The sequence below is a fragment of the Pseudomonas sp. FH1 genome (assembly GCF_000510895.2).
Classification (GTDB): domain Bacteria; phylum Pseudomonadota; class Gammaproteobacteria; order Pseudomonadales; family Pseudomonadaceae; genus Aquipseudomonas; species Aquipseudomonas azotoformans_A.
In genome coordinates, this window is sequence record NZ_AOHM01000036.1 from 1 (window position 1) to 56,364 (window position 56,364).

At 59.7% G+C, this 56,364-nt stretch carries 56 protein-coding genes and 1 tRNA gene (1 of these 57 only partly in view); 21 read left to right on the plus strand and 36 right to left on the minus strand.

Annotated features, from left to right (window positions below; translation table 11 throughout):
• Window positions 1-169 precede the first annotated feature (169 nt).
• The 18 genes from H096_RS12325 to H096_RS12410 all read right to left on the minus strand — a co-directional run bounded on the left by H096_RS12325 (window position 170) and on the right by H096_RS12410 (window position 13,927).
• Window positions 170-245: transfer RNA gene (locus H096_RS12325), tRNA-Lys, on the minus strand.
• Between the two features lie 63 nt (window positions 246-308).
• Window positions 309-983, minus strand: a complete 675-nt coding sequence (queC, locus tag H096_RS12330) for a 7-cyano-7-deazaguanine synthase QueC (protein WP_028617741.1) — start codon at window positions 981-983, stop codon at window positions 309-311.
• 16 nt (window positions 984-999) lie between these two features.
• Window positions 1,000-1,647: a 7-carboxy-7-deazaguanine synthase QueE gene (gene queE / locus H096_RS12335; protein ID WP_010208116.1), complete on the minus strand. Its 648-nt coding sequence runs from the start codon at window positions 1,645-1,647 to the stop codon at window positions 1,000-1,002.
• A 163-nt stretch (window positions 1,648-1,810) separates the two neighbouring features.
• Window positions 1,811-2,644, minus strand: coding sequence for a tol-pal system protein YbgF (gene ybgF / locus H096_RS12340; RefSeq protein WP_016975447.1), 834 nt, complete (start codon window positions 2,642-2,644; stop codon window positions 1,811-1,813).
• 6 nt (window positions 2,645-2,650) lie between these two features.
• Window positions 2,651-3,151: a peptidoglycan-associated lipoprotein Pal gene (pal, locus tag H096_RS12345; RefSeq protein ID WP_003209827.1), complete on the minus strand. Its 501-nt coding sequence runs from the start codon at window positions 3,149-3,151 to the stop codon at window positions 2,651-2,653.
• Window positions 3,152-3,206: 55 nt separating this feature from the next.
• Window positions 3,207-4,487, minus strand: a complete 1,281-nt coding sequence (tolB, locus tag H096_RS12350; RefSeq protein WP_033898484.1) for a Tol-Pal system beta propeller repeat protein TolB — start codon at window positions 4,485-4,487, stop codon at window positions 3,207-3,209.
• A 17-nt stretch (window positions 4,488-4,504) separates the two neighbouring features.
• The gene (gene tolA, locus H096_RS12355; RefSeq protein WP_033898485.1) at window positions 4,505-5,578 is read right to left on the minus strand and encodes a cell envelope integrity protein TolA; all 1,074 of its coding nucleotides are present in this window, start codon (window positions 5,576-5,578) and stop codon (window positions 4,505-4,507) included.
• Complete coding sequence (gene tolR / locus H096_RS12360; protein ID WP_161630238.1) at window positions 5,578-6,030, minus strand: protein TolR; 453 nt, start codon at window positions 6,028-6,030, stop codon at window positions 5,578-5,580. The genes tolA and tolR overlap by 1 nt, the downstream gene beginning before the upstream one ends.
• A 23-nt stretch (window positions 6,031-6,053) precedes the next feature.
• A complete protein-coding gene (tolQ, locus tag H096_RS12365) occupies window positions 6,054-6,749 on the minus strand; it encodes a protein TolQ (RefSeq protein WP_015885609.1) in 696 nt (231 codons plus the stop codon).
• 1 nt (window position 6,750) lies between these two features.
• Window positions 6,751-7,206 carry a tol-pal system-associated acyl-CoA thioesterase gene (gene ybgC, locus H096_RS12370; RefSeq protein WP_015885610.1) on the minus strand — a complete coding sequence of 152 codons (456 nt, stop codon included), beginning with the start codon at window positions 7,204-7,206 and terminating at the stop codon, window positions 6,751-6,753.
• A 139-nt stretch (window positions 7,207-7,345) separates the two neighbouring features.
• Window positions 7,346-8,404 carry a Holliday junction branch migration DNA helicase RuvB gene (gene ruvB / locus H096_RS12375; RefSeq protein WP_015885611.1) on the minus strand — a complete coding sequence of 353 codons (1,059 nt, stop codon included), beginning with the start codon at window positions 8,402-8,404 and terminating at the stop codon, window positions 7,346-7,348.
• On the minus strand, window positions 8,405-9,016 hold the full coding sequence (gene ruvA, locus H096_RS12380) for a Holliday junction branch migration protein RuvA (RefSeq protein WP_003175802.1): 612 nt from the start codon (window positions 9,014-9,016) through the stop codon (window positions 8,405-8,407).
• Window positions 9,017-9,083: 67 nt separating this feature from the next.
• On the minus strand, window positions 9,084-9,608 hold the full coding sequence (gene ruvC, locus H096_RS12385; RefSeq protein ID WP_016975450.1) for a crossover junction endodeoxyribonuclease RuvC: 525 nt from the start codon (window positions 9,606-9,608) through the stop codon (window positions 9,084-9,086).
• 177 nt (window positions 9,609-9,785) lie between these two features.
• Window positions 9,786-10,532, minus strand: coding sequence for a YebC/PmpR family DNA-binding transcriptional regulator (locus H096_RS12390; RefSeq protein ID WP_033898490.1), 747 nt, complete (start codon window positions 10,530-10,532; stop codon window positions 9,786-9,788).
• Between the two features lie 135 nt (window positions 10,533-10,667).
• On the minus strand, window positions 10,668-12,443 hold the full coding sequence (gene aspS / locus H096_RS12395; RefSeq protein ID WP_033898492.1) for an aspartate--tRNA ligase: 1,776 nt from the start codon (window positions 12,441-12,443) through the stop codon (window positions 10,668-10,670).
• Window positions 12,444-12,550: 107 nt separating this feature from the next.
• Entirely contained in the window at window positions 12,551-12,772 is a 222-nt protein-coding gene (locus tag H096_RS12400; RefSeq protein ID WP_010208103.1) for a zinc ribbon domain-containing protein, read from the minus strand.
• 168 nt (window positions 12,773-12,940) lie between these two features.
• The gene (locus H096_RS12405) at window positions 12,941-13,273 is read right to left on the minus strand and encodes a ribbon-helix-helix domain-containing protein (protein ID WP_033898493.1); all 333 of its coding nucleotides are present in this window, start codon (window positions 13,271-13,273) and stop codon (window positions 12,941-12,943) included.
• Window positions 13,274-13,453: 180 nt separating this feature from the next.
• Complete coding sequence (locus H096_RS12410; RefSeq protein ID WP_033898494.1) at window positions 13,454-13,927, minus strand: Dps family protein; 474 nt, start codon at window positions 13,925-13,927, stop codon at window positions 13,454-13,456.
• A gap of 415 nt (window positions 13,928-14,342) precedes the next feature.
• Between H096_RS12410 and H096_RS34730 the strand changes: the two genes are divergently transcribed.
• Window positions 14,343-14,945: a cold-shock protein gene (locus tag H096_RS34730; RefSeq protein WP_033898496.1), complete on the plus strand. Its 603-nt coding sequence runs from the start codon at window positions 14,343-14,345 to the stop codon at window positions 14,943-14,945.
• A 69-nt stretch (window positions 14,946-15,014) separates the two neighbouring features.
• Here H096_RS34730 and H096_RS12420 read toward each other — a convergent pair whose 3' ends face one another.
• Together H096_RS12420 and H096_RS12425 are read right to left on the minus strand one after the other, a co-directional pair.
• A complete protein-coding gene (locus H096_RS12420) occupies window positions 15,015-15,221 on the minus strand; it encodes a SlyX family protein (protein ID WP_010208093.1) in 207 nt (68 codons plus the stop codon).
• 3 nt (window positions 15,222-15,224) lie between these two features.
• A complete protein-coding gene (locus H096_RS12425; RefSeq protein ID WP_033898497.1) occupies window positions 15,225-15,650 on the minus strand; it encodes an HIT domain-containing protein in 426 nt (141 codons plus the stop codon).
• A gap of 873 nt (window positions 15,651-16,523) precedes the next feature.
• On the opposite strand from H096_RS12425, the gene H096_RS12430 reads away from it, so the two are divergent.
• On the plus strand, window positions 16,524-17,822 hold the full coding sequence (locus H096_RS12430; RefSeq protein WP_033898499.1) for an OprD family porin: 1,299 nt from the start codon (window positions 16,524-16,526) through the stop codon (window positions 17,820-17,822).
• A 192-nt stretch (window positions 17,823-18,014) separates the two neighbouring features.
• Here H096_RS12430 and H096_RS12435 read toward each other — a convergent pair whose 3' ends face one another.
• Window positions 18,015-18,857, minus strand: coding sequence for a mechanosensitive ion channel family protein (locus tag H096_RS12435; RefSeq protein WP_016975459.1), 843 nt, complete (start codon window positions 18,855-18,857; stop codon window positions 18,015-18,017).
• Between the two features lie 123 nt (window positions 18,858-18,980).
• Window positions 18,981-19,466 carry a YajQ family cyclic di-GMP-binding protein gene (locus tag H096_RS12440; protein ID WP_033898500.1) on the minus strand — a complete coding sequence of 162 codons (486 nt, stop codon included), beginning with the start codon at window positions 19,464-19,466 and terminating at the stop codon, window positions 18,981-18,983.
• 123 nt (window positions 19,467-19,589) lie between these two features.
• Here H096_RS12440 and H096_RS12445 point away from each other — a divergent pair, with 123 nt between their 5' ends.
• The 3 genes from H096_RS12445 to H096_RS12455 are packed head-to-tail and all read left to right on the plus strand — an operon-like array spanning window position 19,590 to window position 23,171.
• Entirely contained in the window at window positions 19,590-20,507 is a 918-nt protein-coding gene (locus H096_RS12445; RefSeq protein ID WP_033898646.1) for a putative 2-dehydropantoate 2-reductase, read from the plus strand.
• A gap of 46 nt (window positions 20,508-20,553) precedes the next feature.
• Window positions 20,554-22,590, plus strand: coding sequence for an ATP-binding protein (locus H096_RS12450; RefSeq protein WP_033898501.1), 2,037 nt, complete (start codon window positions 20,554-20,556; stop codon window positions 22,588-22,590).
• A gap of 2 nt (window positions 22,591-22,592) precedes the next feature.
• Window positions 22,593-23,171, plus strand: coding sequence for a cob(I)yrinic acid a,c-diamide adenosyltransferase (locus H096_RS12455; protein WP_033898503.1), 579 nt, complete (start codon window positions 22,593-22,595; stop codon window positions 23,169-23,171).
• Window positions 23,172-23,231: 60 nt separating this feature from the next.
• On the opposite strand, the gene H096_RS12460 is transcribed toward H096_RS12455, so the two are convergent.
• From H096_RS12460 to secA, 3 genes are all read right to left on the minus strand, one after another.
• Window positions 23,232-24,176, minus strand: a complete 945-nt coding sequence (locus H096_RS12460) for a Nudix family hydrolase (RefSeq protein ID WP_033898504.1) — start codon at window positions 24,174-24,176, stop codon at window positions 23,232-23,234.
• A gap of 13 nt (window positions 24,177-24,189) precedes the next feature.
• Window positions 24,190-25,407: a bifunctional glutamate N-acetyltransferase/amino-acid acetyltransferase ArgJ gene (gene argJ / locus H096_RS12465; protein ID WP_028617753.1), complete on the minus strand. Its 1,218-nt coding sequence runs from the start codon at window positions 25,405-25,407 to the stop codon at window positions 24,190-24,192.
• A 124-nt stretch (window positions 25,408-25,531) separates the two neighbouring features.
• Window positions 25,532-28,267 carry a preprotein translocase subunit SecA gene (gene secA, locus H096_RS12470; RefSeq protein WP_033898506.1) on the minus strand — a complete coding sequence of 912 codons (2,736 nt, stop codon included), beginning with the start codon at window positions 28,265-28,267 and terminating at the stop codon, window positions 25,532-25,534.
• 305 nt (window positions 28,268-28,572) lie between these two features.
• Here secA and H096_RS12475 point away from each other — a divergent pair, with 305 nt between their 5' ends.
• Entirely contained in the window at window positions 28,573-29,028 is a 456-nt protein-coding gene (locus H096_RS12475) for a DUF721 domain-containing protein (protein WP_033898507.1), read from the plus strand.
• A gap of 4 nt (window positions 29,029-29,032) precedes the next feature.
• Here the strand turns inward: H096_RS12475 and H096_RS12480 are convergent, their stop codons facing one another.
• Complete coding sequence (locus tag H096_RS12480; protein ID WP_033898647.1) at window positions 29,033-30,511, minus strand: helicase HerA-like domain-containing protein; 1,479 nt, start codon at window positions 30,509-30,511, stop codon at window positions 29,033-29,035.
• Between the two features lie 203 nt (window positions 30,512-30,714).
• Between H096_RS12480 and H096_RS12485 the strand changes: the two genes are divergently transcribed.
• Window positions 30,715-32,604 carry a methyl-accepting chemotaxis protein gene (locus H096_RS12485; RefSeq protein ID WP_033898509.1) on the plus strand — a complete coding sequence of 630 codons (1,890 nt, stop codon included), beginning with the start codon at window positions 30,715-30,717 and terminating at the stop codon, window positions 32,602-32,604.
• Here H096_RS12485 and H096_RS34230 read toward each other — a convergent pair whose 3' ends face one another.
• Together H096_RS34230 and purU are read right to left on the minus strand one after the other, a co-directional pair.
• The gene (locus tag H096_RS34230) at window positions 32,605-32,775 is read right to left on the minus strand and encodes a hypothetical protein (protein WP_191983003.1); all 171 of its coding nucleotides are present in this window, start codon (window positions 32,773-32,775) and stop codon (window positions 32,605-32,607) included.
• 86 nt (window positions 32,776-32,861) lie between these two features.
• Entirely contained in the window at window positions 32,862-33,710 is an 849-nt protein-coding gene (gene purU, locus H096_RS12490; protein ID WP_010208067.1) for a formyltetrahydrofolate deformylase, read from the minus strand.
• Window positions 33,711-34,060: 350 nt separating this feature from the next.
• Between purU and mvaT the strand changes: the two genes are divergently transcribed.
• Entirely contained in the window at window positions 34,061-34,435 is a 375-nt protein-coding gene (mvaT, locus tag H096_RS12495; RefSeq protein WP_016970296.1) for a histone-like nucleoid-structuring protein MvaT, read from the plus strand.
• Window positions 34,436-34,524: 89 nt separating this feature from the next.
• Here mvaT and sbcB read toward each other — a convergent pair whose 3' ends face one another.
• The gene (gene sbcB, locus H096_RS12500; protein ID WP_033898512.1) at window positions 34,525-35,952 is read right to left on the minus strand and encodes an exodeoxyribonuclease I; all 1,428 of its coding nucleotides are present in this window, start codon (window positions 35,950-35,952) and stop codon (window positions 34,525-34,527) included.
• 167 nt (window positions 35,953-36,119) lie between these two features.
• On the opposite strand from sbcB, the gene H096_RS12505 reads away from it, so the two are divergent.
• Genes H096_RS12505 through H096_RS12530 form a run of 6 tightly spaced genes read left to right on the plus strand, consistent with a single transcriptional unit; the run spans window position 36,120 to window position 42,802 of the window.
• Window positions 36,120-36,812, plus strand: a complete 693-nt coding sequence (locus H096_RS12505) for an RDD family protein (RefSeq protein WP_033898513.1) — start codon at window positions 36,120-36,122, stop codon at window positions 36,810-36,812.
• Window positions 36,809-37,789 carry a stage II sporulation protein M gene (locus tag H096_RS12510; RefSeq protein ID WP_033898515.1) on the plus strand — a complete coding sequence of 327 codons (981 nt, stop codon included), beginning with the start codon at window positions 36,809-36,811 and terminating at the stop codon, window positions 37,787-37,789. The genes H096_RS12505 and H096_RS12510 overlap by 4 nt, the downstream gene beginning before the upstream one ends.
• Window positions 37,776-39,305 (plus strand): DUF4129 domain-containing protein, encoded by a 1,530-nt coding sequence (locus tag H096_RS12515; protein ID WP_033898517.1) that lies wholly within the window; start codon window positions 37,776-37,778, stop codon window positions 39,303-39,305. Before H096_RS12510 ends, H096_RS12515 begins: the two co-directional genes overlap by 14 nt.
• Window positions 39,302-40,471 carry a DUF4350 domain-containing protein gene (locus tag H096_RS12520; protein WP_033898519.1) on the plus strand — a complete coding sequence of 390 codons (1,170 nt, stop codon included), beginning with the start codon at window positions 39,302-39,304 and terminating at the stop codon, window positions 40,469-40,471. The genes H096_RS12515 and H096_RS12520 overlap by 4 nt, the downstream gene beginning before the upstream one ends.
• Window positions 40,468-41,463: a MoxR family ATPase gene (locus H096_RS12525; protein ID WP_033898520.1), complete on the plus strand. Its 996-nt coding sequence runs from the start codon at window positions 40,468-40,470 to the stop codon at window positions 41,461-41,463. The genes H096_RS12520 and H096_RS12525 overlap by 4 nt, the downstream gene beginning before the upstream one ends.
• Before the next feature lie 7 nt (window positions 41,464-41,470).
• Window positions 41,471-42,802, plus strand: coding sequence for a DUF58 domain-containing protein (locus tag H096_RS12530; RefSeq protein ID WP_033898521.1), 1,332 nt, complete (start codon window positions 41,471-41,473; stop codon window positions 42,800-42,802).
• Between the two features lie 24 nt (window positions 42,803-42,826).
• On the opposite strand, the gene H096_RS12535 is transcribed toward H096_RS12530, so the two are convergent.
• Both H096_RS12535 and H096_RS12540 read right to left on the minus strand, forming a co-directional pair.
• Window positions 42,827-43,186, minus strand: coding sequence for a PilZ domain-containing protein (locus tag H096_RS12535; protein ID WP_033898648.1), 360 nt, complete (start codon window positions 43,184-43,186; stop codon window positions 42,827-42,829).
• Window positions 43,187-43,411: 225 nt separating this feature from the next.
• Window positions 43,412-43,786 (minus strand): hypothetical protein, encoded by a 375-nt coding sequence (locus tag H096_RS12540; protein ID WP_025854787.1) that lies wholly within the window; start codon window positions 43,784-43,786, stop codon window positions 43,412-43,414.
• A gap of 173 nt (window positions 43,787-43,959) precedes the next feature.
• Here H096_RS12540 and pyk point away from each other — a divergent pair, with 173 nt between their 5' ends.
• Window positions 43,960-45,411, plus strand: coding sequence for a pyruvate kinase (gene pyk, locus H096_RS12545; protein WP_010208055.1), 1,452 nt, complete (start codon window positions 43,960-43,962; stop codon window positions 45,409-45,411).
• A gap of 56 nt (window positions 45,412-45,467) precedes the next feature.
• Here the strand turns inward: pyk and H096_RS12550 are convergent, their stop codons facing one another.
• Entirely contained in the window at window positions 45,468-46,217 is a 750-nt protein-coding gene (locus tag H096_RS12550; protein ID WP_033898524.1) for an enoyl-CoA hydratase-related protein, read from the minus strand.
• 30 nt (window positions 46,218-46,247) lie between these two features.
• Window positions 46,248-47,180, minus strand: coding sequence for an iron-sulfur-binding ferredoxin reductase (locus tag H096_RS12555; protein WP_033898526.1), 933 nt, complete (start codon window positions 47,178-47,180; stop codon window positions 46,248-46,250).
• 216 nt (window positions 47,181-47,396) lie between these two features.
• Between H096_RS12555 and H096_RS12560 the strand changes: the two genes are divergently transcribed.
• The 5 genes from H096_RS12560 (at window position 47,397) to H096_RS12580 (ending at window position 54,354) form a co-directional block, all read left to right on the plus strand.
• Entirely contained in the window at window positions 47,397-48,920 is a 1,524-nt protein-coding gene (locus H096_RS12560) for a fumarate hydratase (protein WP_016971118.1), read from the plus strand.
• A gap of 103 nt (window positions 48,921-49,023) precedes the next feature.
• Window positions 49,024-50,790, plus strand: a complete 1,767-nt coding sequence (locus H096_RS12565; RefSeq protein ID WP_033898529.1) for an ATP-binding protein — start codon at window positions 49,024-49,026, stop codon at window positions 50,788-50,790.
• Window positions 50,784-52,118 carry a sigma-54 dependent transcriptional regulator gene (locus tag H096_RS12570; RefSeq protein WP_033898530.1) on the plus strand — a complete coding sequence of 445 codons (1,335 nt, stop codon included), beginning with the start codon at window positions 50,784-50,786 and terminating at the stop codon, window positions 52,116-52,118. Before H096_RS12565 ends, H096_RS12570 begins: the two co-directional genes overlap by 7 nt.
• 166 nt (window positions 52,119-52,284) lie before the next feature.
• Window positions 52,285-53,604, plus strand: coding sequence for an MFS transporter (locus tag H096_RS12575; protein ID WP_033898531.1), 1,320 nt, complete (start codon window positions 52,285-52,287; stop codon window positions 53,602-53,604).
• A gap of 126 nt (window positions 53,605-53,730) precedes the next feature.
• Window positions 53,731-54,354, plus strand: a complete 624-nt coding sequence (locus H096_RS12580; RefSeq protein WP_033898532.1) for a flavin reductase family protein — start codon at window positions 53,731-53,733, stop codon at window positions 54,352-54,354.
• On the opposite strand, the gene H096_RS12585 is transcribed toward H096_RS12580, so the two are convergent.
• Window positions 54,351-54,593 carry a hypothetical protein gene (locus H096_RS12585; RefSeq protein ID WP_033898533.1) on the minus strand — a complete coding sequence of 81 codons (243 nt, stop codon included), beginning with the start codon at window positions 54,591-54,593 and terminating at the stop codon, window positions 54,351-54,353. The two genes, H096_RS12580 and H096_RS12585, sit on opposite strands and share 4 nt — an antisense overlap.
• 42 nt (window positions 54,594-54,635) lie before the next feature.
• Window positions 54,636-54,977, minus strand: coding sequence for an antibiotic biosynthesis monooxygenase family protein (locus H096_RS12590; RefSeq protein WP_028617774.1), 342 nt, complete (start codon window positions 54,975-54,977; stop codon window positions 54,636-54,638).
• A gap of 328 nt (window positions 54,978-55,305) precedes the next feature.
• Between H096_RS12590 and H096_RS12595 the strand changes: the two genes are divergently transcribed.
• Window positions 55,306-56,235: an AraC family transcriptional regulator gene (locus tag H096_RS12595; RefSeq protein ID WP_016975491.1), complete on the plus strand. Its 930-nt coding sequence runs from the start codon at window positions 55,306-55,308 to the stop codon at window positions 56,233-56,235.
• Here H096_RS12595 and H096_RS12600 read toward each other — a convergent pair.
• On the minus strand, window positions 56,232-56,364 hold the end of the coding sequence (locus tag H096_RS12600) for an ATP-binding protein (protein ID WP_161630237.1). Its footprint extends 1,295 nt past the window's final position; the window shows 133 of its 1,428 coding nt (coding positions 1,296-1,428); its start codon lies off the right edge, out of view; it ends in the stop codon at window positions 56,232-56,234. The two genes, H096_RS12595 and H096_RS12600, sit on opposite strands and share 4 nt — an antisense overlap.

The window sequence follows — 56,364 nt, forward strand, 5'->3', positions numbered from 1 at the left end:
CCTCCTGAAGATAGGTCAGAAGGCGTAAACCTTATTCAGGACGGGACAGAGAAATAAAAAAGGCCCCGGACTCTTTACGAGCCGGGGCCTTTAACGTTTCGAACAGGCAAAAAAAAACCCGGAAATCCTCACTTGCGTGGGCCTTCCGGATTTTCTAAACCGCCAAAAATGGTGGGTCGTGTGGGATTCGAACCTACGACCAATTGGTTAAAAGCCAACTGCTCTACCAACTGAGCTAACGACCCGCTGTGTGGTGGCGCGTATAATACTGATTTCTAAGGATTATTCAACACCTTATTTGAAATAAATCAGAAATAACGCGTTGGGTCAGTAATTCCGGCCGCTTGGAAGCCTTCTGCACGCAGTCGGCAGCTGTCGCATTTCCCACAAGCACGGCCGTCATCGTCTGCCTGATAGCAGGAAACAGTCAGCGAATAATCTACGCCGAGTCCTACACCAGCCTTGACGATATCGGCCTTGCTCAGGTTTTGCAGCGGCGCCAGGATACGGAAACCCTGCCCTTCTACACCGGCTTTAGTCGCCAGGTTGGCCATGCGCTCGAACGACTCGACGAACTCTGGGCGGCAGTCCGGGTAACCGGAGTAATCCACTGCGTTGACGCCGATGAAGATGTCGCGGGCGTTGAGCACTTCTGCCCAGCCGAGGGCCAGGGACAGGAACACGGTGTTGCGTGCCGGCACATAGGTCACCGGGATACCTTCGCTGGGCGCTTCCGGCACATCGATGCTGCTGTCGGTCAGCGCGGAGCCACCGATGCCGTTGAGGTTCAGTCCGATCACTTTGTGCTCGACCACGCCCATCTCACGGGCGACACGCGCGGCGGCGTTCAGCTCGGCGCGGTGACGCTGGCCGTAGTCGAAGCTCATGGTGTAGCAGCTGTAGCCTTGCGCCTGGGCCATGGCCACCACGGTGGCGGAGTCGAGGCCGCCGGATAGCAGGATTACCGCGCGTTTTTGATCCATTGTGTGTTCAGTCATATCAGCGTCCTGGCTCGTCGTTCCAAAGGTATTTATGCAGCTGCAATTGCAGGCGCACCGGTAGGTTGTCTGCAACCACCCAATCGGCGAGGTCGCGTGCATTCAGGTCATGGTGGCTTGGCGAAAACAGCACTTCGCCTGCGCGGCGGTCCAGCCCGTATTGAATCAGCTTGGAGTTCGCCCAGTCGTAGTCGTCGCGGGAACAAATGACGAACTTGACCTGGTCGTTGGCCGTCAGCAGCTCGATGTTCTCGTAGCGGTTACGGTGCGCTTCCTTGGAGTCGGGGGTCTTGAGGTCGACCACGCGGCTGACACGGGGGTCGACCGCGGAGATGTCCAGGGCGCCACTGGTCTCCAGGGAAACCTCGTAGCCGGCATCACACAGCTGCTTGAGCAACGGGATGGCATTGGGCTGAGCCAACGGCTCGCCGCCGGTCACACAGACGTAGCGCGGCTTGTAGCCGGCGACCTGCTCCAGAATGTCATCGAGGGTGCGCACCGTGCCGCCACTGAAGGCGTAGGCGCTGTCGCAGTATTGGCAACGCAGGGGGCAACCGGTCAGGCGCACAAATACTGTGGGCAGGCCAGCCGTTCGCGTTTCACCCTGCAACGAGTAAAAAACTTCGGTAATACGTAATGTGTCTTGCATAGTCGCCACGGGCGTAACAGCTAAACAGGCTGTCCGCCTCCGTCAGGCACTTAAAGGAACCCCGCCAACGCGCAGGCCCCAAAAAGCGTGTTTCATAAAAGGGCGTGGATTCTAACGAAAAAACCCGCGCCAGGCGCGGGTTTCTTCTAAACGGCTGCATCGCTTACAAGCGCTGCAGATCCCGCTGGGCCAATTGGGCAGCGGAAGTCCCCGGATACTGGGCCACAACCTGCTGCAGAATGCCTTTGACCTTGTCGGTATGACCCAGGCGGCGTTCTACGTCAGCGAGTTTGTACAGTGAATCCGGCACCTTGGCGTGCTTGGGGTACAGCTGGCTGACCTTGGCAAATGCCTGGCCCGCGCCCTGTAGATCACCCTTGGCCAGGTTGACTTCACCCAACCAGTATTGGGCATTGCCCGCGTACTGGCTGTTCGGGTATTTGCGCAGGAAAGCGGTAAATGCCTGGCTGGCCTTATCGAAATCCTTGGCTTTGATCAGGTCGAAGGCTGCATCGTAATACAGCTTTTCCTTCGCCGGATCACCCGGTTCGCTGCTCGCGGCAGGGGCTTGGCTGGCAGCCGCCCCTGCTGCTGCACCACCGGCAGCAGCGCTTGGCGCGCCACCGGCAGAAGAATTATCAGGAGTTGCGGCAGGTTGAACGCCGGCTCCAATGCGTCGATCAAGATCCTGGTAACGCTCCAGGCCTTCTTGCTTCAGCTGGTTCACTTGGTTTTGCAGTACTTCAATGGTGCCTTGTTGCTGCGCCAGTTGATCCTGCATGCGTTGCAGCTGGTTGAACAGTTCGCCCTGTGCCGAGGGAGCGGACGTAGCCGCTCCCCCCGCATAGGCGCCGTTCGTGCCATAACCCGCTGGCGGATAACTGCTCCCGCTATTGTTATAGCCAGAGTTGCTATCTTCCACAGGAACCGCAGCCCACACCGCAAGCGGTGCGAGGCTGAGAGCCAATACAGTTAGAGCACGACGGCACGTTCGCATGACGAATTACTTACGCAGTTCGACGCGACGGTTTTGAGCCCAGGACTGCTCGTCGTGGCCAGTAGCAACTGGACGCTCTTTACCGTAGGAAACCAGTTCCAGTTGGCCTGGAGCAACACCTTGCAGTACCAGGTAGCGCTGAACGGCTTTCGCACGACGCTCGCCCAGTGCCATGTTGTACTCACGAGTACCACGTTCGTCAGTGTTACCTTCCAGAACAACGCGAGCGCCGTTAGCTTTCAGGTCCTTCGCGTGAACGTCCAGAGCGCGCATGGCTTCTGGTTTCAGGTCCGAACTGTCGTATTCGAAGTAGAAAGTGGTGATAGCGCGCAGAGCAGCTTCTTCGCTCAGGGAGCCGTCAACCGCACCAGTGTTAGCGCCGTAACCAGCGTTTGGATCAACAGCTGCGCCTTCACCGGCATTGTCGCCGCCTTTAGACGAGCAACCAACGGCTACGGACAGAGCCAGAGCCAGAGCAGCAAACTTACCAAACTTCAGCATTTCCATCGTGAAACTCCTAATGAACCCCAGTGTGTTAAGTACTTCTTTTTGTAGCGCCGCGTCAGTTCAGGTAAGGGGACCAGGATGGTTCTCTGACTTCGCCTTGTGCGGTAGGAAGTGGGAGCCTTACGCGTCCATTTATGGACACGAGCATCAAGACTCCCCGGCCCTGCTGGCGGGTGGCGTAGATTACCATGGTGCCGTTGGGCGCAACAGTGGCTGACTCATCAAGGTTGGTATCTGTGAGGATTTTTACGGTTCCGCGCTGCAAATCCTGGGCCGCAACCCGGAAATTAGTGAAACCATCCTGACGGTGAATCATCACCAACGTCTTTTCATCGGCCGAAAGTTTAGGGTTGGCGTTGTAGTTGCCAATAAAGGTAACGCGTTCTGCACCACCACCATTCACATTCGCCTTATAAACCTGTGGCTTGCCGCCGCGGTCAGAGGTGAAGTAGATGGTCGAACCATCCTTGCCCCAGAACGGTTCGGTGTTGATGCCCGGGCCGCTGGTTGCGCGAGTGATCTGGCGCGAAGCCATGTTCATCACGTAGATATCCGGGTTGCCATCTTTAGACAGTACAAACGCCAGGCGCGAACCATCCGGAGACCAGGCCGGTGCACCGTTGAGGCCTTCGAAGTTGGTGATCTGCTCACGACGGCCAGTATCGATGTGCTGGACGAAGATACGCGGACGCTTCTGTTCGAAGGACACGTAGGCAATACGCTTGCCGTCCGGCGCGAAGCGCGGCGACAGGATTGGCTCACGCGATTGCAGCAAAGTCACAGCCCGCGCACCGTCGTAGTCCGAACGCTGCAAAGTGTAACGAGTGTTGTCTACGGAGAAACGCTCAGCCGTTACGTACAGCAGACGCGTCGAGAAAGCCCCCTTGATACCGGTGAGTTTTTCAAACGACTGGTCCGAGATGTAGTGGGCCATGTCGCGGATCTGCTCGGCCGTGCCCGACACGCTGCCGGTCAGAACCTGCTGCTCGGTCGCCACGTTGAACAAGGTGTAGGTGATTTGCAGACGACCACCGGCCGGCGTGATATTGCCGACCATCAGGTACTGCGCGCCTACCGCTTTCCAGTCACGGAACACGACTTCGCTGGCCTGGTTTGGCTGGCTGATCATGTTGCCTTTTGGAATCGGTGCGTAGTAACCGGAGTTGCGCAGGTCGTCGCTGACGATCTGGGCCATGTCGTCCGGCAGCACGCTGCCGCCTTGCCAACCGAACGGTACTACTGCGATCGGGGTGGCCCGATCGCTACCGCTGGTGACCAGGATGTTCTTTTCATCCGCCGCCGCTATCCCTGCCATACAGCAAATAACGACAAGCATTCCTCGAAGAAGGTTTCTCACAAGGCTAGATCCTCAGGTGTGAATGTCATCTTGAATGAACGATAGGGAGCGAAGTCGCTTGGTTTCATTCCCTGCATCTCGGTCAACCGGCCAATATTCTTGACCGCGGCAACCGCCGAACTGTCGAACGAACCGTCACCACTGGACTTGGACACGCTGACCGAAGTCACCGTACCGTCCGGCAACATGCCGATCTGCAGCACTACTGTCATGCCTTTACGTGCCGAAGGTGGACGTGTCCAACCCTCTGCTGCCCGCGCCCGAATCAGGTCGTCGAAACTGCCCGCAACTTCATCGCCACGTTCATCGGCCAAGGCTTGCTGACGCTGCGGCGTGTCGGAGAGCAAGTCTGCCAAGGCCTGGGCCTTTTTCTCTTCGGCGGATTTGCGCGCTGCTTCCTGGGCCTTTTTCTTCTGGGCATCGGCGGCAGCTTTCTTCTTCGCGTCGTCGGCGACTTTTTTCTTCGCCTCGTCTGCTTCAGCTTTTTTCTTGGCGTCTTCGGCGGCTTTCTTCTTCGCGTCTTCGACTATTTTCTTCTTGGCGTCTTCAGCGGCCTTTTTCTTGGCCTCTTCTTCAGCAGCCTTCTTGGCTTCTTCTTCAGACTTCTTCTTGGCTATATCAGCCAATTGTTTCTCTTCGGCCTTTTTGGCTTCGGCAGCTTTCTCGGCTTTCTTGGCTTCATCAGCCTTTTTCGCCTCGTCCGCTTTCTTCGCTTCGTCAGCCTTTTTCGATTCCTCGGCCTTTTGAGCCGCCTCTTCTTTCTTTTGTTCCGCAGCAGCCTTCACCGCTTCCTGCTCGACCTTCTTCTGTTCCATCTGTTCGACTTCAGTCTGGCGCGCAGCCGACTTCTGGGCCTCACCCGCAATCTTCTGATTGGTCTGGGTGGTGGCCTGACTTTTCGATTTCAGCTGATACAGGGTCGCCTGCACGATCGGCTTGGCTGGCGGCAGGTCCGGGGTCATGGCAAAGCTGACGAACAGCATGCCAAACACCAGGACGTGCAGGGCAATTGCCCAGACGCTAGGCCAGAAGAAGCTTTCCGAGGCGGACGGCTCTCGCTGTTGCTGCATCAGGGCGCCTCGGTAATCAAGCCAACGTTACCCACGCCGGCCTTCTGCAGTCCGCCCATGGCGCCCATGACGGAGCCATAGTCGACCACTTTGTCGCCGCGAATGAAGACTTGGGTGTGCTTGCCGCCTTCATTGCCAGAGCGAATGATCTTGGTCACCGCGTCGGTCATCTGCGGCAAGGTCATGGCCTTGTCCTGCTGTTTTTGGGTATCGACTTCGCTGCCAAGGTTCCAGTAATAGGTCTTGTCAGCCTTGATCGAAATGGTCAGGACCTGGGTGTTGTTGTCTTGCGGCAAGGCTTCGCTGGAAACCTTGGGCAGATCAACCTTCACGCCCTGATTGAGCATCGGCGCGGTCACCATGAAGATAACCAGCAGCACCAGCATCACGTCGATGTAAGGCACTACGTTCATCTCGGCGACCGGCTTGCGCTTTTTGCGAGCTCGAGCGATTAAAGCCATTGGGAATTACCTGCTTATTCTTCGCTGGTGTGCACTTTACGGTGCAGGATCGCCTGGAATTCGTCGGCGAAGGTGTAGTAACGGCCGATCAACGTTTCGCTGGTGGCGGCAAAACGGTTGTAGGCAATTACTGCGGGGATAGCAGCGAACAAGCCGATCGCGGTGGCGATCAGGGCTTCGGCAATACCTGGAGCCACGGTGGCCAGGGTCGCTTGCTGGGCCTGGGCCAGGCCACGGAAGGAGTTCATGATGCCCCACACGGTACCGAACAAGCCGATGTACGGGCTCACGGAACCTACGGTGGCAAGAAACGGCAAGCTTTGCTCAAGCTTCTCTTCTTCGCGGGAAATGGCGACACGCATGGCGCGGGCCACGCCTTCCATGACCGCTTCCGGGTCAACACCTGGCTGCTGGCGCAGGCGGGAGAATTCCTTGAAGCCGGCGCGGAAGATTTGCTCGACGCCCGAATCCGGGTCTGGGTTGCTGCCAGCCTGGCGGTACAGCTTGGACAGGTCGATACCCGACCAGAAGCGCTCTTCAAAGCTCTCCAGGGCACGTCGACCGGCACGCAGCAGGTTGCTGCGCTGAAAAATCATGACCCAAGAGGTAACCGATGCGGCTACCAGGGTCAGCATGACCAGTTGAACCACAACACTGGCATTGCTGACCAGGCTCCACATGGAGGAATGGTCGACGACGGTAGGTTCCACGCTAAATCTCCTGCTTTGATTGTTTACCCGCGCCGCTTACGTCGGCAAAGGCCGCACGTAGAGCTTCGGGAATGGCCCGGGGTTTCAAACTATTGGTGCGCACACAGGCCACCAGGAACTGCCCCTCACAGAGCAGCGTTGCATCCGTTGCCCGCCTGACCTGCTGCTTGAAACGCAGGCTGACACGGTTCAATTCGATTACTTCAGCGCTGACCAACAACTCGTCGTCCAGCCGCGCCGGCGCGTGATACCGCGCCTCGCTGGAATGCACGACGAATAACAGGTCCTCCCCTGCCAGCTGGGACTGGGCAAAGCCCAGTTCCCGTAGCCGCTCGGTTCGAGCCCGCTCCATGAACTTGAGGTAGTTGACGTAATACACGATGCCGCCCGCATCGGTGTCCTCGTAATAAACGCGACAGCGATGTGCGAACGACTGATCCCCGTTTTGCGCGCGCATACTCTAGTGCTTACTCCTCAGGTTGCCAATCCGGCTGGGCAACTGTTTTTTCATCCATCGAAACATTTCCAGTGACTGAATGACGACACCAGCCACTAGGACAGCACAAACCTCGGATAAATCGTCTGGCGTGAAGCTTTTAATCGTCTACTGCATCGAGGAATTCGTCTACTACAGGCATCTCGCCCAATCGTGACGGAATGTTTAACCCGAAGTGCAGATAGGCGTGACGCGTGACGACTCGCCCCCTCGGGGTACGCATGATGTAACCCTGCTGGATCAAGTACGGCTCCAGCACATCCTCAATGGTATGACGCTCCTCACTGATGGCCGCGGCCAGGCTGTCGACCCCCACCGGGCCGCCGTCGAACTTCTCGATCATGGTCAAGAGTAGACGCCGATCCTGGTGATCGAAGCCATGCTCATCCACATCCAGCAGGTTCAACGCCAGGTCGGCCACGGCCTTGGTGATGTGCCCCTTGGCCCGCACCTCGGCAAAGTCGCGCACACGTCGCAGCAAACGGTTGGCAATTCGAGGCGTACCGCGGGCCCGACGGGCGATTTCAAACGCGCCTTCCGGGTCCAGCGGCAAGCCGAGAATGCCCGCCGAACGGCTGACAATGGTCGCAAGGTCGGCCGTGCTATAGAACTCTAGACGTTGAACAATGCCGAAACGGTCTCGCAACGGGTTGGTCAACATACCCGCACGGGTGGTGGCGCCCACCAGGGTGAACGGTGGCAGGTCGAGCTTGATCGAGCGCGCTGCCGGGCCTTCGCCAATCATGATGTCGAGCTGGAAGTCCTCCATCGCCGGGTACAGCACTTCCTCGACGATTGGCGAGAGCCGGTGGATCTCGTCGATGAACAGCACGTCGTGGGGTTCAAGGTTGGTCAACAGTGCCGCCAGGTCACCCGGACGCTCCAGCACCGGGCCGGAGGTGGACTTGATCGACACGCCCATTTCCTGGGCGATGATATTGGCCAGGGTGGTCTTGCCCAACCCAGGAGGGCCGAAAATCAGCGTGTGGTCCAGCGACTCGCTGCGCCCACGCGCAGCCTGGATGAACAGCTCCATCTGCTCGCGCACGGTGGGCTGGCCGATGTAGTCGGCCAGGCTCAGGGGGCGGATGGCGCGGTCCTGGACCTCTTCACGGTCGCGCGGGCCAGTGGCTGCAATCAGACGATCAGCTTCAATCACTTAAATCATTCCCTTCAGGGCGCGGCGGATCATGTCTTCACTGCTCAGGTTCTTGTCCTTGATGGCCGACACGGCCTTGCTGGCTTCCTGCGGCTTATAGCCCAGGGAAATCAGCGCGCTGACCGCATCGCTTTCGGCGCTGGCAACCTGGCCAGCCGGCATATCCGGCTGATTCGGCACCAGGGCGAACATGCTCGGCACCACTTCCCAGGCCTTGAAGCGGTCCTTGAGCTCCACCAGCAGGCGCTCGGCAGTCTTCTTGCCGACACCCGGCACCTTGGTCAGCGCCGACGTGTCCTGGGCCGAAACGGCGCGCACCAGCTCATCCACTTCCAGGCTCGACATCAACGCCAGGGCCAGTTTCGGGCCCACCCCGTTGAGGCGGATCAGCTCGCGGAAGAAGTCACGGTCGCGCTTGCCGATGAAACCATAGAGTAGTTGCGCGTCTTCGCGCACCACCAAATGGGTGTGCAGCGTAATCGGCTCACCGACCGACGGTAGGCGATACAGGGTGGTCATGGGCACTTCCAGCTCATACCCCAGCCCGTTTACATCCAGAATCAGGTGCGGCGGCTGTTTCTCAGCCAGGGTGCCGCGCAAGCGTCCAATCACGGTTCAGATCCTTAAAGCGTGGGGTCAGCGCATGGCCTGACCGGAAATTTCGATTGCGCTGATGCTATCAGAGACGCAGGCGACCGCCACGACTGCGTGCAGTGCCCAGGCCATGTGGCAACAGGCTGGAACGGGTGTGCGCATGGCAAATGGCAATGGCCAGGGCGTCGGAGGCGTCGATCTGCGGTTTTGAGGTGAGCTTGAGCATGTGCATGACCATCATCTGCACCTGCTCTTTATTCGCCGCCCCCGTACCGACCACGGCCTGCTTGACTTGGGTCGCGGTGTATTCGGCGATTTCCATGCCCTCCTCCGCTCCAGCCACGATGGCGGCGCCACGGGCCTGGCCCAGCTTCAACGCCGAATCGGCATTTTTTGCCATGAACACCTTTTCGATGCCCATGGTGACCGGTCCGTAGGTCTGGATCACTTCACGCACGCCGCGATAGACGATCTGCAGGCGCTCGGCCAACTCGCCCGCGCCGGTGCGGATGCAGCCCGAGGCGACATAGACACAGCCGCGCGGGGTCTGTTGCACCACGCCAAAACCGGTGATGCGCGAACCGGGGTCGATACCTAGAATTAAAGTCATAACGCCTGCGGTTTTGTGGAAACACATAGATCCAATGTGGGAGCTGCTTTTGTGGCGAGGGAGCTTGCTCCCGCTCGACTGCGTAGCAGGCGCAGGCTTTTGGGGGCGCTTCGCACCCCAACGGGAGCAAGCTCCCTCGCCACAAAAGCCCGCTTCCACACTGGACTTTCATCGTTCTTAGGTAAGCTGTGCAGCGACTTCTTCCGGGATATCCGCGTTGGAATACACATTCTGCACATCATCCAAATCTTCCAGCATATCCAGCATCTTCAGCACTTTCTGCGCACCGTCCAGGTCCAGCTCGGCGCTGGTGGTCGGCAGCATCACGATCTCCGCGTCAGTGCCTTTGAAGCCAGCGGCTTCCAGCGCATTGCGCACGGCGTAGAAGCTGGCGAACGAGGTGAACACGTCGATGGAGCCGTCTTCGTTGGTCACCACGTCGTCGGCATCCGCCTCCATCGCGGCCTCCATCAGCGCATCTTCATCCGTGCCGGGTGCAAAGGTGATCTGCCCCTTGCGCTCGAACAGGTAAGCCACCGAACCGTCGGTGCCGAGGTTGCCACCGCACTTGCTGAACGCATGACGTACGGCTGCCGCGGTGCGGTTGCGGTTGTCGGTCATGCACTCGACCATCACCGCCACGCCGCCCGGGCCGTAGCCTTCGTAGCTCAGCTCGACCATGTCGTCGGTGTCGGCAGCACCAGCGCCACGGGCCACGGCGCGGTCGATGATGTCGCGGCTCATGTTGGCGCCCAGCGCCTTGTCCAACGCCAAGCGCAGGCGCGGGTTGGAGCCGGGGTCACCACCGCCCTGGCGGGCGGCGACGGTCAGCTCGCGAATCCACTTGGTGAATATCTTGCCTTTCTTGGCATCCTGACGCTCTTTGCGGTGCTTGATGTTCGCCCACTTGGAATGGCCAGCCATAACACAACTCCGAAATTCTGTAGAAACCTTGATCACCCCCGCCCCAGGCGAGGAATAGTCCTTTAACGCAAAGGCGCATCCGAAGATGCGCCTTTTTAGACTGCGTAAACCTCAGTGCGCTTTCACGCAGCAGCCTTACTCAGCCTTAGGCGTCTCGCGCAGGCGGATGTGCAGTTCGCGCAATGCCTTGGCATCCACCACACCTGGCGCCTGGGTCATGACGTCCGCAGCGCTCTGGGTTTTCGGGAAGGCGATCACTTCACGGATCGACTGGGCGCCGGTCATCAGCATCACCAGACGGTCCAGGCCGAACGCCAGGCCACCGTGCGGCGGTGCGCCGTATTTCAGGGCGTCGAGCAGGAAGCCGAATTTCTCTTCCTGTTCCGCTTCGTTGATGCCCAACAGGCGGAACACCGCTTGTTGCATCTCTTTACGGTGGATACGGATCGAACCGCCACCCAGCTCAGTGCCGTTGAGCACCATGTCGTAGGCACGGGACAAAGCGCCTGCCGGGTTGGCTTCCAGCTCAGCCGGCGAGCACTTCGGCGCGGTGAACGGGTGGTGCAAGGCGCTGAAGCTGCCGTCGTCGTTCTCTTCGAACATCGGGAAGTCAACGACCCACATCGGGGCCCATTCACAGGTCAGCAGGTTCAGGTCGTGACCCAGCTTGATCCGCAGCGCGCCCAGGGCCTCGCTGACGATCTTGGCTTTGTCGGCGCCGAAGAACACGATGTCGCCGTCGACTGCACCGACGCGATCAAGGATCGCGTTCAGGTTGTCCAGCGGGATGTTTTTAACGATCGGCGATTGCAGTCCTTCAACACCGTTGGCGCGCTCGTTGACCTTGATGTACGCCAGGCCCTTGGCACCGTAGATGCCGACGAACTTGGTGTAGTCGTCGATCTGCTTGCGCGGCATGCTCGCGCCGCCAGGCACGCGCAGGGCGGCGATGCGGCACTTAGGGTCGTTGGCCGGGCCGCTGAACACCTTGAAGTCGACTTCCTTGAGTTGGTCGGCCACGTCCACCAGTTCCAGCGGGTTACGCAGGTCTGGCTTGTCGGAACCGTAGCGGCGCATGGCTTCTTCGAAGGTCATGTGCGGGAAGTCGCCGAATTCCAGGTCCAGCACTTCCTTGAACAGGTTGCGGATCATCTGCTCGGTCAGGCCCATGATCTCTTTTTCATCGAGGAAGCTGGTCTCGATGTCGATCTGGGTGAATTCCGGCTGGCGGTCGGCGCGCAGGTCTTCGTCACGGAAGCACTTGGCGATCTGGTAGTAACGGTCGAAGCCGGCCACCATCAGCAGTTGCTTGAACAGCTGCGGCGACTGCGGCAGGGCGAAGAACGAACCCGCGTGGGTACGGCTCGGCACCAGGTAGTCACGCGCGCCTTCCGGGGTGGCCCGGGTCAGGATCGGGGTTTCTACGTCCAGGAAGCCGTTTTCGTCGAGGAAGCGGCGGATGCTGGTGGTCATGCGCGAACGCAGGCGCAGCTTCTCTGCCATTTCCGGACGACGCAGGTCCAGGAAGCGATAGCGCAGGCGGGTTTCTTCGCCGACGTCGGAGTATTCGTTGAGTGGGAACGGCGGGGTTTCCGACTCGTTCAGCACTTCCAGCTCGTAGCCCAGCACTTCGATGCCGCCGGAGGCCATGTTCTTGTTCACGGCGCCTTCCGGACGCAGGCGAACCTTGCCGGTGATCTTCACGACGTATTCGCTGCGCACGCGGTCGGCAGCGGCGAAGCTTTCGGCGCGATCCGGGTCGAACACCACCTGGGCCAGACCATCACGATCACGGATGTCGAGGAAGATCACCCCGCCGTGGTCGCGGCGACGGTGAACCCATCCGCAAAGGGTGATTTCCTGACCTTCCAGGGTCTCGTTCAGTTGGCCGCAATAGTGGCTGCGCATCATGGTCGTGGTTTCACTTCTCGTAATTCGTAATTCGGTGGAGGCTTGCCTCGTCACCGTACATTAAAGCAGGGGACGGATAATGCAGGAGCCTGCGCGTAGAGTTCAACTCAGTCTGCTTTGTCGCCGCCCGCCAGATTCTTCTTCGAGCCGGTCTTGAAGTCGGTCTCGTACCAGCCGCTGCCGCTCAGGCGGAAGCCTGGCATGGACAACATTTTCTTGAGCTCCGGCGCTTGGCAGGCCGGGCAATCGACCAGCGGCGCGGCGCTGATCTTCTGAATGGCTTCCAACTGATGACCACAGGAAGCACATTGATAGTCGTACATGGGCATGGCGATGTCTCGGCGATCAGAACGTTACTGCGCCACGCCTGCTCCGGAACAACCCCGGCACGCGCAGCAAAGCGCGGGATTATATCTGGTAAATCGAGGCAGCGCAGCCGGCTTTCTGCCCCGGGGCCTTGCCCGCCTCAAAGGAAGGCTGACCCCGAAGCCCGGTGGCTAAGAAGGTTGAACACGCTCTTTCAAGGCGTGAACCACACACACCACCCTGACCAACCCACTGAAGTTCTTCACCCCGCCATGACGCAAGTGCACTTCCCGATCCACATAGGACAGCAACGCACTGACCGAACAGGCGTTGATCCTGGCAATCTCCGTGAGGATATTCCAATAGATCTGCTCCAGCCGCAGGCACGTGGAAAACCCGTTGAGCCTTACCGACCGGGACAATGGCTTGGCAAGCCCCATGTCGAACCCTTTTGCAAAGGGGTCGACCTTTATTTTATGAAAACCACTGGTTTCCATGATTCCATTACCCACTCCACGTGACATACACCTGACACTCCATTGCCAAACAGCCGCCCATGGGATGTCCCATTAGGCAATGGCCTTATAAAACCGCAGGCAGAGTGCAGCAGCCAGAAGACGCGACGTTGATAGGCGTAGGACAACGCCAGGAAATGCGCGGAAACAAGCGAGCGGCGCCGGGAAGACGCCGCCAAGGGTAGTTGTTTACTTATTTTCGAGCAGGGAACGCAGCATCCACGCGGTTTTCTCGTGAACCTGCATGCGCTGGGTCAACAGGTCGGCCGTCGGCTCATCGCTGACCTTGTCGAGCAGCGGGAAGATGCCGCGCGCGGTGCGCGTGACCGCTTCCTGACCTTCTACCAGTTGCTTGATCATGTCTTCAGCATTCGGCACGCCTTCTTCTTCCTTGATGGAAGAAAGACGCGCGTAGACCGAGTAGGCACCCGGCGCCGGGAAACCCAATGCACGGATACGCTCGGCAATGGAGTCCACCGCCAGCGCCAGCTCGTTGTATTGCTCTTCGAACATCAGGTGCAACGTGCGGAACATAGGGCCCGTGACGTTCCAATGGAAGTTGTGGGTCTTCAGGTACAGTACATAGGTATCGGAAAGCAGTCGCGAAAGCCCGTCGACGATGGATTTACGATCTTCTTCACTGATACCGATATCGATTGCCATGTTTATCCCCTTCAATTGACAAGCATTCATTGATCAGGTGCAGGTCCACTCTAGCAAGTGTGCCGGTGATGCGCAGCCCGGCGCGGCAATTCGCCCCGCCCCGGCCGGTGAAAACGACACAGTCTAAGCCTTGGGCCCATGTAGGAAATCTCCCAGAAGGCCGCTTGAAAAGCCCGCACGTGTCTAGGACAAGCGTTTGACGCAGAAATGCCGTCGCCCTTGCAACACCTCGAAATGCTTGATTTGAGTAGGCACAGCCTTTGCTGTTAAATAGGCGGCGTGTCGTCGCCGTTACTTTCTGCGGCAGCGGCATAGGCTGATACCCCGCGCACGTGCCCAACGCCTCCCATTGTTCAGAAGCGAACCGTGCCAGTCAGCTCTTCCTTGTGATCCGTCTTAACGTGAGTTAATCAAAATGTTGAAAATCGTCCACCTGCTAACGGGCGTTGCAGCTTTGCTGCTGTCCTTTATCCCGACCCTGCAGCCTGAAAGCCTGCCGTATCTGGAACAACACGACGCTCTGTACCTGGCCTTGTTCGGCCTTCTTAACCTGACGCTGGCACCGGTGATCCCTTACTGGAACAAAGGCACGCGTCATCAACTGCAAAACCTGGTCAGCGCGCTGTTGGTACTGACTGTTGTCGTACAAACCCTCACCCTCCTGGCCCCCATGCCTGAAGTCGGCGGCCACCCGGCCATCCTGCTCAGCTTGGTGATTGCTGTGGTCGCCATTGTTCTTCACCTGGCCATCAGCTTCTACCGCTCGTCCCCTGCGGCCTCGTCGCAAACCTACGACATGACCAATCGGGATACCGGTACCGTCAAGTGGTTCAACACCTCCAAAGGCTTCGGCTTTATTTCCCGTGATTCGGGCGACGATATCTTCGTCCACTTCCGGGCCATTCGCGGCGAAGGCCATCGCGTTCTGGTGGAAGGCCAGCGCGTGGAATTCTCCGTTATGAATCGCGACAAAGGCCTGCAGGCCGAAGACGTGATCGCTGCACTGCCGCGTCGCTGATACCCGCCTTCGCAGCAAAAAAAACCGCGACCCAGCCTGGCTGGATCGCGGTTTTTTTATGCGCGCCTATTAATAGTGAGGCGGCGGCGCTTCTTCTTCAGACGTTTCGAACTGACCGCCCATTTCTTCCTGGCGCTTGAGCAGCGCGGTCATCTGCAGCTGCAGGCGTTCGACGGCCCGCTGCTGGGTGACGAGGATGTCATTGAGGGTCTCGATGGTGTCGTCCTGGAAGGCCAGGCGGCTTTCCAGATCGTTGACGCGGTCTTGCAAATCCATGATTCAGCCCTGGGTAAAGACGAAGTCGGAGGGCAACAGCCCGCGCAGGCGAGCACGAATGGCTGCCACATGTTCATCGGTATAAGGCTGCGCAGGATGCTTGCCCCATACCGGCGCAGGCCAGGCGGCATCATCACGTTTGCGCACGATCACATGCACGTGCAACTGGCTGACCACGTTGCCCAGGGCGCCGATGTTCATCTTGTCGGCGGACAAGCCTTCATTCAGCAACTGGGCCAAGGCGGTGGTTTCTTGCCACAGGCGCTGCTGGTCGACGACATCCAGTTGAAACACTTCGCTGATACCGTTGATACGCGGTACCAGGATGAACCAGGGGTAGTTCGAGTCATTGGACAGCAGCAGGCGGCACAGGGGGAAATCCCCGATGACCAGTGTGTCTTGTTGAAGGCGTTGGTCTAAAGCGAACACCGCGGGCACTCCGTTCGGCAGGTCAGGTTCAAGGCCCCCAGCATACCTGCGAATCGCTGTTGCTTCACGTCAGCCAATACGCGCCCAGGCAAGGCGTGACGAAAAAAAGTGCACCATTTCGAGCCAAACGGATTTTTCGACTACGCTCAATGACCAATCCTTCAGTGATTAGCTAAGCGCTGATCAAAACACTGCGACGAGAGCCGCGATGCAGAGGCCTCACAAAACAAGGCATTGAGCCATCACCGAAACACTGAGGCATCAGAGGGCGTGCACCAAAATGACCCAATCGCGCCTCAAAGAGATCCGCCGATTACCCACTGACCGGGGTGAACGGGTAACGTTTTTCCCAGATACAGGATTTATGCACTACCCAACAGACACAGGGCGCGGGCGTCAAGGCCAAACCAATCGGCGTAAAAACCCCGTGCTTATGCGGTTTTCACTCAGCGGTAACGTTTTTCACGAAAAAATGACATTCGATTTACAGTTTGGGCACGCTTGCTGCATTCATCCCTCTATCGTCGGCAACGGCACCGGAAGGGAAGCAGGTGTTTCGCGATGAAAAACAGCAGCGGTTCAATGCACGCCAAGGAAGATTTCAAACTTGGAAAGTAACGTTTTTTGCGTTCTTTTAACGGTCTGGAAACAGCATTGAAGTTGTCAGCCTCGTTACAGTGAGGCTGTGAATTTGCGACATGGATATAGCAATCTACGACAAGCTCGTAAAGAAGCTGAAAGGAAAGTTGGGCAAGTATCGCCAATATTGTCAGCGTGATATAACTTTGCGCCGACACAAAAAGAAAGAGCCGCCCAGACAAAAATATAGGTGGGACGGCAGTACTCTTCCTAAAACCAAAGGAGCAAATCACGATGCGCGTGATGAAGTGGAGCATGATCGCCCTGGCTGTTTCAGCAGGCACTACGCAGTTCGCAATGGCGTCCGCCCAAAGCGATTCCAAAGGCTTTGTTGAAGACAGCACTTTCAGCATTAACACTCGCGCCCTGTACTTCAGCCGCGACTTCCGTAACAACCCGTCGGGCCCGGACTCTCAGAGCCGTGCCGAAGAATCCGGCCTGGGCTTCAACGCCCTGTACTCTTCGGGCTTCACCCAAGGCACCATCGGTGTCGGTGTTGACGTGATCGGCCTGCTGGGCGTCAAGCTCGACAGCGGCAAAGGCCGTGCTGGCACTGGTCTGTTCCCAACCGGTTCCGATGGTCGCTCGCAAGACGACTACTCCAAAGGCGGCGGCGCGGTTAAATTCCGTATCTCCGATACTGTGCTGAAAATTGGTGACCAATACACCACAGCTCCAGTATTCGCTTCAGACGACAGCCGTTTGCTGCCAGAGCTGCCGCAAGGTATCTCGATCACCAGCAGCGAGATCAAGGGCCTGAAGCTTGAAGGCGGTCACTTCACTTCCAGCGTCGCGCAAAACCAGACCTACCATGACAGCCTGGGCCTGACCAAAACCGACTTCGTCGGTGGTGTCTACTCCTTCACTCCTGAGTTCACCGGTAGCCTGTACTACGCGAAAACTGAAGATTATTTCCGTAAGTACTACAGCAACCTGAACTGGACCCACGCGATCAGCGACGACCAGTCGTTTGCCTTGGACTTCAACATCTACGACACCAAGAGCGAAGGCGAAGGCCTGCAACGTGCTTCCAAAGACAGCGCTCTGCCGTTCGCAGAACGTACCAAGCTCGATAACCGTGCGTTCAGCTTGCAGGGTGCGTACACCATCGGTGCACACACCTTCACCCTGGCAGCCCAGAAAGTTACCGGCGACGGCGACTACGGCTACGGCGTAGACGGCGGCGGCACGGTGTTCCTGGCCAACTCCATCGCCCGTTCCGACTTCAACGCCGAGGGCGAGAAGTCCTACCAGGCGCGTTACGACATCAACATGGCAACCTTTGGCATTCCTGGCCTGAGCTTCATGACTCGTTACGTGACCGGTAGCGGCGCCAACACCGCCACCACCTCGAACGGCAAAGAGTGGGAACGCGACATCGAAGCCAAATACGTGATCCAGAGCGGCCCAGCCAAAGACCTGAGCCTGCGTGTACGTCAAGCGACCTATCGTTCGTCTGATGGCGTGTACTACGGTTCGTCGTCGATCGACGAACTGCGTCTGATCGCGCAATACCCGCTGAACATCCTGTAATTGACAGTTTTATTACAGCGATGACTTAAGGCTTTCGCCTTAAACAAAAAGCCGCTCTCTTGTTTAACAAGGGAGCGGCTTTTTTATGGCTTTAATGTTTCAGCAACAAAATAACTAGCAAGCTAACTAACGACATTATCACCGGCGGCTTGAACCTGACCTAACGGCCAAGTTCAAGGCAGTTAATTGCCATTACTTGGCAGCTGTTTCCTGCATCACGCGAATAACCCGCTGTGGAAACGGAATATCAATCCCCGCCGCTTTCAAACGATCCCGTGCAAGTTCGTTCAACATGAACACTACGTCCCAATAATCCGCAGTCTTGGTCCAGCAACGCAGGGAAACAGTGATCGAACTGTCACCCAAGGTCGACACCACTGCAACAGCCGCCGGGTCTGCCAGTACACGCGGGTCTTTGGCCAGTTCCAGCAACACTTCACGGGCTTTCTGCAGGTCAGCTTCATAGTCGACACCCACGTCAAACACCACCTTGCGGGTCGGCTGACGGTTGGTGTTGGTGATGAGGCCGTTGGACAAGCTGCCGTTGGGGATGATCACGGTCTTGTTGTCACCGGTACGCAGCACGGTGTGGAAGATCTGGATGCTGTCGACGGTGCCGGAAGTGCCCTGGGCTTCGATCCAGTCACCAATGCGGAACGGACGGAACAACAGAATCAGCACGCCGCCAGCGAAGTTCGCCAGGCTGCCTTGCAATGCCAGGCCAATGGCCAGGGTAGCGGCACCGATCGCGGCCACGAACGAAGTGGTGGCGACGCCGATCATCGAGGCCACGTTGACCACCAGCATGACCTTGAGCGCAATGTTCGCCAGGCTGGTGATGAAGTGTTGCAGCGCCAAGTCGGCATTGCGCAATGCCAACAAACGCCCCACTCGGTGGGTCAACACGTTGATCAGCCACCAACCGATGGCCAGGGTGAGCACCGCCAGCAAAAACCGGCTGCCGTATTCCATGATCATCGGGATCCACGACTCTGAGGTCTTGATCAGGTGATCCACTTCAGCATTCAAATCCATCTACATTCTCCTGTTTACCGGATGTTTGGCCATAAATGCAATTGAGCCCCGTAGGGCTCAATTGTCGGCGCAGGTTCTGGGGCGTGGGACGTCAAAAACGCCCACAGGTTCCCCAAAGTGCCATCAGTCGCGGAAGTTATTGAACTGCAGCGGCATGTCGAAGGTCTTGGCGCGCAGGGCCGCGATGGCCTCTTGCAGGTCGTCACGCTTCTTGCCGGTGACGCGAACCTGCTCACCCTGGATGGCAGCCTGGACTTTCAGCTTGGCGTCCTTGATGTGAGCAACGATCTTCTTCGCCAGATCCTTGTCGATGCCTTCCTTGAGGACGGCTTCTTGCTTCATCAGTTTGCCGGAGGCGTAGGCGTCCTTGATTTCAAGGCATTGCGCGTCGATCTTGCGCTTGACCAGCGACAGCTTGAGGATCTCGATCATCGCTTCCAGCTGGAAATCGGCTTCAGCGGTCAGGTTGACGGTCAGCTCTTTTTCCTTGAATTCGAAGCTGCCCTTGCCTTTCAAGTCATAGCGACGGTCCAGTTCCTTGACGGCGTTCTCGACGGCGTTGGTGACTTCGTGTTTGTCCAGTTCGGATACCACGTCGAACGAAGGCATGTCATTTCTCCAATATAAGGGGCGGGCTCAGTAGAGATGGAGCGCGCCCAAGCTAAAATGCCGGGGCATTATAGCGGTTCTTTTGTCCTGTTCGCTGCGGGCGACCCTTTGGAGCACAAACTGATGTCGACCACCTGGCATATTCTCGGCGCCGGTAGCCTGGGCACACTCTGGGCCACGCGGCTGGCGCGCGCTGGCGTGCCCGTGCGGTTGATCCTGCGCGATGCTGCGCGCCTGGCCAGCTATCAGGCAGCCAAAGGGCTGACGCTGGTAGAACAGGGCATGGAACACACATACCCGGTAATTGGCGAAACGCCCGACAGTCCCGAGCCGATTCATCGCCTACTCGTGGCGTGCAAAGCCTACGACGCACAGAGTGCCGTCGCACAGCTGCAACACCGGCTGGCACCGGACGCAGAACTGATCCTGCTGCAGAACGGCCTCGGCAGCCAGGACGCGGTGGCCGCGCAACTGCCCCAGGCACGCTGCATCTTTGCCTCCAGCACCGAAGGCGCATTCCGCGACGGCGATTGGCGTGTGGTGTTCGCCGGCCATGGCTACACCTGGCTGGGAGACGCAAGCCACCCCACCCCGCCGCTTTGGCTGGATGACTTGCAAGCGGCCGGCATCCCCCACGATTGGAGCACCGACATCCTCACACGGCTGTGGCGCAAGCTGGCGCTCAATTGCGCCATCAACCCGCTGACCGTGCTGTACCAGTGCCGTAACGGAGAACTGCAAGCCCATCACTGTGAAGTCGCAACCCTGTGCGCCGAACTCGGCGAACTGCTGGAGTGTTGCGGCCAACCGGCTGCCGCCCAGGACCTGCAACACGAAGTGGAACGGGTGATCCAGGCCACCGCCGCCAACTACTCGTCCATGTATCAGGACGTGACCGCCGGCCGTCGCACCGAAATCAGCTATCTATTGGGCTATGCTTGCCAGGCGGGTTCTCGTCACCAGTTGAACCTGCCGCACCTGCAACAGCTGCAAGTGCGCCTGGTGGAGCGCTTGCTTGCACGTGGATTGCCCCGCGACTGAACCACGCGCTACCCTGCCCGCCTGTCTATCACCTGGGAAAACCCTGATGCCGCTGCGCCAGCGTCTTGAAAACCTACCGGTCGGGCAGAAACTGCTGGCCGCCCTGCTGGTGCTGTTGACCACCGTGTTACTGGTGGCCAACCTGACCTTTATCAGCGCCGCCTACTGGATTTCCCAGGAAAGCATGGCACCCCAGGCCTTGCAGGCCATCGGCCGCCTGGTGTCCAACCCCGCACTCGCCGCCGAAGCCCTCGAATCGCCGGCCAAGGCAGACGCGCTGCTCAATGAACTGACCAGCTATTCGCCGTTGCGCGCCGCCGCCCTGTATGACGGCGAAGGCAATCGCCTGGCGCAGATGCAACACGGCGACCGCCTGCACCTGCCAGACAACTATCGGCATATCGAAGCCTGGCGCGTGACCGAGTTTCGCAGTAACCAAATCATCACCCTGCCCCGCGCCGGCCAGCCGTCCGGACATCTGCTGCTGGTGGCCAGTAGCGAGCTGCCAGTGGCGTTCTATACCGGCACGTTGACGGCCAGCCTGGGCATCCTGATTTTCAGTGTGTTGTTGTGGCTGATCATCGCCCGCCAGATCAAACGCCTGATCACTCGGCCAATCCACGAACTGGAAGAACTCTCACGCCAGGTCACCCGCGAGGAGAACTACGCCCTGCGCGCCGGCCGGGGTAACCACGACGAAATTGGCAGCCTGGCCGAGGCCTTCAACACCATGCTGTCGCGCATCGAAGCCCGTGAGCAACAGCTCAAGCGTGCGCGGGACGACTCTCAGGCGGCGTATGACCAGGCTCAGGGTCTGGCGGAAGAAACTCGCCACACCAACCGCAAACTGGAACTGGAAGTGCAGGTTCGCAGCAAGATCGAGAAGAAACTCACCGGCTTCCAGAATTACCTGAACAGCATCATCGACTCCATGCCCTCGGCACTGATCGCCCTGGATGAACAGCTCTACGTCACCCAATGGAACCAGGAGGCCAGCGCCCTCTCCGGCACACGCCTGGACGAAGCCCTGAACCAGCCGATCTACCTGGCGTTCCAGCCGCTCAAACCTTACCTGCCGCAGATCCGGGCGGCGGTGGAGCAACACACCGTGGAGCGCATCGAGCGTGTCACTTGGTTCAAGGACGACGAAGCCAAGCACTACGCGCTGACCTTCTACCCGCTGATGGGCGGGGCCGGGCGTGGCGTGGTGATCCGGATCGATGACATCACCCAGCGCTTGTCCCTGGAAGAAATGATGGTGCAGTCGGAGAAGATGCTCTCCGTGGGTGGCTTGGCCGCCGGCATGGCCCATGAGATCAACAACCCGCTGGGGGCGATCCTGCACAACGTGCAGAACATCCGCCGCCGCCTGTCCCCCGAGTTGCCCAAGAACCTGGAGCATGCGGAGCAGGCAGGCATCGAGCTGGAAACAGTCAACCGCTACCTGCAAAGCCGCGAAGTGCCGCAACTGCTCGATGGCATCCAACAGGCTGGGGCGCGGGCGGCAAAGATCGTCACCCACATGCTCAGTTTCAGCCGTCGCAGCAACCGGCAGATGGCCCCCTGCGATTTGCCGGCGCTGATCGACCAGGCTGTGGAAATCGCTGGCAATGACTTCGACCTGGCCATCGGCTTCGACTTCAAGGGCCAGGCCATCATCCGCCAGTTCGACCCTCAACTCGGCCCGGTGCCCGGCACCGCCAACGAGCTGGAACAGGTGCTGCTCAATCTGCTGAAAAACGCCGCCCAGGCCATCCATTTGCGTGAAGACGACAGCGAGCCGGGGCGCATCATCCTGCGCACGCGCCTCAACCCGCCGTGGGCGGAGATCCAAGTGGAAGACAACGGCATCGGCATGAGCGAGAACGTGCGCAAACGCACCTTCGAGCCGTTCTTCACCACCAAGGAAATCGGCCAGGGCACAGGGCTCGGGCTGTCGGTGTCGTATTTCATCATCACCAACAACCACAAGGGCCAGATGGAAGTGCATTCCACCCTGGGCCAAGGCACCTGCTTCACCCTGCGCCTGCCGTTGGCCGGTAGCCAACTGCCCCCTTACGAACTGAACCAACTGGAGCACTGACCATGGGCTTTCGCCTGTCGAAGATCTACACCCGCACCGGCGACAAGGGCGAAACCGGCCTGGGCGATGGCCGCCGCGTGCCCAAGGACCACCCACGGGTGGAAGCGATTGGTGAGGTGGATACGCTGAACAGCCAGTTGGGTTTATTGCTGGCCAGCCTGGAAGAGCAGAGTGGCAAACATCCGGAACTGAAGGATGTGATCGAGGTGCTAACGCCTTGCCAGCATCGTTTGTTCGATCTGGGCGGTGAACTGGCAATGCCGGTGTACAAAGCCTTGAACGCTGCGGAAGTGGATCGGCTGGAAGCCGCGATTGACCGCTGGAATGAGGAAGTGGGGCCGCTGGAGAACTTCATCCTGCCCGGTGGCTCGGCATTGATCGCCCAAGCCCATGTGTGCCGCAGCCTGGCGCGCAGTGCGGAGCGGCGGTGTCAGCAATTGAATGCGGTGGAACCGTTGGAAGGGGTGGGGTTGGCGTACATCAATCGGTTGTCGGATTTGCTGTTTGTGGCGGCGCGGGTGATTGCCAAGCGCCAGGGTGTGGCTGAGGTGTTATGGCAAGCGGCCGCTAAGCCACACTAACCCAATGAAAACGCCAAACCTGTAGTGAGCGGGCTTGCCCCGCTCACCACAGTGTCCGCATCAAACCTGAGGCCAGAACGCGCGAATACCCGCCACACCTTGGGCCCCCACTTCCCAAGCCTGCTCTCGCTCGGCAGGCCCCACCCCGCCCAACAGAAACACCGGTTTGCTGAACCCACGGATCAACTCTGCCGCCTGCTCCCATCCCAATGGCTGGGCATCGGGGTGAGTCTGGGTCCGCTGTACCGGCGACAGCGTGACGAAATCCACGTCCATCATTTCCGCCAGCGCCAGCTCCTCGGCATTGTGGCAAGACGCCGCCAACCAACGATCTTTAGGAAGCGGTCGACCTTTGCTCGCGTATTTACGCAGTTGTGCCGAGGTCATGTGCCAACCGGCCGAAGGAAAATCCCCCAGCCACTCGAACGGCCCCTTGAGCATCAGTTGTGCCTTACCCGCGCACAGCCCCACCGCATCCACCGCGAGGTCACGGTATTTGGGGTCGTAGCCGTTGGGCGCACGCAGTTGCACCAACTTGATACCGCCAGCAATGGCTTTCTGAATACCCCGCAGTAACGTCGGGGTTTCCAGTTCGCCTGGGGTGATCAGGTATTCAGCCGGCAAACGCGCCGCCGCCACAATCGGCGCATTGGCTGCCGGGAACTCGTAGTTGATCAGGTCCCGAGGAGCGACCCATTCCAACGGTTGCCCTTCAACACCATGAGGCTCGCCGGTAAACGCCGACACTTCCCAGACATCCAGCAACACCTGTTTGTCCGGATAGTCGTGCTGCACCTTGATCAGCGGCCGCGCGGTGGTGACCTGTATACCCAGCTCTTCCTGCAATTCGCGGGACAGCGCGCTGGCGACCGATTCATCGGCCTCCACCTTGCCGCCGGGAAATTCCCAGAGGCCGCCCTGATGCTGGGTATCGGCGCGGCGCGCCAACAGGATCCTGCCATCGACACCGCGGATCACCGCGGCTGCTACATGCACTCGTTTCACCGCGCTTATCCTCTTAGGTACGGTATTCCGCGTTGATCTTCACGTACTCGTGGGACAGGTCGGTGGTCCAGATGGTTTCGCTGCACGCGCCGCGACCCAACTCGATGCGGATGGTGATTTCTTCCTGTTGCATCACCGCCGAGCCCTGGGCTTCGGTGTAGGTCTCGGCACGGGCGCCACGGCTGGCGATGCACACGTCGCCGAGGAACACGTCGATCTTGCTCACGTCCAGGTCCGGCACGCCGGCACGGCCCACAGCGGCCAGGATACGGCCCCAATTCGGGTCAGAGGCGAACAGCGCCGTCTTGATCAGCGGCGAATGCGCCACGGTGTAGCCAACGTCCAGGCATTCCTGATGATTACCGCCGCCATTCACTTCAACAGTAACAAACTTGGTGGCGCCCTCGCCGTCACGCACGATGGCCTGGGCCACGTCCATGCACACTTCGAACACCGCCTGCTTCAACGCCGCGAACAACGGGCCGCTGGCCTCGGTGATTTCCGGCAGGTTGGCCTGGCCGGTGGCGATCAGCATGCAGCAGTCGTTGGTCGAGGTGTCGCCATCGATGGTGATGCGGTTGAACGACTTGTTGGCGCCGTCGAGGATCAGGCTGTGCAGCACGTCGCGGGAAACTTTGGCGTCGGTGGCAATGTATCCGAGCATGGTAGCCATGTTCGGGCGGATCATGCCCGCGCCCTTGCTGATACCGGTCACGGTGACGGTTACGCCATCGTGCACGAACTGGCGGCTCGCGCCTTTGGGCAGGGTGTCGGTGGTCATGATGCCGGTTGCTGCCGCGGCCCAGTTATCCACAGACAGGTCGTCCAGCGCAGCTTGCAGCGCGCCTTCGATTTTTTCTACCGGCAATGGCTCACCGATCACGCCGGTGGAATACGGCAGCACTTGGCTGGCGTCCACGCCGGTCAGCTGGGCCAGCTTGGCGCAAGTGCGTGCAGCCGCCACCAGGCCTGGCTCGCCGGTACCTGCGTTGGCATTGCCGGTGTTGGTCAGCAGGTAACGGATCGTGCCGGCAACGCGCTGCTTGGCCAGGATCACCGGTGCGGCGCAGAACGCGTTGAGGGTGAACACACCGGCGACGGTCGAGCCTTCGGCACAGCGCATCACCACCACATCCTTGCGCCCAGGGCGCTTGATGCCGGCCGAAGCGATACCGAGTTCAAAACCGGCAACCGGGTGCAATGTGGGCAAAGGACCAAGACCAACAGCCATGAATGCGCTCCTTAAAAATCAGATGATGTCTGTGCCGTCGTAAGCGACGGCGAAATTAATGGCAAAACGCCGCGACGGCAGAGGCCGGTCGCGGCGCGGGGTGTTGCAGCGTCAGGCAAAAATCTTATTCGATCTGGCCGTGGCAGTGTTTGAACTTCTTGCCCGAACCGCAGTAGCACAGCTCGTTGCGGCCCAGCTTCTGGTCATTGCGAACCGGGGTTTGAGCCAGGGCCACGTCGACCTCTTCGCCCAATACCTCAGGCGCTTCCAGGCCCGGTGCTTCGTCATGCTGGAACTGCATGCGCGCAGCCAGAGCCTCGGCTTCCTGACGCAGGCGGGCTTCTTCCTCGATCGGGTCTTCGCGACGCACCTGAACGTGGGACAGCACGCGGATCGAATCGCGCTTGATCGAATCCAGCAGTTCGGAGAACAGCGTGAACGACTCGCGCTTGTACTCTTGCTTCGGGTTCTTCTGGGCGTAGCCACGCAGGTGGATACCGTGACGCAGGTGGTCCATGGTCGACAGGTGGTCTTTCCACAGGTCGTCCAGTACGCGCAGTACGATTTGCTTCTCGAAGGTGCGCAGTGCTTCGGCACTCGCCTGCTCTTCTTTCTCGTTGTACGCCGCCAGCAGCTCGGTCATCAGCTTCTCGCGCAGCGTTTCTTCGTACAGGTGATCGTCTTCGTCCAGCCACTGCTGAACCGGCAGGTCCACACCGAAGTCGCTCTTCAACGCGGCTTCCAGGCCGGCAACATCCCACTGCTCCGGCAGGGACTGTGGCGGGATGTGTGCGCTGACGGTAGCGTTGAGCACGTCCTGACGGAAATCAGCGATGGTCTCGCCAATGTTGTCGGCGGCCAGCAACGTGTTACGCATGTGATAGATCACTTTACGCTGTTCGTTGTTGACGTCATCGAACTCGAGCAGTTGCTTACGGATATCGAAGTTGCGGCCCTCGACCTTGCGCTGGGCCTTCTCGATGGCGTTGGTCACCATGCGGTGTTCAATCGCTTCACCGGACTGCATCCCTAAGGCCTTCATGAAGTTCTTCACGCGGTCCGAAGCGAAGATGCGCATCAGGCTGTCTTCCAGGGACAGGTAGAAGCGGCTGGAACCGGCGTCACCCTGGCGACCGGCACGACCACGCAGTTGGTTGTCGATACGGCGCGATTCGTGACGCTCGGAAGCGATCACCTGCAGGCCACCGGATTCCAGCACGGCCTGGTGGCGTTTCTGCCAGTCAGCCTTGATCTGGGCGATCTGCTCAGGGCTCGGGTTTTCCAGTGCCGCGACTTCAACTTCCCAGTTACCGCCCAACAGGATGTCGGTACCACGACCGGCCATGTTGGTGGCGATGGTCAGTGCGCCTGGGCGACCGGCCTGGGCAATGATCTCGGCTTCTTTTTCGTGGAACTTGGCGTTGAGGACCTTGTGCTCGATGCCTTCCTTGTTGAGCAGGTTCGATACGTGCTCGGAAGTCTCGATGGTGGCGGTACCCACCAGGATCGGGCGACCCTGGGCCATGCCGTCCTTGATGTCGTTGATGATGGCCGCGTATTTCTCTTCGGCCGTCAGGAACACCAGGTCGTTGAAGTCTTTACGCGCCAACGGTTTGTTCGGCGGAATGACCATCACGGCCAGGTTGTAGATCTGGTGGAACTCGAACGCTTCGGTGTCGGCCGTACCGGTCATGCCGGACAGTTTGTTGTACAGACGGAAGTAGTTCTGGAAGGTAGTGGACGCCAACGTCTGGCTTTCTGCCTGGATGTTGAGCATTTCCTTGGCTTCGATGGCCTGGTGCAGGCCTTCGGACAAACGACGACCCGGCATGGTACGGCCGGTGTGTTCGTCAACCAGCACGACCTGGCCGTCCTGCACGATGTATTCGACGTTGCGATGGAACAGCTTGTGGGCGCGCAGGCCGGCATACACGTGGGTCAACAGGCCCAGGTTGTGTGCCGAGTACAGGCTTTCACCCTCGGCCAGCTCGCCGATCTGGGTCAGCATTTCTTCGACGAACTGGTGACCGGCTTCGTTGAGTTCGACCTGGCGGGTCTTCTCGTCGATGCTGAAGTGACCTTCTTTGGTCACCACGCCTTCCACTTCCTCGATGTGCTGCTCCAGGCGCGGAATCAACTTGTTGATTTCGGTGTACAGGCGCGAGCTGTCTTCGGCCTGGCCGGAGATGATCAGCGGGGTACGGGCTTCGTCGATGAGGATGGAGTCGACTTCGTCGATCACGGCAAAGTTGAGTTCGCGCTGGAATTTTTCATCCATGCTGAACGCCATGTTGTCGCGCAGGTAGTCGAAACCGAATTCGTTGTTGGTGCCGTAGGTAATGTCGCAAGCGTAGGCAGCGCGCTTCTCTTCCGGCGGCTGGAACGGCGTAACCACGCCGACGGTCAGGCCGAGGAATTCATACAGCGGGCGCATCCAGTTGGCGTCCCGGCGGGCCAGGTAGTCGTTCACCGTCACAACGTGCACGCCCTTGCCGGACAGTGCGTTGAGGTAAACGCCCAGGGTTGCCACCAGGGTCTTGCCTTCACCGGTACGCATTTCGGCAATCATGCCTTCATGCAAGGTCATGCCGCCGATCAACTGGACGTCGAAGTGGCGCATGCCCATGACACGCTTACCGGCTTCACGGGCGACCGCAAAGGCTTCGGGCAGCAGCTTGTCGAGGGTTTCACCTTTAGCTATGCGGGCCTTGAACTCTTGGGTCTTGGCGCGCAATTGCTCGTCCGAAAGGGCAACCATCTGCTCTTCGAAGGCATTGACCAGCTGCACCGTCTTGAGCATGCGTTTGACTTCGCGCTCATTCTTGCTTCCAAAAAGTTTCTTTAACAAAGGCGCAAACATATCGGCAGGTTCTTCCACACATAGGGATGGAGGGCGCACCGTGAGTGGCCCGAGCAGCCCTCACGGCCGCATGCGAACGCGCATTCTACCCGGATTCGTGGGTGAGGAAAGTGGCGTTGTTCCCCGATGCTGGCATGGTGCTGTGAGAGGGCTTGTTTAAAATAAGGGCTTTTGTCGGAACTTCAACCCATGGAGCGAAGAAGTTACCAATTGATTTCATGAACAAAACCCTACGAATGCATTGGCTGGGGGCGTTCAGGCGCGTTCTGCTAAGATGGTGGCTCTGTTACTTAAGGTGTCAAATAATGGCGTTTCGCCCCTTATCAGCCCGCGCTCCCGCCGTGTTGCTTCGCGATGCCAAGCCGCTGAAAGCCATCTTTGGCCATGCGCAACGCCTGGGCCGCCTGCAACGACTGCTCGAAACCCAGTTGCAACCGGCCGCACGCGAACATTGCCGCGTGGCGTCCTGGCGTGAAGGCAACCTGCTGCTGATTGTCACAGATGGCCACTGGGCGACACGCTTGCGCTATCAGCAAAAACGCCTGCAGCGCCAATTGATGGCCTTTGATGAATTCGCTGGCTTGACGCGCATCCAGTTCAAGGTGCAACCGCCCACCACCCAACCTGGCGTGGCAGAACACATTCATGATTTGTCGACCCATGCGGCCGAAGCCATTCAGGCAACGGCCGACGGGATCAGCAACCCAGGCTTGCGCGCGGCGCTTGAACGGCTGGCGGCCCACGCCAAAGCCAAGCCCTGAATCGCTACTTGCGTTTGCTGCCGCCCAACAACGACCCCAACAAACCACGGACCAATTGTCGCCCCATCTGATTGGCGGCTTGCTGCATTGCGGACTTCAGCGCCTTACCTGCGGTTGTGCCGAGAAACGCCCCGGCCCTGTCGGTGAAGCTAGGCTCCTCGGCGGCCGGCTTGGCCTCTTCGGTTGGCCCAAGCTCTTTGCGTGCCATCAGCACTTCATAAGCGGAGTCCCGATCAATCGGCTTGTCATACCGACCCTGCAACGGTGAACTGGCCACCAATGCAGCGCGTTCGGCTTCGCTGAGCGGCCCGATCCGCGACTGCGGCGGTGCAACCAATACACGCTGGACGACTTCCGGCGTGCCTTTTTCCTGCAGCGTGCCCACCAACGCCTCGCCCGTGCCCAACTCGGTCAATACCGAAAGGGCATCAAAGGCCGGGTTCGGCCGAAAACCGTCGGCTACGGCGCGTAGGGATTTCTGCTCTTTCGTCGTGAACGCCCGCAGGCCATGCTGGATGCGCAGGCCGAGTTGCGCCAGCACGCTGTCCGGCAGGTCGCCTGGCGACTGGGTGACAAAATACACGCCAACGCCTTTTGAACGGATCAGCCGCACCACTTGCTCCAGTCGCTCCTGCAACGCCTTGGGCGTGTCGGCGAACAGCAAGTGCGCCTCATCAAAGAACAGTGCGAGTAACGGCTTGTCGGCATCACCGCGCTCGGGCAGTTGCTCGAACAGCTCCGCCAGCAGCCACAGCAGGAAGGTCGCGTACACCTTCGGCGCTTCGTGAACCAGACGGCTCGCGTCCAGTAGATGGATGCGACCAAGCCCGTCACTGGTGGGCTGCAGGATATCTTCCAACTGCAGGGCCGGCTCGCCGAACAAAGCTTCGGCGCCCTGCTGCTCCAGCACCGCCAGGCGTCGCAACAACGCCTGGCTGGAACCGGTGGTCATCAGCGCCGCGTCTTCGCCCAACAGTTCGGGGTGGTAGCGCAGATGATTGAGGAGCGCCTTGAGGTCCTTGAGGTCCAGCAACAACAAGCCTTCGCGGTCTGCGACCTTGAACGCCGCGTAAAGCGCCGATTGCTGGCTGTCGGTGAGTTCCAACAGGCTACCGAGCAGCAATGGGCCCATTTCGCTGATCGTAGTGCGCAACGGATGACCGGATTGCCCGTGGATATCCCACAGCGTGACCGGATAAGCCTTGGCCGTGTAATTGAGGAACGGCATGCCGGCGATGCGCTCGGCCACCTTGCCCTGCGGGTTCGCCGCAGCGCCCAGGCCGCACAAGTCACCCTTGATATCCGCCGCAAACACCGCCACGCCGGCATCACTGAAGGCTTCGGCCAGGCGTTGCAGCGTGACAGTCTTGCCCGTGCCGGTGGCACCGGCGATCAACCCGTGACGGTTGGCCAGGCGCATGGCCTGGGCGATGGGCTGGCCGTCGAGGCCGGCGCCGATTAGCAGTTGCGTGGAGTCAGGCATTTCGTCACCCATGGTTAATCTTTAGTGCGGCCAGGTCGATACAAAGAAGTGTGAGACCCACAAAGTCTAAAAATAGGTCAGATAGTTCCCACAGGGACCACCGGAACCATCACAAGAAGTATCACACCTTTTTTGACGCTGCCATTTGCGCCTCCCATAAGGACGCGCTTCGGATATTAAGACCTTAGCGGACCCTACAAGCCATGAATAAAAATCTGCGCTTCAGCCACAAAATCCTGCTTGCAGCCTCCCTTATCGTCATTGCCGCATTCGCGCTGTTTACCCTCTACAACGACTACCTGCAACGCAACGCGATACGCGACGATCTCAACAACTACCTGCATGAAATGGGCGATGTTACCGCCAGCAACATTCAAACTTGGCTTACCGGGCGCATTGCCCTGGTGGAAAACGCCGCGCAAAACATCGCCATCAACCCCGAGCCTTCGGTTGTTGCCAGCCTGCTGGAACAGAAAACCCTGACGTCCTCCTTCATGGCGACCTACGTCGGTGACAGCAAAGGCGCCTTCACCATCCGCCCCGACACCAAGATGCCGGACGGTTTCGACCCGCGTGTCCGCCCTTGGTACAAGGGCGCCCAGAGCAGCAACGGTTCAACCCTGACCGAGCCCTATATCGATGCGGCCACCGGCAAGTTGATCATTTCCGTTGCCACTCCCAGCAACCAAGGCACCCAAAGCATCGGCGTGGTCGGCGGTGACCTGAGCCTGCAAACCCTGGTGGATAACATCGGCGCGCTTAATTTCGGCGGTATGGGCTATGCGTTCCTGGTCAGCGCCGACGGCAAGGTACTGGTACACCCGGACAAAAACCTGGTGATGAAGACCCTGGCCGACGTGTATCCGAAAAATACGCCGAAGATCAGCGCAGACTTCAGCGAAGTCGAGGCCAACGGCAAAGACAACATCGTGACCTTCACTCCGATCAAGGGCCTGCCCTCGGTAAACTGGTACCTCGGCATTTCAGTCGATAAAGACAAATCCTTCGCCATGCTCAGCGAATTCCGCACCTCAGCGGTCATCGCCACGCTCATTGCGGTGGTGATCATCATCGCCCTGCTCGGCATGCTGATCCGTATCCTGTTGCAACCACTGCACGTGATGACCCGCGCCATGCAGGACATCGCCGATGGCGAGGGCGACCTGACCCGCCGCCTGACCATCCAGAACCACGATGAATTCGGCACGCTGGGTAACGCCTTCAACCGCTTCGTGGAGCGTATTCATACGTCGATCCGCGAAGTGTCTTCGGCCACCGAACAGGTAAATGAAGTGGCACTGCGGGTGGTCAGCGCCTCCAACTCGTCGATGGTCAATTCCGATGAGCAGGCCAATCGCACCAACAGCGTCGCCGCCGCCATCAATGAACTGGGCGCTGCGGCCCAGGAAATCGCGCGCAATGCAGCGCAGGCCTCCCATCAGGCCAGCGATGCACGGCATCTGGCTGAGGATGGCCAGCAAGTGGTGGAACGCAACATCAAGGCGATGAACCAGTTGTCGTCGATGATCAGCGCCTCCAGCAGCAACATCGAAGCGCTCAATAGCAAGACCGTGAATATCGGGCAGATCCTTGAAGTGATCACCAGTATTTCCCAGCAAACCAACCTGCTGGCATTGAACGCTGCCATCGAAGCGGCGCGTGCTGGGGAAGCCGGGCGTGGGTTTGCGGTGGTCGCGGATGAAGTGCGCAACCTGGCGCATCGCACTCAGGAATCGGCGCAACAGGTGCAGAAGATGATTGAGGAACTGCAAGTCGGCGCGCGGGACTCGGTCAGCACCATGGGTGAAAGCCAGCGCCACAGTCTTGAAAGTGTCGATATCGCCAACCTGGCCGGCGAACGCCTGAACAGCGTGACCCAACGCATCGGCGAAATTGATGGCATGAACCAGTCCGTCGCCACCGCCACAGAGGAACAGACCTCGGTAGTGGAGTCGATCAACATGGACATTACCGAGATCAACACCCTCAACCAGGAAGGTGTGGAAAACCTGCAATCCACGTTGCGTGCTTGTGCCGACCTGGAACAACAGGCTGCACGGTTGAAACAATTGGTTGGCAGTTTCCGGATCTGATCAGGCGTCCTTGGTCTCGGACCTGGCCTGCTCCTGCTCCCACAGTTCGGCGGCGCCGGGAAACTCGGTGCCGTCCTCGCTGCTCAGGTCATCCGGGTCGTATCGACTCAAACAGCCCTCCCCTAATGTGGCGGGGGCTTTTGAAGTGGCTTTGTCCAGCGGATCACTCATGATTCAATCCTCGGCAGCGTACAAAGAAAAAGGGCCTGGATCGATTTAACGCCCAGGCCCTTCATTCTTCAATCACAACAGGTCGATCAGAACACGACCGTCTTGTTGCCATGCACCAGCACGCGGTCTTCCAAGTGGTAACGCAGGCCACGGGCCAGCACCATCTTCTCGACGTCACGGCCGAAACGCACCATGTCTTCAATGCTGTCGCTGTGGCTGACACGCACCACGTCCTGCTCGATGATCGGGCCGGCGTCCAGTTCTTCGGTGACGTAGTGGCAAGTAGCGCCGATCAACTTCACACCCCGCAGCGACGCCTGGTGGTACGGCTTGGCGCCGACGAACGACGGCAGGAAGCTGTGGTGAATGTTGATCACCTTGCCAGCGTATTCGCGGCAGAGTTCCGGTGGCAGGATCTGCATGTAGCGCGCCAGCACCACCACGTCGGCTTCGTGTTGCTTGACCAGACGCGAGACCTCGGCGAACGCCGGCTCTTTGTCCTGCGGATTGACCGGCACGTGGTAGTACGGGATGCCATGCCACTCGACCATGCTGCGCAGGTCATCATGGTTGGAAATCACACACGCGATCTCGCAGTCCAGCTCATCGCTGTGCCAGCGATGCAGCAAGTCGGCCAGGCAGTGGGATTCACGGCTGGCCATCAACACCACGCGTTTTTTCTGCTCGGTGTCGGTGATATGCCAGGTCATCGAAAACTCTTCGGCGATGGGCGCAAACGCGTCGCGGAAGGCATCAAGACCAAAAGGCAGCGAATCGGCACGAATCTCGTGACGCATGAAGAACCAACCGCTGAGATTGTCCGAGTGATGACTCGCCTCGGTGATCCAACCGTTGTGGGAGGCCAGAAAGTTACTGACCTTGGCAACGATGCCAACCCGGTCCGGGCAAGCAATCACCAGCCGAAAAGTGCGCATTAGGGGGAAACTCCAGAACTTCGCAAAGGCCGCCATTCTAGCGATTGCGCAGGAAAACTGCAGTATTCGTTGACGCTTATTCTGATCGCTGGCCGACGGCTTGCCCCTTAATAGCCTATGGTTTTACCACCTTTATATGAATCTACTCCCTCAACCTACGGCTGTTCCCCGTATTTCAACGAGATTATCTTAAGGCCTACGCCCTAGTAATTAACTCGAATGCATAGCAACGCTACAAACATTCAAAGTAATTCACATAAATGCGAGCTTAAATGTTTACTTGGGCAAACTGCCTGACTATTATTGGGCCACTCTCCCTGTCAATCAGCGCTCTACATAAGGTAGTCCACATGTCTCTGATCAACGAATACCGTGCCACCGAAGAAGCTATCAAAGAGCTGCAAGCCCGTTTGAAGAACCTGTCCCAAGACGACAAACTGCAAACCGAGCTGGAATTCGAAGGCAAACTGCGCGCCCTGATGGGTGAGTACTCCAAATCCCTGCGTGACATCATCGCGCTGCTGGATCCAGAATCGAAAGTTAAAGCACCGCGTGGCGCTGTGAAAACTACCGGCACCAAGCGTGCTCGCAAAGTCAAACAGTACAAAAACCCACACAACGGCGAAGTGATTGAAACCAAAGGTGGCAACCACAAAACCCTGAAAGAGTGGAAAGCCAAGTGGGGCGGTGACGTGGTTGAAGGCTGGGCTACCCTGCTGGGCTAAGCCTCGCCAGGCCTGCGCCTGATACGCGATACATTAAAAACGCCAGCTTGCTGGCGTTTTTAATTGCCTGTGTATTGTATGAGAGCCGACTACAGATTCACCTTATGGGCCAGCGCGTCGGCATATTCCTGCCACTGCTCAAGCACCTCCGCCTGAAAAGGCGTCGCACTAACGGCAAATTCCTGTTTAGCCTGCTTAAATGCTGCAAGGGTATTTGGCGCCCCCCACTCTGGGTCCGACAAACGTTGCTGACAGAAAAGCTGCCAGCGTTGTTGCTCCTCACTGTTCAAGGTATCGGGGAAGTTACGCGCTCGGTAGCGAAACAGTAATTCAGGTAAACGATGATCATCAAAAGGCCATTGCTGGCGAGCTAATTGCGCAGGCTCGGCCATCCGGACTTGTTCACATAAGCGCCGATCACGATCTCCGATAAAGCCATCGTAAAGCTGTTGCTCCGGGTCTGAACTCGGCACGAAATCTTCCTCGGCATAAATGGCCGCCAATTTATCGCGCCAAAGTTCCTGTGCGTCAGTTAGCCGCAGGGCGCGCGCCTGAAAAAGATCCATGTCCAAGTGCAGACGCTCACGATCTTCTGCCCGAAGCACATTCAAGGGAGCAACCACAGGGCAGCGATTGATGTGCACCAACTTAAGCGGCACCGGCAACTCGCCCTCGGCAAGATCGTCACGACGGGTATAGAGACGCTGACGCAAGGTATCGGCATCCAGGTCCAACAACCCTTGAGGATCGAGCCCAAGGTCGCAGACGATCAGTGCATTGCGATTGCGCGGGTGCCACGCCAATGGCAATACCACGCCCAGGTAATGACGCTCGGCGGAAAAACGCCCGGAGATATGCACCATGGGCTGCAGCAATCGCACCTGGTCCATCACCGCCTGCTTGCTGCGCAGTTGAAACAGCCATTTATACAGCTTGGGCTGTTTCTCACGAACCAATCGGGCCAGGGCAATCGTGGCTCGCACGTCAGACAGAGCATCGTGCGCCTGGCCATGATCGATACCGTTGGCTTCGGTCAGGCGCTCCAGCTTGAGCGTGACGCGCCCATCCTGTTGCGGCCATGCAATACCCTCCGGGCGCAGGGCGTAGGCGGTGCGGATCACGTCGATGAGATCCCAACGACTGTTACCGCCCTGCCACTCACGTGCGTAAGGGTCGAAAAAGTTGCGGTACAGGCTGTAGCGCGTCATTTCATCGTCAAAGCGCAAGGTGTTGTACCCGGCGCCACACGTACCCGGAGCCGCCAGCTCGGCATGCACCCGAGTCATGAAATCGGCCTCGGCCAGGCCTTTTTCCGCGAGGATTGCTGGGGTGATACCGGTAATGGCGCAAGCGACGGGATGGGGCAGGATATCGTCGCTGGGCTGGCAATAAAGATTGACCGGCTCGCCGATCTCATTGAGTTCGTGGTCCGTTCGAATGCCCGCTACCTGGAGCGGGCGATCACTGCGCGGATTGATGCCGGTGGTTTCATAGTCGTACCAGAAAATGGAGGTCACGGGCTATTCCTGTACTGAAGATCGACAAAGTCTAGGCGCTGGACGGCGTCCGCGACCAGCACCAAATCAACTGTACAAACATCCAGCAAAACCTTGAATGGTTGCTTCCATCGCCGACACTGCTAGCATCCGTGTCTCCCAGCCATTCTGCACTGCCAAGGATCGCGATGCCGTCAGCCCCATTGGACACCCGCTACCAGATCGAAACCCCGGAGGGCATCGACCTGCCGCTGCGCCCCGCTGGCCTGATGCCACGTGCGCTGGCCTTTGCTTTCGACCTGGGGTTGCGCGGGGTGGTGATGGGCGTTCTGCTGGTGCCATTGGCCTTGCTTGGCAATGTCGGCATCGGCCTGGGTTCGCTGCTGCTGTTCCTGATCAGTTGGTGGTACATGGTGCTGTTCGAGGTGCTCAACCAGGGTTGTTCGCCCGGCAAGCAAGTCATGGGTTTGCGGGTAGTCCACGATGACGGCACCCCGGTCGGCTGGTCCGCGTCACTGATCCGTAATCTGCTGCGGTTTGTCGACATGCTGCCCTTCGGTTACTTCCTGGGCGCGATCAGTTGCCTGCAGCATCCTCATTTCAAGCGCCTGGGCGACCTGGCCGCCGGTACACTGGTGATCTACCGGGAACAACCGCTGGTACGTCCAAAGATTCCTCAAGCTGCCGCCCTACGCCTGCCCTTCGCCCTGGAGCTGAGTGAACAACGGGCCATCCTTGGCTTCGCGGAACGCCAAGGTGAACTGTCCACCGAACGCGTTCACGAGTTGGCCTCAATTCTCGCCACCCCGTTGCAGGTATCCACGGCCCGCGCCGTGGAACAACTCAACGGCGTGGCCCGTGGCCTGTTGGGGCCAACATGAAGCAGAGTCTTTTCGAAAGCCGTCACCAGCCTCAATGGCAGGCGTTTGCCCAACACCTGCAACAGTTGGAACAAGGCAAGGTTAAAACCAGTGACATGGCCGATTTCCCCCATCAGTACCGACGCTTGTGCCAGCACCTGGCCCTGGCCCAGGAACGCGGCTATAGCAGCTATTTAGTAGACCCCTTGCAACAACTGGCCTTGCGCGGCCATCAACAACTCTACCGCCATCGCAGCCAATTGACGGCAAATGTGCTGAGTTTCGTACTTGCCGATTTTCCTCGGTTGGTGCGGGAACAGTGGCGTTTCGTGCTGGTAGCCAGCCTGCTGTTCTTTGGCAGCCTGGTGGGTATCGCGTTGCTGGTCTACCTGTTTCCCGACCTGATCTACAGCATCGTCAGTCCCCAGCAGGTTGCCGAGATGCAGGGCATGTATGACCCTGATGCCAGCCGCCTGGGCCGCACCGCTGAGCGTGCCTCGAGCGAAGACTGGATGATGTTCGGCTACTACGTGATGCACAACATCGGTATCGCGTTCCAGACCTTTGCTGCCGGATTACTGTTCGGGCTGGGCAGCGTGTTCTTCCTGATTTTCAACGGCCTGGTCATCGGTGCGGTCTCCGGGCATCTGACCGAAATCGGCTACGGGCAGACCTTCTGGTCATTCGTGATCGGGCATGGGGCCTTCGAGCTGACGGCCATCGCCCTCGCCGGTGCCGCGGGTTTGCAACTGGGCTGGGCGCTGATCGCTCCCGGGCAGTTGACCCGCGGCGAATCACTGCGGCTGGCGGCGCGCAAGAGCGTGCAAATGTTATGCGGCGTCATGCTCTTCCTGTTGATCGCAGCCTTCATTGAGGCGTACTGGTCATCCACCACCCTGATAGCGCCCTGGGTCAAGTACCTGGTTGGCGCGGCGCTGTGGCTGCTGGTAGTCGCTTACTTGAGCCTTGCCGGAAGGACTCGCCATGCGCCTCAGTGATGCCAGCGTGGCAATCCGCCCACGTACTGCCTGGGAGGCGATGGATCTTGGCGTATTGATGGCCCGTGAGCATCGCCTGCTGTTGATGGGCAGTTGGGCGTTGGTGACGCTGCCAGTGTTCGCCGTGCTCACGGCACTGCTGTGGAAGTACCCGTCCACCGCAATGTTCCTGTTCTGGTGGCTCAAGCCGGCCTTTGATCGCCTCCCCCTGTATATCTTGTCCAAGGCCCTGTTTGGCGAAACACCCAGCATCAAGCAGGCCGTTCGTCAGTGGCCGCGCCTGCTCAAGGGTCAACTGTTGGCCAGCCTCACCTGGCGCCGGTTCAGTCTGAGCCGCAGCTTTGTGATGCCGGTCAGCCAGCTCGAAGGCCTGGATGGGCCCGCACGCCAAAAACGACTGGGTGTACTGCAGCAACGTAATGCCGGGGCCGCACGCTGGTTGACCACCATTGGGGTGCACCTGGAGATCGGCTTGTGGTTCGGTTGCATGGCGCTCTTCTACCTATTCATTCCCCAAAACGTCGAGATGGATTGGGATTGGCAGCGCCTGGTACTGGCGACAAGCTCGGAAGGGTTATGGCTGGAACATTTGGGCAACGCCTTCTACGCCTTGATCCTGGTGTTTTGGGAACCCATCTATGTAGCCTGCGGTTTCAGCCTCTACCTCAACCGCCGCACTGTATTGGAGGCCTGGGACCTGGAGTTGGTCTTCCGTCGCCTCCGTCAACGTCTGAGCAATGTGGCGCCGCTGCTGTTGCTGATGATCGGGCTGACGCTGCTGCCATTCAGCGCGCACGTCATGGCAGAAGCGTCCAGCCCCTCAAAACCACTGAGCACTCAGAGCGCAAGCCAATCTGTCCAGTCCCTACTGGAAAAGCCCCCCTTCAAGAACCCGGAAACCGTCACGCGCTATCGCTTTGGCGAAGAAAATCCGTCGGTTAAAAGCAAAGCTCACAGCGACGGCAAGCTTCCGGACTGGCTGAAGGCGCTGTTGGATAATTTCAACAGCAATACTTTCAAGTCGATCGCGCTGGGCTTGGAGGTGCTGTTGTGGGGGCTTCTGATCGGCGCCCTGTTCCTGCTGGCGTGGCGTTATCGTGAGTGGTTGCGCACCTTTGTCAATCGGCGCAGGCCTCACACGATCAAGGTTGGCGGCCCCGTTCCCAAGCAACTGTTCGGCCTTGAACTGGACACGCAGACGTTGCCCGACGATGTGGCCAGTGCCGCCGAGCATTTGTGGGCCACCCATCCCAGGGAAGCCCTTGGCCTACTGTATCGAGGCCTGCTCAGTCGGCTGTTGCATGATTTCAATGTGCCGCTGAAAAGCGCTGATACCGAAGGCCAGGTCCTGGAGCGGGTTCAACGGTTGCAACAACCGCAGCTCCTGGCTTTCAGCGATGAGTTGACCCAACACTGGCAGAACCTTGCCTACGGTCATCACCTGCCTCCCCCCTCAGCCCAGCAAAAACTGTGCAGTGATTGGCGCACCCTGTTCAACCCGGGGAGCAACCAATGAACCGGCCGTTACTGTGGGTCGGGCTATTGTTGGCATGCGTGTTTGGAGCCGGTGCCTTCTATGCGTGGACCAAGGCAATTCCCTACGACGAGGTGGTGGATCGTGGCCCTTCTCCAGAAGCCTTGGCCAACCCCTACTTGGCAGCCGAACACTTTCTACGCCAACAAGGCGTGACCGTTGAGCACGCCAACAGCCTGGAGCGACTGACTACCCTACCGGGCAAGGGCAACAGCCTGTTGCTGCTCGGCGAGCGCAGCAACATGTCACCCCGCCAGGTAGAGCAACTGCTGAGCTGGGCCAAGTCCGGCGGTCATCTGTTGCTTGTAGCCGAGGCGTTGTGGGATGAGGAAACCGGCAAAAGTGGCGACCTGCTGCTCGATCGCTTGCATATCCACCAAACCTTGAGTGACGAACCTGAGGAACCTGCGCCTTCCAGTAAAAAGCCCCTTAAAAACAAAAGCCAGGACCTCACCAAACTCTACGTCGACAATGAAACCGCCTCGGCGCACTTCAGTTTCGACACGGATTTCAATCTCACCGACCCTAGGCACCAGGCCCAATTTTCCGCCAACAGCTCAAGGTCGAGCCACCTGATGCAACTCGACCTCGGGGAAGGCAGCGTCACAGTGATCACCGACAGTGACTTGTGGAAAACCCCGAACATCGGCAAGCACGACAATGCCTGGCTACTGTGGTACCTGAATCAGGGCACGGCCGTGACCCTGTTGTTCAACAGTGACTTCGACGACCTGTTCACGTTACTGATGCGGTATTTTCCCCAGGCCCTGATCGCACTTATTTCGCTGATAGCCCTGGCACTGTGGCGGGCCGGTATGCGTCAAGGCCCGACTCGATCTCCAACCTCCAATGCTCGCCGCCAATTGCAGGAACACCTTAAAGCCAGCGCCGACTTCCTGCTGCGCCGCAGCGGCCAGGGCACGCTCCTGCATGCTTTGCAGCGCGATATCCTGCGCGCGGCCCGGCACCGTCACCCCGGTTTTGAACACCTCGACAGTGCAGCTCAGTGCCGGGTGCTTGAACACCTGACGCGCCAACCCCTTCATGTCATCAGCCAGGTCCTTGACCCACTCCCGCAGAAACGGCTTTCCAGTGCCGATTTCAGCCGGCAGGTCGCGTGCCTGCAAACCCTCAGGAATGCCCTATGAGCGAACTTCCAAGCGCCACTGCCCTGACCAGCGAAACCATGCAACGTGCCAGCAGGCAAGCCCAGGACCTGCGTACGGAATTGCGCAAGGCGGTGATTGGCCAGGATCCGGTGATCGACGATGTCCTGACCGCGCTGATCGCCGGCGGCCATGTGCTGCTCGAAGGCGTGCCGGGGCTGGGGAAAACTCTGCTGGTGCGTGCCCTGGCACGTTGCTTTGAGGGGGATTTCGCGCGTATTCAATTCACCCCGGACCTGATGCCGAGCGATGTCACCGGCCACGCCGTGTATGACCTGCACACTGAACAGTTCAAGTTGCGCAAAGGGCCGGTGTTCACCCATTTGTTGCTGGCCGACGAAATCAACCGTGCCCCGGCCAAGACCCAGGCAGCCTTGCTCGAAGCCATGCAGGAGCGGCAAGTCACCCTCGAAGGCGAGGCGTTGCCCATCGGTCAACCGTTCATGGTGCTGGCGACCCAGAACCCTATTGAACAGGAAGGTACTTACCCGCTGCCGGAAGCGGAGCTGGATCGCTTCATGCTCAAGGTGCGCATGGATTACCCCGACGCGCAGCAAGAACTGGACATGGTGCGTGAAGTCACCCGCTCGTCTCGCGCCGACATGCTGGATGTACAACCCTTGCGTACGGTACTGCTGGCCGAAGATGTGCTGCGGCTTCAGCAGATAGCCAGTGAACTGGCACTCGACGAACAAGTGCTCGACTATGCCGTACGGCTGGCGCGCGCCACCCGTAGCTGGCCAGGGTTGGCCATCGGCGCTGGCCCACGCGCTTCCATCGACCTGGTACGTGGCGCACGTGCCCGTGCCCTGTTGCGCGGTGGTGAGTTCGTCACCCCGGACGATATCAAGGGTTGCGCGCTGGCAGTGCTGCGCCATCGGGTACGCATCGCGCCAGAGTTGGATATCGACGGGCTGGAGGTCGACCAGGTGCTCAAGCAAATGCTCGATCAGATCCCGGCGCCTCGGCAATGACTCGCCCATGAAACCGACCCGTCTGCTGTTGAACTGGCTTGGCGTATTGCTGGGCTTGGACATCCTGCTGGGCATTGTGGCAGCGTTGCAGTTTAAGGTGCCAGACACCTTGCACTCCATCGCGTGGGGCCTGCTACTGGCGCTGTTACTGCTCGCGCTGCTGGATGCGATGCGTCTGCGTAGCCGCCCTTCGCCCCGTGTGCAACGGCAAATGCCCGGAAGCCTGGCACTGGGCCGCTGGGGGGAAATACGCCTGGTTCTCGAGCATGACTTCCCGCAGACACTGAGCGTGCAGGTGTTCGATCATGTCCCTGACGGGCTGTCGGTGGAGCACATGCCCCAATCCATAGACCTGCGCCCCGGTGAACGCAGTGAGCTGGGTTATCGCCTTCGCCCTTTGAGGCGTGGTCATTTCAGTTTCAACCGCTGTGAAATTCTCCTGCCCAGCCCCATGGGCCTGTGGTCAGCACGGCGACTGATCGACGTGAGCGATACCACCCGCGTCTATCCGGACTTCGCCCGTCTCTACGGCGCCCAACTGCAGGGTGTGGATAACTGGCTGAGCCAACTGGGTGTACGCCAACGGCAGCGCCGCGGCTTGGGACTGGAGTTTCACCAGTTACGCGAGTTTCGCGAGGGTGACAGCCTGCGGCAAATGGACTGGAAAGCCACGGCCCGGCAACGCACACCCATTGCCCGTGAGTACCAGGATGAGCGTGACCAACAGATCGTGTTCATGCTCGATTGCGGCCGCCGCATGCGCAGCCAGGATGACGAACTGTCCCACTTTGACCATGCCCTGAATGCCTGCCTGCTGCTCAGCTACGTCGCGTTGCGCCAGGGGGATGCGGTTGGGCTGTGCACCTTCGCCGGTGACCAGCCACGCTACCTGGCGCCGGTCAAAGGCAGTAGCCAGTTGAACCGGTTGCTCAACGCGGTATACGACCTTGATACCACTCGCCGGGCTGCCGATTATCAGGCTGCAGCAAGCCAACTGCTGGCTCGACAGAAACGGCGCGCTTTGGTGATCGTGATATCCAACCTGCGGGATGAGGATGATGAAACACTGCTGACGGCCGTCAATCGCATCAGCCGCCATCACAGGGTGCTGGTGGCCAGTTTGCGCGAGGAAGCCCTTGATCAACTGCGCCAAGCCCCCGTACAAACCCTGCCCGAAGCCTTGGCCTACAGCGGCACCATCGACTACCTGAATACCCGCAACGAACTGCACGACCGGCTCTGCGCCCAGGGCCTGTCCCTACTGGACACTTTACCGTCTGAACTGGGACCGGCCTTGGTCACACGTTACCTGGGGTGGAAGAAAGCCGGCGTGCTCTGATAAGGGCGCGCCAACGTTATTCATCTACGCCGAAGCCTGCAACGGATCAAAGCTGAAGTAATTCAACAAGACGTTGATCAACTGCCCATATTCTTCGGGTGCGTGGAGCACCCTGAACCCGGAATCGTAGTGTTGCGGGTTGATGTCCTCATGACTCCACAGACAGGTCACCGTGAGATCGATGGGGTGGAAAGTGTCGTCAGCGCCTGGAATCTTCAAGCGCAGTTCGAAGTCCACGTCGACCATCATGGGCAATTGGCTGATTAACATCAGCCCGTCTTCCGAGACATTGCCCAAAAACCCGATGGGCTTGTCGGTGAGACGATTAAACACTTGCAGGAAATAAGGAAGCTGATGCCGCTCGATCCGTCGGTCGGTAAACATGGTGAGATCGCCATCCAGTGGCCATGACTGCGGCCGTGCCAGTGATTCGGAACGGGCGACGTCGCCCACTCTCCCTGGATCTGGGGGCGACAACAGGCAATTGCCTGCCGCTAGACAGCCACCCAGTCCGGGCCCAACATCCGTTTGCAAAGAAACTTATACAAACGAACATTCAAAGAATAGCCCAAGACTGGCGACGGGCCAGTTATTGAATGACGAATATCATCACAAGGACGCCGGACGCGGTTGCGCGACGCTTGCACCGGGGTAATGCCCCAGTTGTTGCAGGGTGTCGAGCCTCGCGCGGGCACGGTAGGCGTACTCACTCGACGGGTATTGATTGATGATGAATTGATAAGTCTGTACCGCGTCGACGAACAGTTTCTGCCGTTCCAGGCACTGGCCGCGCAACATCGAGACTTCCGGCTGTACATAACGTCGGGTGCGACTTTCACGGTCGACCTGGGACAATTCCAGGGTAACGCGCTCGCAGTCACCGACCTTGTAGGCGCGGTAGGCATTGTTCAGGTGATGGTCCATCGACCAGCGGGTGCAGCCGACAACACTGACGGCCAGGGCAGCAATGAGCAAAATTCGCATGAGGGTTCTCCTGTCTTGTGCAGTGTATCGACCCCCCGTCGAAAATCTTCAGGGATGTTCGTATTCCGCCACAACGAAAACAAGTCAATCGTCGATAAGTAGTGCAAACGAACAATGACTACAACGAAAGAGCATAGTAGCCTTCCTCAGCGCTTGAACTCAGGAGTCTGTGCATGTCCGTCCGTCGTACCAAAATCGTCGCCACCCTTGGCCCGGCCAGCAACTCGCCGGAAGTCCTCGAACAGCTGATTCTGGCTGGTTTGGACGTTGCCCGTCTGAACTTCTCCCACGGCACCCCGGACGAGCACAAGGCTCGCGCCAAGCTGGTGCGTGACCTGGCCGCCAAGCACGGCCGCTTCGTCGCACTGCTGGGTGACCTGCAAGGACCGAAAATCCGTATCGCCAAATTCGCCAACAAGCGGATCGAGCTGAAGATCGGTGATCAATTCACCTTCTCCACCAGCCACCCGTTGACCGAAGGCAACCAGCAAGTCGTGGGTATCGACTACCCGGACCTGGTCAAGGACTGCGGCGTCGGCGACGAGCTGTTGCTGGACGATGGCCGTGTGGTCATGCGCGTCGAAACCGCGACCCCGACTGAACTGCACTGCGTCGTGCTGATCGGTGGTCCGCTGTCCGACCACAAAGGCATCAACCGTCGTGGCGGTGGCTTGACCGCACCGGCCCTGACCGAAAAAGACAAGGCCGACATCAAGCTCGCCGCCGAAATGGAAGTGGACTACCTCGCCGTGTCCTTCCCGCGCGACGCCGCCGACATGGAATACGCTCGTAAACTGCGCGACGAAGCCGGTGGTACTGCCTGGCTGGTGGCGAAGATCGAACGCGCCGAAGCCGTGGCCGATGACGAAACCCTCGACGGCCTGATCAAGGCTTCCGACGCGGTGATGGTTGCCCGTGGCGACCTGGGCGTGGAAATCGGTGACGCCGAGCTGATCGGTATCCAAAAGAAGATCATCCTGCACGCACGCCGTCACAACAAAGCGGTGATCGTGGCGACCCAGATGATGGAGTCGATGATCCAGAACCCGATGCCGACCCGCGCCGAAGTGTCCGACGTGGCCAACGCCGTGCTCGACTACACCGACGCCGTGATGCTCTCAGCCGAAAGCGCCGCTGGCCCGTACCCGCTGGAAGCCGTGCAAGCCATGGCACGTATCTGCCTCGGCGCTGAAAAGCACCCGACCAGCAAGACCTCCAGCCACCGCATCGGCAAAGAGTTCGAAAGCTGCGACCAGAGCATCGCCCTGGCGGCCATGTACACCGCGAACCACTTCCCGGGCGTGAAGGCGATCATCGCGCTGACCGAAAGTGGCTACACGCCGTTGATCATGTCGCGCATCCGTTCCTCGGTGCCGATCTACGCGTTCACCCCGCACCGCGAAGCCCAGGCGCGCACCGCGCTGTTCCGTGGTGTGTACACCGTTCCGTTCGATCCGGCTTCGCTGGCACCGAACGAAGTCAGCCAGAAAGCTATCGACGAGCTGGTCAAGCGTGGCGTCGTAGAGAAAGGCGACTGGGTCATCCTGACCAAGGGCGACAGCTACCACACCACCGGTGGCACCAATGGCATGAAGATCCTGCACGTGGGCGACCCACAGGTCTGAGTGACACGCTGAAAAACAAAAGCCCCGCCCTGTGAATGGCGGGGCTTTTTGCTTTCTCAGGACCGGTTGATAAACCCCGACAACGCCGCAATCGCTTCCGGCGACTTCAACCGCTGGACAAACAAAGCGCCCTCTTCCTCAATCACCTGGCGCAATTGCTCACGGTCAACGCTCTTCATCAATTGCTTGGTCACCTGCACAGCCCCCGGCGCCAAGGTCTCAAAGCGCTGGGCCATTTCCCGCGCCTTGGCCAACGCCGCCTCCCCGCTGCCCAGCGCCTCGGTAGCAATCCCCCAGGCTGCCGCCTGCTCGCCGGTAAAGCCTTCGCCCAGCAGCAATAATTCCGCAGCCTTCGCGTGCCCCAACAACCTCGGCAGGATCAGACTTGAACCAAACTCCGGGCACAGCCCCAGGTTGACGAATGGCATGCGCAGCCGCGCATCACGGCTGATGTAAACCAGGTCACAATGCAGCAGCAGGGTCGTGCCAATGCCCACCGCAGCGCCCGCCACGGCGGCAATCACCGGTTTTCGGCAGTTGAGCAGGCTTTCCATGAAGTAAAACGGTGGGCTGTCGAGATCACTGGGCGGCTGTTCAAGAAAATCGCCAATGTCGTTGCCGGCGGTGAAACAGTCACTGCTGCCCTGGATCAGCACGCAGCGGATGGCCTCATCCGCATCGGCCTGCTCCAGGGCCTCGGCCAGTTGCGTGTACATGGCGCGGGTCAGGGCGTTTTTCTTGTCGGGGCGATTGAGCTGCAAGGTCAGCAACCCGCGCTCGCGGTGTTGCAGGATGGCATCGGTCATGGCGAATCTCGCGGCTGTAGAATTCAGCGCTCAACCACGGGGCAGGAACACATCGGCCAGCAGTTGATTGCGCGGCAGGCCCGCCAGGAACAGACGCTTGGAAAACGCCTCGACACTGGCCGGGTGCCCGCAGAGTAAAGCCAGAGTTTGCCGCGAAACAAGCCGCAGTTGCGCCAATGCCTGAGTCGCCTGCGCCGCCGTCCACAATTCCACCGTCACGTTGGGATGCTGTGCCGCCAGCTGCGCCAGGGGTTCAGCCAGGTAATGCCCCTGCGCATCATGGGCCAGGTGAATCACGCGAATGTCGCCCTGATGATCCTGGCGCAAGGCCTCACGCAACACCCCCCAAAGAGGGCCAAGGCCGGTGCCGGATGCCAGCAGCCACAACGGCCGGCTTTGCCAGTCAGGATCGTATTGCAGCGCACCACCGCGCAATTCGCCCAGACGCAGACGGTCGCCCAGCTGCAACTGGCGAGCAAGATCACTGAACTCGCCAGGCAGACGGCAATCGAGGTGAAACTCCAGGAACGGGTCATCCTGGGGCAAGCTCGCCAGGGAATAGGGCCGCGCCACTTGTCCCGCCCACAACACCAGATGCTGCCCGGCCCGATAGCGCAAGCCACGCTCGGGTTGCAGACGCAAGCGCAGCACGCTCGGGTTCAACCAATCCACACCCAGCACCTGGGCCGGCAACCCGTCACGCGTCGGGTCAAAGGTTTCAACGCGCAGGTCCCCGCTGACCTGGCACTGGCAAGCCAAGCGCCAGCCGTCCTGGCGTTGCGCAGGGCTCAAGGCCTCGGGTTGTTTGTCCTCGACCTCCCCCAGGCATCGCACCAGGCACGCATGGCAACTGCCGGCGCGGCAACTGTAGGGCACGGCCACACCGGCCTGGTTCAAGGCATCCAGCAGGTTGCTGCCGGAAGATACCGACCAATGGCGTTCGCCGACGTAGAGTTCAGGCATATAAGGGCTCAATCACAAGGGGCGCGCACAGGGAATCATGCCTGCGACAGTTTGACCATAGTCGGGTGTATCGGCCACCGAGCCGGGTTATACTGCCGCGCCTTTTTAGCGTCGCGCCTGCACCATTTTGGCGTGCCTTGGAAAGGTGAGCTCAGCCGACCGATGCAACACTGAGCCCACCTTTATTGAATGTTCCCTTATAGAGGAGCGCGACTCATGACCGTGATCAAGCAAGACGACCTGATTCAGAGCGTTGCCGACGCCCTGCAATTCATTTCCTACTACCACCCCGTTGATTTCATCCAAGCCATGCACGAAGCCTACCTGCGCGAAGAATCGCCAGCGGCCCGTGACTCCATCGCCCAGATCCTGATCAACTCGCGCATGTGCGCCACCGGCCATCGCCCGATCTGCCAGGACACCGGTATCGTTACCGTGTTCGTGCGCGTGGGCATGGACGTGCGTTGGGATGGCGCCACCATGGGCCTGGACGACATGATCAACGAAGGCGTGCGTCGCGCCTACAACCTGCCGGAAAACGTCCTGCGTGCTTCTATCCTGGCCGACCCTGCAGGCGCGCGCAAAAACACCAAGGACAACACCCCGGCGGTCATCCACTACTCCATCGTCCCGGGCAACACCGTGGAAGTGGACGTGGCGGCCAAGGGCGGCGGTTCCGAGAACAAGTCGAAAATGGCCATGCTCAACCCGTCCGACTCGATCGTTGACTGGGTATTGAAGACCGTTCCGACCATGGGCGCCGGCTGGTGCCCACCGGGCATGCTCGGCATCGGCATCGGCGGCACCGCCGAGAAAGCCGCGGTAATGGCCAAGGAAGTGTTGATGGAGTCCATCGACATCCACGAGCTGAAAAAGCGCGGCCCGCAGAACCGTATCGAAGAGATGCGCCTGGAGCTGTTCGAGAAGGTCAACCAACTGGGCATCGGCGCCCAGGGTCTGGGTGGCCTGACCACCGTGCTCGACGTGAAGATCATGGACTACCCGACCCACGCCGCATCCTTACCGGTGTGCATGATCCCCAACTGCGCCGCCACCCGTCACGCGCACTTCGTGCTCGACGGTTCGGGCCCGGCATCGCTGGAAGCCCCACCGCTGGACGCCTACCCGGAAATCGTCTGGGAAGCCGGCCCATCGGCCCGTCGCGTCAACCTCGACACCCTGACCCCGGAAGAAGTGCAGAGCTGGCAGCCGGGCGAAACCGTATTGCTCAACGGCAAGATGCTCACCGGTCGCGACGCCGCGCACAAGCGCATGGTCGAGATGCTGAACAAGGGCGAAACCCTGCCGGTTGATCTGAAAGGTCGCTTCATCTACTACGTCGGCCCGGTTGATCCGGTGCGCGAAGAAGTGGTTGGCCCAGCCGGCCCGACCACCGCGACGCGGATGGACAAGTTCACCCGTCAGATCCTCGAGCAAACCGGCCTGCTGGGCATGATCGGCAAATCCGAGCGCGGCCCGACTGCGATCGAAGCGATCAAGGACCACAAGGCCGTGTACCTGATGGCCGTGGGCGGCGCCGCCTACCTGGTGGCGCAAGCCATCAAGAAGTCGCGCGTGGTGGCCTTCGCCGAGCTGGGTATGGAAGCGATCTACGAGTTCGACGTGAAGGACATGCCGGTCACCGTTGCTGTCGACAGCAAAGGCGAATCCGTGCACATCACCGGTCCTGCCATCTGGCAGAAAAAGATCAGTGAAAGCCTGGCGGTAGAAGTGCAGTAAGCGCTTCCCCTGCAAACATAAAGGCGACTGTGGCCATGGCCCAGTCGCCTTTTTTATGGCTCATGGTATGGTGCACTCCCTTACCGTGCCTGCCCCTCACCGTATGATCGTGATCCCTCGCCCCCTGCGCCTGACCTTCTATTCCCTGCTGATAATCGCCGGCGCGCTACTGGCCGCAGCCTGGGCCACGCGCCATGCCGAACGCCAGGCGCTGGTGGACGACGCCGCCCGTGCCAATCAGCAGCTCGCGCTGTACGCCAACTCGCTGCATACCCTGATCGAACGCTACCGCGCCCTGCCTGCGGTGCTGGCGCTGGACTCGGAGATGATCAATGCCTTGAAGGGCCCGCTGGATACCGCGACCCAGGACCTGCTCAACCGCAAACTGGAGCGCATCAACGGCGCGGCGCAGTCGTCCACCTTGGAATTGATGGACCGCACCGGCCTGGCCGTGGCCGCCAGCAACTGGAACCTGCCGAGCAGTTATGTGGGGCACAACTACGCGTTTCGCCCCTACTTCAGCCAGACCTTGAGCCAGGGCACCGGGCGCTTCTATGCGGTGGGCGTAACGACCGGCATCCCCGGTTACTTCCTCTCCAGCGCGGTGGTCGACGAACACGAACAGTTCCTCGGTGCGATGGTTGTGAAACTGGAGTTCCCCGAACTTGAGCGCGAATGGGCCCAGGGCAATGACCTGCTGCTAGTCAGCGATGCGCGTGGCATCGTGTTCATCGCCAATCAACCCGGCTGGCGTTACCGCAACCTGCGACCGTTGACGGCCAGCGACCTGGCCGAGCTCAAGGCCACTCGCCAGTACGACAAAAAACAACTGCAGGCACTCGAAACCAGCACTCTGCAACGCTTCGACGAAAACAGCCATTTGATGCGCGTCAACGGTCCGGATGGCAGTGCCAATTACATCTGGGAATCCCTGCCGCTGAAGGCCGAAGGCTGGACCCTGCACCTGCTGCGCAAGCCGCAGGTCGCCTTTGAAGATCAGCGCAACGCCGGGTTGGCCGCCGCCGGTTCCTGGCTGGCGCTGGTGTTCCTGGTGCTGTTCCTGACCCAACGTTGGCGCCTGGCCCGCTTGCGCCAGCGCAGTCGCGAAGAGCTTGAGCAACTGGTGGAAGAACGCACCCAGGCGCTACGCACGGCCCAGGATGGCCTGGTGCAATCTGCCAAACTGGCGGCGCTGGGACAGATGTCCGCCGCCCTCGCCCACGAAATCAATCAGCCACTCACCGCCCAACGCATGCAATTGGCCACTTTGCGCCTGCTTCTGGATCACGGCCGTGTCGATGATGCTTACAAAGCACTCACGCCACTGGACGACATGCTCACGCGCATGGCCGCCCTCACCGGCCACCTCAAGACCTTCGCGCGCAAAAGCCCGAGCGGCCTGCGTGAACGCCTGGACCTGGCCACCGTGGTCGACCAGTCGCTGCACCTGCTCGATGCGCGCCTGCGCGATGAATCCATCGGCGTGGTGCTGGACCTGACCCGCCCCGCCTGGGTGCGCGGCGATGCGATCCGCCTGGAACAGGTTCTGATCAACTTGCTGCGCAACGCCCTCGATGCCATGGCCGACAAGCCGCGTAAACGCCTGGAAATCCGCCTGCATGCCGACCAACAGCTGTGGCGACTGACCGTCAGCGACAGCGGCGGCGGGATTGCCGACGAGCACCTGAACAGTGTGTTCGACCCGTTCTTCACCACCAAGCCTGTGGGCGATGGCCTCGGCTTGGGGCTGGCGGTGTCCTACGCTATCGTGCACGAATTGGGTGGGCGCCTGATCGCCGGCAATCGTGGCGACGGCGCGGTGTTCACCCTGACGCTGCCTATCGCGCTGGAGACGCCCGACCTATGTTGAACGCGGTGATTGTGGTCGATGACGAAGCCAGCATCCGCACGGCCGTCGAGCAATGGCTGAGCCTGTCGGGTTTTGAGGTTCAGCTATTCAGCCGCGCCGAGGAATGCCTGGCGCAATTGCCCAAGGATTTCCCCGGCGTGATCCTCAGCGATGTGCGCATGCCCGGCCTCAGCGGTCTGGAGCTGCTGGCCGAAGTGCAGCGCCGCGATGCCGATTTGCCCGTAATCCTGCTCACCGGTCACGGCGATGTGCCGATGGCGGTTGAGGCCATGCGCGACGGTGCCTACGACTTCCTGGAAAAACCCTTCAGCCCCGACGCCCTGCTCAACAGCCTGCGCCGTGCCTTGGACAAGCGCGGGCTGATCCTGGAGAACCGCCGCCTGCACCAGCAGGCCGATCATCGGGCGCAGTTGGAAACGACCCTGCTGGGTGTGTCGCGAGGTTTGCAAACCTTGCGCCGCCAGGTGCTGGACCTGGCGAGCCTGCCGGTCAACGTACTGATCCGTGGCGAGACCGGCAGCGGCAAGGAAATGGTCGCCCGTTGCCTGCATGATTTTGGCCCTCGGTCGAAGAAACCCTTTGTCGCGCTCAACTGCGCCGCCATCCCCGAGCAGTTGTTTGAAGCCGAGCTGTTCGGCCACGAAAGCGGCGCGTTTACCGGCGCCCAGGGCAAGCGCATCGGCAAACTGGAATATGCCCATGGTGGCACGCTGTTCCTCGACGAAATCGAAAGCATGCCACTGGCCCAACAGGTGAAACTGCTGCGTGTGTTGCAGGAACAGAAACTGGAGCGACTGGGCTCCAACCAAAGTATCCACGTCGACCTGCGCATCATCGCCGCGACCAAGCCGGACCTTCTGGAAGAGGCCCGCGCCGGGCGCTTTCGCGAAGACCTGGCCTATCGCTTGAACGTCGCACAATTGCGCCTGCCACCCTTGCGTGAACGCCGCGAAGATATCCCGTTGCTGTTCGACCACTTTGCACAGAGTGCCGCCGAGCGCCTGGGCCGCAACGTCGAGCCCCTGAGCGGCGCGCAACTGGGGCGCCTGCTCAGCCACGACTGGCCGGGCAATGTGCGCGAACTGGCCAACGTCGCCGAACGCCAGGTACTCGGCCTTGGCGAGCCGGAACCGGAAGGCATCGAGGCCGGGCAATCCCTGGCCGCTCAGCAGGAGGCCTTCGAAGCCCACTGCCTGAAAGCCGCGCTGACCCGGCACAAGGGTGATATCAAGGCCGTGCTGGCCGAGCTGCAACTGCCACGCCGTACCTTCAATGAAAAGATGCAGCGCCACGGGCTCGCCCGCGACATGTTCCTGAAGGACGAATGAGCGGATTTCCGCTCATCACCTGAAAATCATCAGCGGCTTTCCGCTCAATAAAAACCTGCAACCCTTCTATTCCGGGCCTTCATCCATCTGGCACAGCTCCTGCTATAGCTCGAGTCAGGCTGCGCACGCGCCGCTCCATAAAAACAACTAGATGAAGGATCCTTCAATGGATAACTCCAACGCCCTGCCTCTGGGGTCGGCGGCCGCGCCGACGAAAGAGCGCACTACCTCCAGCCGCATCAAATCGATTTTCAGTGGTTCCGTCGGCAACATGGTCGAGTGGTACGACTGGTACGTCTACGCCGCGTTCTCGCTGTACTTCGCCAAAGCCTTCTTCCCGAAAGGCGACACCACCGCCCAACTGCTCAACACCGCCGCAATCTTCGCCGTGGGCTTCCTGATGCGCCCGATCGGTGGCTGGCTGATGGGCCTGTATGCCGACAAGGTCGGGCGTAAAAAGGCCTTGATGGCCTCGGTCTACCTGATGTGCTTCGGCTCGCTGCTGATTGCCCTGAGCCCAGGCTATGAAATGATTGGTATCGGTGCGCCGATCCTGCTGGTGTTCGCCCGTTTGCTGCAGGGGCTGTCGGTCGGCGGCGAATACGGCACCTCCGCCACTTACCTCAGCGAGATGGCGACCAAGGAACGCCGTGGTTTCTACTCCAGCTTCCAGTACGTAACCCTGATCTCCGGCCAGCTCATCGCCCTGGCCGTGCTGATCGTGCTGCAACAACTGCTGACCACCGAGCAACTGTACGCGTGGGGCTGGCGTATCCCGTTCGCCATCGGCGCACTGTGCGCAGTCGTCGCGCTGTACCTGCGTCGTGGCATGGAAGAAACCGAATCGTTCACCAAGAAGGAAAAAGCCAAGGAAAGTGCAATGCGCACCTTGATGCGCCATCCCAAGGAGCTACTGACCGTGGTCGGCCTGACCATGGGCGGCACCCTGGCGTTCTACACCTACACCACCTACATGCAGAAATACCTGGTGAACACGGTCGGCATGAGCATTTCCGACTCCACCACCATCTCGGCGGCGACGCTATTCCTGTTCATGTGCCTGCAACCCATCGTCGGCGGGCTGTCGGACAAAGTCGGCCGTCGGCCGATCCTGATCGCCTTCGGCATCCTTGGCACGCTGTTCACCGTGCCGATCCTCACCACCCTGCACACCATCCAGAGCTGGTGGGGCGCGTTCTTCCTGATCATGGCGGCGCTGATCATCGTCAGCGGCTACACCTCGATCAACGCCGTGGTGAAGGCCGAGCTGTTCCCTACCGAAATCCGCGCCCTCGGCGTAGGCCTGCCGTACGCCCTGACCGTCTCGATCTTCGGCGGCACCGCTGAATACATCGCGCTGTGGTTCAAGAGCATCGGCATGGAAACCGGTTACTACTGGTATGTGACCGCGTGTATCGCGGTGTCGCTGGTGGTCTATGTGACCATGAAGGACACGCGCAAGCACTCGCGCATTACCACGGACTGACGTTTCACCTGCAATGCAAAAGGGGCTGTGTCAGCAGATGACACAGCCCTTTTTTTGTTTTGAAAACCACCAACTGTGCAGTGCACTATGACCGCCTCCCAGAACTGCGCACCAGGAACCCCGGCCATGTCCGACGATATCCATTTCTACGAACCCGCCAACGGCCACGGCCTGCCCCATGACCCGTTCAATGCCATCGTCGGCCCCCGGCCCATTGGCTGGATTTCGTCCCACGACAGCCAAGGCCGCCTGAACCTGGCGCCCTACAGTTTTTTCAACGCGTTCAACTACATTCCGCCGATCATCGGGTTTTCCAGTGTCGGGCGCAAAGACAGCCTGAACAACATCGAACAGACCGGCGAGTTTGTTTGGAACCTGGCGACCCGCCCGCTGGCCGAGCAGATGAACCAGAGTTGCGCCCCGGTATCACCCGAGGTGAATGAGTTCGAATTGTCCGGCCTGACGCCGGTCGCTTCCAAGATCGTGGGCGTGCCACGGGTGGGCGAGAGCCCGGTGTCGTTCGAGTGCAAGGTGACGCAGATCATCCAGCTTCAGCGCGCCGACAAAGCATTGGTGCCTAGCTGGCTGGTGCTCGGCGAAGTGGTCGCGGTGCATATCGCCAAATGGCTGCTCAAGGACGGCATCTACGACACCGCCGCCGCCGAGCCGATTTTGCGCGGTGGCGGCCCGGCGGATTACTTCCAGTTGGGCCCTGAGGCCCTGTTCAAGATGCATCGACCCAAGGCTTAGGATTCGGCAGCCCACGCCAACTGACCTTCTTCGTCGACATCGACCAACCGCTCCAATTGCAGGGTGGCCGCATCATCGGCGTCGGAGGCGGTCTTGAACGTCTGGCCATCAAGGATCTTGTGAAACCGGGGTGCGCCCATGCCATCCAGTGCCTTGACGGCGACGGCGGCGCTGTAGCCACCCTCCCCCGGTACTACGGCGGAAACGGCTTCGTGGTGGGCAAATTGTTTACGTGCCATGTTGCAGGTCCTGGCCAATGGAAAGTCGGCCATTCTAGACCTTCAGCCGGCGAGTTGCAGGTACTCGCCATAGGCGTGTGCAGCGGATGCGTCAGTAAAGGTCTGGAAGTCCATGCTGCGGACCACCATGTCGTTCAACAACTCGGTCAGGATCATCAGGGCTGGTGAGTTGAAGTAGGCGCTCATCGCCTCCTCACTGCTCCAGAAACCGGAGATCAACCAGACATCTGGATCGACCTGGGAATGCTGCAACGAGAATTGCAGGCAACCCTGAGCCTGACGGCCCGGTTCGATCAAACTGCTCAAGCGTGCACCGAGTTCGGTGCTGCACCCGGTGCGGGCGCGGATAAAGGCCATATGGCTCGCGGGAATGGGGGTGGACATGTTCGACTCTCCCGTTGAGAAGTGATGCTCGGCAAGCACTGTGAGGGCGTGTTGCCACAGGATCAAAGATAACGGCGCGAGTGCGGGCGCGGTTAGTCAATTCCTGTCGGCTTATTGCACAATCCTGCGAGAAGCGTAGAGAGCACGTCTGGCGCAGCTGTTTTATTCCATGGGCCAACGCCTTGTTTCAGGGAGATGACAGGTGTTGCGATTGCCTGATTCACGATGCGCCGCAGGATCAGGCAAGGATTGTGCAGAATCGACGTAACACTTTTTGAAAAGCCGCCGCTAAGCTGAGCCCATCGAAGTAGCCAGTAGAGGACGCTCCATGTCGTCGCCCGAACATAAAGCCATCCCCCTCGATGCCGAGATGGAAAAGCAGCGCGCCGAACTGGCCAGCATCGTGCACCGGCATACCTGGGAGGACGGCTCCTACGGTACCGCCATCACCACCTTGTTCCTGAACCGCCACAACACGCCGCGTGACTTCATGCCGGTGTTGGTGGAGCCCGCTCTGTGCATCCTGGCCAGCGGCAGCAAGGAAGTGCGCCTGGCTGACGAGATCTTTGCCTACGACCCACTCAATTACCTGGTGTTCTCGGTGGCGATGCCGGTGGCTGGGCGGATCATCGAGGCCACCCCGGAAGACCCGAACCTGTCGGTGCGCATCAATATCGACCCGGCGCAGCTAACGGCCTTGATCGCAGAGGCAGGCCCGATGGGGGTGCCGTCGCGCCCGACCTCCCGTGGCATGTATGTCGACCGCATCGACGGCCAACTGCTCGACGCCGTGCTGCGCCTGGCGCGCCTGCTGGACTCGCCCAAAGACATCGCCATGCTGGCGCCGCTGATCAACCGCGAAATTCTTTATCGCCTGTTGCGGGGTCCCCAGGGTTATCGCCTGTATGAAATCGCCGTGGCCAACAGTCAGAGCCATCGGGTCAGCCAGGCGATCAAATGGTTGAACGGCAACTACGAGCAACCGCTGCGCATCGACGATCTGGCCAAGGAAGTGAACCTGAGCGTCTCGACCCTGCACCACCGCTTCAAGGCCATCACCGCCATGAGCCCGTTGCAGTACCAGAAGCAACTGCGCTTGCAGGAAGCCCGGCGGTTGATGATTGCCGAAGGGTTGGAGGCGTCGGCGGCCGGGTATCGCGTGGGATATGAAAGCCCGTCGCAGTTCAGCCGGGAGTACAGTCGGTTGTTTGGGGCGCCGCCCCTCAGAGATTTGGCCCGGCTGCGCCAGAGCATTTAGTCGAGCGTGCGCGGCAGTTGCAGGGTCACCCGCAACCCACCCTCACGCAAATTCTGCAGACTCACTTCCCCGCCATGGCTATGGGCAATGTTGCGCGCAATCCCCAGCCCCAGCCCGTAGCCCTGTTGC

Excerpts from the sequence above, each read along its gene's own strand:
- queC (WP_028617741.1), bottom strand. The coding sequence starts at position 983 with ATGGATCAAAAACGCGCGGTAATCCTGCTATCCGGCGGCCTCGACTCC.
- mvaT (WP_016970296.1), top strand. The coding sequence starts at position 34,061 with ATGTCTCTGATCAACGAATACCGTGCCACCGAAGAAGCTATCAAAGAG.
- H096_RS12515 (WP_033898517.1), top strand. The coding sequence starts at position 37,776 with ATGCGCCTCAGTGATGCCAGCGTGGCAATCCGCCCACGTACTGCCTGG.
- H096_RS12485 (WP_033898509.1), top strand. The coding sequence starts at position 30,715 with ATGAATAAAAATCTGCGCTTCAGCCACAAAATCCTGCTTGCAGCCTCC.
- aspS (WP_033898492.1), bottom strand. The coding sequence starts at position 12,443 with ATGATGCGCAGCCACTATTGCGGCCAACTGAACGAGACCCTGGAAGGT.
- H096_RS12525 (WP_033898520.1), top strand. The coding sequence starts at position 40,468 with ATGAGCGAACTTCCAAGCGCCACTGCCCTGACCAGCGAAACCATGCAA.
- H096_RS12590 (WP_028617774.1), bottom strand. The coding sequence starts at position 54,977 with ATGTCCACCCCCATTCCCGCGAGCCATATGGCCTTTATCCGCGCCCGC.
- H096_RS12480 (WP_033898647.1), bottom strand. The coding sequence starts at position 30,511 with ATGCCTGACTCCACGCAACTGCTAATCGGCGCCGGCCTCGACGGCCAG.
- H096_RS12410 (WP_033898494.1), bottom strand. The coding sequence starts at position 13,927 with ATGGCAATCGATATCGGTATCAGTGAAGAAGATCGTAAATCCATCGTC.
- H096_RS12520 (WP_033898519.1), top strand. The coding sequence starts at position 39,302 with ATGAACCGGCCGTTACTGTGGGTCGGGCTATTGTTGGCATGCGTGTTT.
- H096_RS34730 (WP_033898496.1), top strand. The coding sequence starts at position 14,343 with ATGTTGAAAATCGTCCACCTGCTAACGGGCGTTGCAGCTTTGCTGCTG.
- H096_RS12575 (WP_033898531.1), top strand. The coding sequence starts at position 52,285 with ATGGATAACTCCAACGCCCTGCCTCTGGGGTCGGCGGCCGCGCCGACG.
- H096_RS12435 (WP_016975459.1), bottom strand. The coding sequence starts at position 18,857 with ATGGATTTGAATGCTGAAGTGGATCACCTGATCAAGACCTCAGAGTCG.
- H096_RS12475 (WP_033898507.1), top strand. The coding sequence starts at position 28,573 with ATGGCGTTTCGCCCCTTATCAGCCCGCGCTCCCGCCGTGTTGCTTCGC.
- tolA (WP_033898485.1), bottom strand. The coding sequence starts at position 5,578 with ATGCAGCAACAGCGAGAGCCGTCCGCCTCGGAAAGCTTCTTCTGGCCT.
- H096_RS12445 (WP_033898646.1), top strand. The coding sequence starts at position 19,590 with ATGTCGACCACCTGGCATATTCTCGGCGCCGGTAGCCTGGGCACACTC.
- H096_RS12455 (WP_033898503.1), top strand. The coding sequence starts at position 22,593 with ATGGGCTTTCGCCTGTCGAAGATCTACACCCGCACCGGCGACAAGGGC.
- tolB (WP_033898484.1), bottom strand. The coding sequence starts at position 4,487 with ATGCTTGTCGTTATTTGCTGTATGGCAGGGATAGCGGCGGCGGATGAA.
- ruvC (WP_016975450.1), bottom strand. The coding sequence starts at position 9,608 with ATGACTTTAATTCTAGGTATCGACCCCGGTTCGCGCATCACCGGTTTT.
- H096_RS12555 (WP_033898526.1), bottom strand. The coding sequence starts at position 47,180 with ATGCCTGAACTCTACGTCGGCGAACGCCATTGGTCGGTATCTTCCGGC.
- H096_RS12595 (WP_016975491.1), top strand. The coding sequence starts at position 55,306 with ATGTCGTCGCCCGAACATAAAGCCATCCCCCTCGATGCCGAGATGGAA.
- pyk (WP_010208055.1), top strand. The coding sequence starts at position 43,960 with ATGTCCGTCCGTCGTACCAAAATCGTCGCCACCCTTGGCCCGGCCAGC.
- H096_RS12400 (WP_010208103.1), bottom strand. The coding sequence starts at position 12,772 with ATGCCCATGTACGACTATCAATGTGCTTCCTGTGGTCATCAGTTGGAA.
- H096_RS12540 (WP_025854787.1), bottom strand. The coding sequence starts at position 43,786 with ATGCGAATTTTGCTCATTGCTGCCCTGGCCGTCAGTGTTGTCGGCTGC.
- H096_RS12550 (WP_033898524.1), bottom strand. The coding sequence starts at position 46,217 with ATGACCGATGCCATCCTGCAACACCGCGAGCGCGGGTTGCTGACCTTG.
- H096_RS12440 (WP_033898500.1), bottom strand. The coding sequence starts at position 19,466 with ATGCCTTCGTTCGACGTGGTATCCGAACTGGACAAACACGAAGTCACC.
- H096_RS12580 (WP_033898532.1), top strand. The coding sequence starts at position 53,731 with ATGTCCGACGATATCCATTTCTACGAACCCGCCAACGGCCACGGCCTG.
- H096_RS34230 (WP_191983003.1), bottom strand. The coding sequence starts at position 32,775 with ATGAGTGATCCGCTGGACAAAGCCACTTCAAAAGCCCCCGCCACATTA.
- H096_RS12535 (WP_033898648.1), bottom strand. The coding sequence starts at position 43,186 with ATGTTTACCGACCGACGGATCGAGCGGCATCAGCTTCCTTATTTCCTG.
- H096_RS12560 (WP_016971118.1), top strand. The coding sequence starts at position 47,397 with ATGACCGTGATCAAGCAAGACGACCTGATTCAGAGCGTTGCCGACGCC.
- argJ (WP_028617753.1), bottom strand. The coding sequence starts at position 25,407 with ATGGCTGTTGGTCTTGGTCCTTTGCCCACATTGCACCCGGTTGCCGGT.
- H096_RS12530 (WP_033898521.1), top strand. The coding sequence starts at position 41,471 with ATGAAACCGACCCGTCTGCTGTTGAACTGGCTTGGCGTATTGCTGGGC.
- H096_RS12405 (WP_033898493.1), bottom strand. The coding sequence starts at position 13,273 with ATGTCACGTGGAGTGGGTAATGGAATCATGGAAACCAGTGGTTTTCAT.
- pal (WP_003209827.1), bottom strand. The coding sequence starts at position 3,151 with ATGGAAATGCTGAAGTTTGGTAAGTTTGCTGCTCTGGCTCTGGCTCTG.
- ybgF (WP_016975447.1), bottom strand. The coding sequence starts at position 2,644 with ATGCGAACGTGCCGTCGTGCTCTAACTGTATTGGCTCTCAGCCTCGCA.
- H096_RS12505 (WP_033898513.1), top strand. The coding sequence starts at position 36,120 with ATGCCGTCAGCCCCATTGGACACCCGCTACCAGATCGAAACCCCGGAG.
- secA (WP_033898506.1), bottom strand. The coding sequence starts at position 28,267 with ATGTTTGCGCCTTTGTTAAAGAAACTTTTTGGAAGCAAGAATGAGCGC.
- purU (WP_010208067.1), bottom strand. The coding sequence starts at position 33,710 with ATGCGCACTTTTCGGCTGGTGATTGCTTGCCCGGACCGGGTTGGCATC.
- queE (WP_010208116.1), bottom strand. The coding sequence starts at position 1,647 with ATGCAAGACACATTACGTATTACCGAAGTTTTTTACTCGTTGCAGGGT.
- H096_RS12390 (WP_033898490.1), bottom strand. The coding sequence starts at position 10,532 with ATGGCTGGCCATTCCAAGTGGGCGAACATCAAGCACCGCAAAGAGCGT.
- H096_RS12510 (WP_033898515.1), top strand. The coding sequence starts at position 36,809 with ATGAAGCAGAGTCTTTTCGAAAGCCGTCACCAGCCTCAATGGCAGGCG.
- H096_RS12420 (WP_010208093.1), bottom strand. The coding sequence starts at position 15,221 with ATGGATTTGCAAGACCGCGTCAACGATCTGGAAAGCCGCCTGGCCTTC.
- ybgC (WP_015885610.1), bottom strand. The coding sequence starts at position 7,206 with ATGCGCGCGCAAAACGGGGATCAGTCGTTCGCACATCGCTGTCGCGTT.
- H096_RS12450 (WP_033898501.1), top strand. The coding sequence starts at position 20,554 with ATGCCGCTGCGCCAGCGTCTTGAAAACCTACCGGTCGGGCAGAAACTG.
- H096_RS12430 (WP_033898499.1), top strand. The coding sequence starts at position 16,524 with ATGCGCGTGATGAAGTGGAGCATGATCGCCCTGGCTGTTTCAGCAGGC.
- H096_RS12570 (WP_033898530.1), top strand. The coding sequence starts at position 50,784 with ATGTTGAACGCGGTGATTGTGGTCGATGACGAAGCCAGCATCCGCACG.
- H096_RS12585 (WP_033898533.1), bottom strand. The coding sequence starts at position 54,593 with ATGGCACGTAAACAATTTGCCCACCACGAAGCCGTTTCCGCCGTAGTA.
- H096_RS12565 (WP_033898529.1), top strand. The coding sequence starts at position 49,024 with ATGATCGTGATCCCTCGCCCCCTGCGCCTGACCTTCTATTCCCTGCTG.